This window comes from Paenibacillus sp. LPE1-1-1.1, from assembly GCF_040676435.1.
Taxonomy (GTDB): Bacteria; Bacillota; Bacilli; order Paenibacillales; family Paenibacillaceae; genus Pristimantibacillus.
In genome coordinates, this window is the sequence record NZ_JBEGHY010000001.1 from 1958899 (window position 1) to 2014294 (window position 55396).

A 55396-nucleotide genomic window follows, 5' to 3' on the forward strand; every position below is an offset into this window, starting at 1 on the left:
TCGCTTGTGTTTCGTCAGGAAGCAAAATTTGAACAACGTCAGCTACTTTAGTTGCTTCAGCAACTGTAAGTACTTCGAAACCGTCTTTTTTAGCAACATCAGCGGATTTACCGGGACGAAGTCCGATAACAACTTTCAAGCCGCTGTCGCGAAGGTTTTGCGCTTGTGCGTGACCTTGGCTGCCGTAACCGATAACTGCGATTGTTTTGCCTTGTAGTACGCCTTGATCAGCGTCTTTTTCATAGTACATTGTAACTGCCATTTTAATAATTGCCTCCTTTAATTTAACCCTTTTGAGCGGGTGTTTAAGCAGAGAATGACCCATAAGCAGCGGTTCTCCCCTTAAACTCCCGCTCAAAGCGGGATGTGGAAATAAATTTGGTTACTACTTTGCGTTGCCTCTGTTTAATGCCGTTACGCCTGTACGCGAAAGCTCGCGAATGCCGTAAGGCTTTAGTAATTCAACCATTGCGTCGATTTTCTCCGTGTCGCCGACTACTTGTACCATAAGCGAATGAGTGCCAATGTCAACAACCGCTGCGCGGAAGGTTTCAACTACGCCTAAAATTTCCGGACGGGTTGCGGGCTCCGCATTTACTTTGATAAGCGCAAGCTCGCGGGCAACCATCGGATTGGAGCTCAGATCGATGACTTTAATGACATCAATGAGCTTGTACAATTGCTTCGTAACCTGCTCGAGGGTATGGTCATCACCTGAGGTGACGATGACCATACGCGACAAGCCTGCTTCTTCGCTGGAACCAACCGTAATACTTTCAATGTTGAAGCCGCGGCGTCCGAACAAGCCGGAAACACGCTGCAGAACGCCGGGCTGATCGTTAACGATTACTGCGATCGTGTGCTTTTTCATTCCGCATCCCCCATGATCATTTCGTCGATGGTGCTTCCTTGCGCAACCATTGGGTACACGTTCTCTTCTTTGCGAACGACGAACTCAACAACGGCCGGACCAGGATGACGCAGCGCCTCTTCCCATACAGCACGTGCGTCTTCTTTGTTCGTAGCGCGGAAGCCTTTTACTCCGTAAGCCTCGGAAAGCTTAACGAAGTCAGGGCTGCCCGAGAGATCGATATGGCTGTAGCGGTTTTCATAGATCAGCTCCTGCCACTGACGAACCATCCCAAGCACCTGGTTATTGATGATGACGACTTTAACCGGAATATTGTTGATCGCGCATATCGCAAGTTCCTGCGCACACATTTGCATTCCGCCGTCACCATTGATTGAAACGACTACGCGTTCCGGGTTCGCCATTTGAGCGCCGATAGCGGAAGGGAATCCGAAGCCCATCGTGCCAAGGCCCCCTGAGGTTACCCATGAACGAGGCTTATTGAATTTGTAATACTGCGCTGCCCACATTTGGTGCTGGCCAACGTCAGTCGTTACGATCGCATCGCCGTTTGTCGTTTCGTGAATCATCTCGATAACCCATTGCGGCTTCAGTTCATCCTCGGAATCCTTGTAGCTGAATGGATATTGCTCACAAGATGCTTTAAGCTTCGCACGCCAATCATCCGCTTTATCCGCACGCTTAGCTTGCTTGTTCACTAGCTCCAGAACCGTCTTCACATCGCCTACGATCGGAATGTCCGTCGGCACGTTTTTGCCGATTTCAGCAGGATCGATGTCAATATGGACGATCTTTGCAAGCGGCGCAAAGCCTGAAAGCTTACCGGTAACACGGTCATCGAAGCGGGCGCCGATATTAATAAGCAAATCCGCGCTTTGAATCGATTTGTTAGCCGTATAAGTACCGTGCATGCCCGGCATACCCAGGAACAGGTCATTGCCGCTTGGGAATGCTCCCAAACCAAGCAAGGTTGTCGTAATCGGTATTTGCGTCTTCGTTACGAACTCGAACAGTTCTTCGTGGCCGCCAGAGTATACGACTCCGCCGCCAGCCAAGATAAGCGGACGCTCGGCTTGTTCAATAGCCTTAATGAGCTTGTCGACTTGATTCTTGTTTGGCGATACCGTCGGGTTATAGCCGCGGATGCTCACTTCCGTCGATGGCTTGAACAATGTCTTAGCCGCCGAGATGTCTTTCGGTATGTCAATCAATACTGGACCTTTGCGTCCAGTGTTGGCAATGTGGAATGCTTCATGAATAATACGCGGCAAATCTTCAACGTCGCGTACCAAGTAGCTGTGTTTCGTAATCGGCATTGTAATGCCCGTAATGTCCGCTTCCTGGAAAGCATCGCTTCCGATCAAGCTGGAAATGACATTGCCCGTAATCACGACTAACGGCACAGAATCCATATAGGCCGTTGCAATACCCGTAACGAGGTTCGTTGCTCCCGGACCTGACGTTGCGATACATACGCCTACTTTGCCGCTTGCGCGTGCATAACCGTCTGCTGCGTGAATTGCGCCCTGCTCGTGACGGGTAAGTAAATGATTGAAATCGGGGTTTCCGTGCATCGCGTCATAAATGTACAACACTGCTCCGCCAGGATAGCCGAATACACAATCTACACCCTCAAGAAGTAGACTTCTTAGCAAAATTTCCGAACCGGATATGACCTCGGGCTTCGAGAGTCTTTCCTTCAATTCCTCTTTTGACTTCAGTGTTGCACCTTGCGTTACCATCAGTCATCCTCCTCTCAGAAAAAACAAAAAAACCTTTCGCTCCTCATGCTTCAAACGAAGCAACGAGGGACGAAAGGTATATCTTCCGTGGTACCACCCAAATTTGTTATACGTCTCCCGATGTATAACCTCCACAAGTAAGAACGTCGTGCACATACGTTCATACTATTGGCACTTTAACGCTTGCCTTGCGATTTCCCCTATTAGGCAACAGCATTCGTTGTTGCTTTTCAAGGAAACAGCTCCGAGGTGAGCTCGTAGAAAAGGGATTTTGGCGATGGTTGCAGCTAATCCATCCGCTCTCTGTTCAAAAGGGCCCTAAGCACTTCGTCCTCATCATTGCTGATTTTGTATTTACCACATGGTGCGTACACCGGTACGTGGTAGATAAGACTTTCTTTATTATATGCCGTGAATCCTCGTTCGTCAAGAACCCTGATGATACTTCCTGCAAATTCTAATTGGCGCATTCACCGGCAAATGCACATATACTATTTTAGCCCCCAAACGGCAAACTCATGCAGCGTTCTTGTTGCCCGGCGCCGCAGAAACGGAATGATGGATATGATTCGACTTTACGACCCCAGGCTGGATCAAGCCGAGGTGGTCCGCCTTATACGGAACGAGCTTATTCCTTTATCCCATACGGTGCACCAGCTTGATGCCCAAACGATCCGAGAGCTCCCCAAGCGCTTCCGCCGCGGCGTTACTTATGTAGCATCCTTATCAAAAAAAAGCCCGCCGGTCTCCTTCCTTCATTTTGAAGTAATGGGCGAGGTCCTTTATTTAGATATGATGGTCACGCATCCCGATCATCGAAACCGGCAGTGGGGAAGAAAATTAATGGCTCATAGCGAGGCTTACGGCAGAACGCAGAACTGCAAGGTTGCCAGACTGTTTGTGGATCAGGTAAATGATAAAGCTCATCATCTCTATAGCAAGCTTGGCTATCACACCGTCCGCTACTACCCTGATCTACGCTGCTATGAGCTGCTTAAGCCGCTCACCCCGCCATGATCATCTAGCTGCCATTAATACCCGTTGTAGCCTTGGTTGCCGTACCCGCCGTAACCGCCGTAGCCGCCGCCGTCGAAGCAGCATTGATTTTTAAAGTTGTTGTTGCAGCAGCCTCCGCCGCCGAAACCACCGCCAAAGCCGCCGCCAAAGAACGGAAGCGTACCGATTGCAAGAAGATCAAACAAAACGAGAGGCAAAATAGCTTTCGTTTGTACGACTTTTCCCTTTTCATTCTCTAATGGGGCAATGATCAGTTTATTTTGGTGAACCTTAACGAGCTTGCCAGTGACGACAGTGCCGTCTGGACGAACTGCATAAATGGATTTGCCGATCAGTTTCCGTACGTCTTGTTTGGAAACGTTATGCATAGAAATCCCTCCTTTCCTGTTGTCCTTCAACATATTCAAGGAAAAGAGCATCCGTCTGTTTGTTTGTCCTCTGCCGCAACAAATGTGCGCATGCATCAATACAAAAAAGGCTGCCCAAGGCTCATCGTATAGATGACTTGGACAGCCTTTATATGTGATTAACGCCTACGCGTTAATTTTTTCTTTTGCAATGCCTGCAAGGGAGTTGAACGAAGTCATATCGTTAACTGCCAGGTCAGCAAGGATTTTGCGGTTAACTTCAACGCCCGCAAGCTTCAAGCCGTGCATGAATTTGTTGTACGAAAGTCCGTTAATGCGAGCTGCCGCGTTAATACGAACGATCCACAGTCTGCGGATGTCACGTTTTTTGTTGCGACGGTCACGGTATGCGTACATAAGGGACTTACCAACTTGCTCCTTCGCTGTTTTAAACAGGCGATGTTTCGAACCGAAATAACCTTTAGCTAGCTTTAGAATTCTTTTGCGACGACGAGTGCGGACAAATCCGCCTTTGACTCTTGCCATGAATGGAAACCTCCTGTAGGTTGAATTAGCTTATTTGTTGTAGCTTATTATTACAAGTTAGAAAGGCCTTGCTTCAAACGACGAACGTCGCCAGCAGCCATAAGCGGTTGACCAGCAAGTACGCGTTTTTGACGACCGGATTTGTGTGAAAGCAAGTGGTTACGGTAAGCTTTGTAACGTTTTACTTTACCAGTTCCAGTAATTTTAAAGCGGTCTTTCAGACTGCTGTGAGTTTTCATCTTAGGCATATCAGTTATCCTCCTTAAAGTTCTTCATCAGTTGTTAGCTGTTGGTTTTGGGTGCCAAAATCATAATCATGCTCCGGCCTTCCAGCTTAGGAGCGCGCTCAACGCTGCATAATTCGGCAACCTCTTTTGAAAGACGATCCAAAATCTTTTGTCCCAGAGACGCATGCGCAATCTCACGGCCGCGGAATCTGACGGATGCTTTCACTTTATCGCCTTCATTGAGAAACTTGACAACGTTACGGAATTTCGTCTGGTAGTCGTTTTCATCAATGTTGGCACGGAACCAAACTTCTTTAAGATCAACGATCTTTTGGTTTTTACGAGCTTCTTTTTCTTTCTTCTGCTGCTCGTAACGGAACTTTCCGTAGTCCATGATCCGGCATACCGGCGGCTTAGCCGTCGGTGCGACGTTCACCAGGTCCAAATTAAGTTCAACCGCCATCTGCATAGCATCACGAATCGATTTAATACCGATTTGCTCACCTTCAGCGCCTACCAGCCGTACTTCTCTGGCCCGGATCTCATCATTGATTTGATGTTCTCTGCTAATAACGTGCCACCTCCAAAATTGGTTTGTTTCATGTCTCCACGCAATAAAAAAATGCGGGTTCGTTAGAACCCGCATCTCATAACCGTACATGTATGTCAGAACACTATTTCGGTAGAAATAATGGAATGACTAATCGATTATCGCGAACCAGCCAGCCGTAGCCGAAAGGTGAGAAGCGGGCGCTTCTGCTTGTGCGTCATTAAGTTAGTTGAAAATGTTACCGTGTTACTATACCATGGCCTACAAAGCCGTGTCAACCGCTTGTGAAAAGATTATCGAAACTCTGTTCGCTTCTCACATCATTATTTGCTTTGCACTTCTTCAATCCGAACGACGCGGGTATGCTGGGTATGGCTCCATGTTTTGTTGTTCTGAGTGAAGAAAGCGTAAAACGTGATCGGCCACCAAGAAACAAGGAAAAACGGCAGCGTAAGAAGATGAGCATACATTTTCCACGATTTTACTCCCTCAAGCATAAGCGCAAGCGGGAATTGGATAATCCCTGCAAACGCAGCGATTCCAACCGTCCACCATGGTAAATAGTTATAAAGCGAATCCAAATAGTTAGTCGATGGAATCGCAATATCGATCCACATTACAAGCGTCAAGATAAATCCAAACAAGGTGTTATAAACAGAAACCGTGTAGATCGCCGAATCGAATTTCACGAAGTTGCGTTCCTTAATGCTTGCCCACAGAAGCGGAAAAAAGTAATTGCGCGCTACGTTGAAATGCCCCTGCATCCAACGAAGCCGCTGCCTTGCCGAAGCTTTGAACGTTACCGGCTTCTCGTCATACACCTTAGCATCGTAATTCAGGATCGGGTAAATGCCCCGCTGTACGCAGCGCATCGAGAATTCCAAGTCTTCTACCAAGCTTGTCGCGCCCCAACCCATGTCCTTGAGCAGCGCCGATTCGAAACACATCCCGGTGCCTCCAAGGAAATTGCTCATCTTCAGGTTGGTTCTGGATAGCTGCCACAAACGGTTGCAATACCAGTACGTGATGCCGTATGCCGCGGTAACCCAAGAATCATCCGGATTCTTCGTATCCAAATACCCTTGAATCACTTGATGGCCCTCGCATAAATCATTGTTCATCAATTGCAGGAAGTCCGGGTTTACGAGATTATCCGCATCGAACATGACAATCGCATCATATTGACGAGGCATAGCCCATAGCTCTTTAAGCATCCACTCAATTGCATATCCTTTGCCGCGCAGCAGCTGGTTGGTTCTTTCGCAAGCATGAACCCCGTGGCTGCGGCTGATGTCTGCCGTTCCATCCGTACAGTTATCACAAATTACAAATATATCGTATAGTTCTTCCGGGTAATCCATCTTTTTTAAATTTTCGATTAGCGCGCCGACGACTTTTTCCTCGTTGTGTGCTGCCACTAAAACCGCAAACGATTTTTGTGGCGCGTGATGCTTCCGGCTTTTGTTTTTCATCAGGCCGAAAATAGAAATACCGAACTGGTAAACCGCAATCAACGCCATCACGACTTGAAACGCGATAAAAATAATACTTAGAACCATGCGATACTGCCCCCTTGAGACCCCATTTTTTTGCTTTTTTTCAGCATTCTAGCACGGCTGCTGCAAGCTTTTTATTATATTTTCTCTCTTTGTATGAGTGTTTCTCTGCAAACACTCGCGGACCTTTATTGATTCTCCACAGAAACAACTTCTTTGTCAAAAGTTGAATTAGTCTCCATTAGGCTTAATCTAGGCAGAAAAACGCTTGCATAGCGTACGAATGGACGCATTACCTCCTTTTACGACGACTCAGCCTTATTTTCAACCATTTACTGACTTTTTAGCACTAACGTCCTTATTTACGAGCAAAGACAGGAAAATGTTTCTTTAATTGTACCCCCACTATGTGACGAACAGGTGAACACGCCTTTCTAGGTTCGACATATTTTGCAGGTCCGACAAGTTCTGCCAGAACTTCTTAAAATATGTCCATTACAGTTTTACCATCAACTGCACAAAATTAAACAGTAAATCACAATCAATATTTATTCTCAGGTTTCATGGGATTTCGTTAGCGTTATTCATTACTAAATGCTTCGGCTGCGCAAGCCACACAAAATGCATTTTAAATGTTATAATACTTACTTATCTTTAATATGTGGACAAGAAATAGTTTACGCCCCGCTTACAAAAACATGTTAAAATTAAAAATATCTCACAAATGGAATGAAAAAAGTAAGCCACCGTTAGGAGGATGACAGCGATGGAACGAATGATAGGCTGGCTGAAAACGAGTGAGCAAAAAATGCTGATTTGGGTAAATCGTAGACCTTCTGGGGGAAAAAGACATCGTTTCCTTAATAAATGGTTAAGCACGGTCACACATATGGGCGGCGCCACCTTTACGCTTGCAACCGCCCTTCTATATGCACTGCTCGCACCTGCTCCTTGGAGCCTGACCGGATGGCAATGCTTGACGGCCGTCATCATTAGCCACCTGCCGGTTGCAATCGTTAAACGAAAATTCAAGCGGCTTCGGCCTTATCAGGCGCTGCCTGGTGTCAATACGGGCCATAATCCGCTTGTAGATTCATCCTTTCCATCCGGCCATACGACGGCGATCTTCGCTTGGCTTGTACCTATTTTGCTGACAAGCGGCGTATGGCTGAGTTTACTGGTGCCGATAGCTTTAATCATCGGAGTGTCCGTCGGCTGGTCAAGGATGTACCTCGGTCTTCATTATCCATCGGATGTTGCCGCGGGCGCACTGATTGGATCAGTGACTGCCCTTGCGGTCAACTATTCCTGGGTCGGATCGGCGGCTGCAGGGATTAACTAATTGTCCTCGTCATCGGAATCATTCAATTCTGCTTTGCTGGCTTCTTCTTCTTCCTTGATCGATTTTTCCTGTTTCGCCTCACGATGCTTTCGCAGCGCTTCAGAGCCGATGACGGCTTCGACCCGATAAATGTTTTGTCCTTTTTCCATGAACTTCATCTCATATTCCGTAAACACAAGGTCCTCCCGGGGGCCTTCTTTGTGTAAATGGAGCGAAATATTGCGCATGACCAGCTCCATTTCCGCAAAGCTGTTCAACGAAAACTCAAATAGCGATTGGGAATCCGTCTTAAAATGGATCTCGCCGCGTTCATTGAGCAGCTCGATGTACTTGGCTACAAGCCTAGGATGCGTAAGTCTCCGGCGCGCATGCTTGCTCTTTGGCCACGGGTCGCTGAAATTAAGATGAACCCGTTCAATTTCTCCAGGCGCAAACATGGTCTCAATGCCCTCGATATTTGCGCGAAGCAGCGCGAGGTTCGGCGGATGCGACTCCCCTTTTTGTTCCCATACGATGCGTGCCTTCTCGCTTGCGCGGCGCAGAAGCTCATCGTACATATCGACGCCAATAAAGTTAATATGCGGATAACGGGCGCTCATTTGACTAATAAAGCGGCCTTTGCCCATGCCCAGCTCTACGTAGATCGGCTGGTCGTTTCCAAAAAACTCACGCCATTTTCCTTTGTGGGGCGCAGCATCCAGCACGACTAGCTCCGGCTGTCCCTCAAGACTTTCACGAATTCCTTTTCTTCCTCTTAAACGCATATGCAGTGATTCCTCCATTTATCGTAGACGATGCAACGAATAGACTAGTTCTTATTGTGCCCAACAATTTGAGCATTGTAAAGAGGAATGAGCAATCGGTCTAGTTAATGAAAAAAAGCCGCGGCCCGTTACTGGCGGCGCGGCTTTCCTCTTGTTAATGTTCTTGTATGTTCTTACAGCAGAAGCTGGTAAGGGATCGGAGCATTTTCTTGCAGGTCACGCTCGTAAGTTTCAACCAATACTTCATTAAGCTTCTTGCGGGCGGAAATTTCTACGCCGTGGTTATTGTGAAAACGGACACCCGTAAGCGCCATCAGTTCTTTAATCGTTAGTTCGACCGTAACGGTGTCGTCGCCGTGTGGAATTTTGGACATGTTATTCATCTCTAATCACCTCATCGATTTATTGTAAGAGTATTTCCATTTAATCGACGTTTCATGAATACAAGTGCAATTGGGCTATGTCAGGTTTATTTGTTGTTTTGTCGCACTTTTAATATAACACCTCATGTAAGGTTACGCAAGCCCAAAAAGCTCCATTTCAAAAATAATTTCCAATTAAAGCGGTTTCCGAACATTCGATATCCAATCCGAGATCAAACGTGGCTTTTCCACTCGTTTTTCGTTAAAATATAGGATGTACGTCTTGAAAAAAGGGGAAAACGATGATTGAATTAAATGCCTCGCCGCAGCAGCCAGTGCTCTGGGGTGATAAACGCTTTCATACATGGAATTACGAAATGCGGGAGCAGTTTGGCGGCAAAGTATTCAAAGTTATGCTGGATGCCGGCTTCACCTGCCCGAACCGGGACGGTTCTATCGCGAAGGGCGGCTGTACATTTTGCAGCGCGCGCGGATCAGGCGATTTCGCGGGAAGCCGGCGGGATGATTTAGTCACTCAGTTCAATAACATACGCGACCGGCAGCATCAGAAATGGCCGGACGCGCGGTACATCGGTTATTTCCAGGCTTATACGAATACGTATGCGCCCGTTGAAGAGCTGCGCGAGTACTATGAGGTTATTTTACAGCAGCCTGGCGTTGTTGGCCTATCGATTGCGACTCGCCCCGATTGCTTGCCCGATGACGTTGTCGATTATTTGGCTGAGCTGAATGAACGCACCTATCTTTGGGTGGAAATGGGTCTGCAGACCGTGCATGAATCCACTTCGGAGCTTATTAACCGGGCACATGATACGGCGTGCTATTTGGATGCGGTGCAGCGTCTTCGTGCACGCGGGATACGGGTTTGCGCGCATATCATTTACGGCCTTCCGCAGGAAACGCATGAAATGATGCTGGATACCGGCCGCGCCGTCGCGAAGATGGATATCCAAGGCATCAAAATTCACCTGCTTCACCTCATGCGCAAGACGCCGATGGTTCGCCAGTATGAAGCCGGACTTCTGCAATTTCTGGAACAGGATGAGTATGTGAAGCTGATTGTGGATACGCTCGAGTTTCTTCCGCCCGAGATGATCGTCCACCGGCTTACCGGGGACGCGCCGCGTGATCTGCTGATTGGTCCGATGTGGAGTTCTAGGAAGTGGGAAGTGCTTAATGCTTTCGATGATGAGCTGAAACGCCGGAATACGTGGCAAGGCAAGCTCTGGCATCCGGAGGTATAGGTAAGATGGAGCATAGGAACAAGACTATATCGCCAGGACCGTTCAAAGGAGGCAAGGCATGGGCTTTCTATCCGTTTTAAGCATGGCTCATAAATGGATCGCCGAGCGCACCTCGCCAGGCGATATCGTAATCGACGCAACTGCCGGAGGCGGCGTCGATACCTTAATGCTGGCTGGACTAGTCGGGCGCAAAGGCACCGTATACGCCTTCGATATCCAACAGGAAGCGCTCGACCGTACGCATGGGCGCCTCTCTTCTCTCCCGCAAAACGAGCTTCCTGAAATAAAGCTTATGCTTGAGAGCCATGCAAGAATGGCGGAGGCTGTAGACCGTTCAGCCATTGGACAAGTTTCAACGGTAATGTTCAATCTCGGTTATTTGCCCGGAAGCAGCGATCTCACGATCATCACCGAGCCCGCTTCGACACTTGCGGCGCTAGATGCCGCGATCAGTCTGCTGCGACCGGGCGGCATTGTGACTTGCGTCTTGTATCCGGGGCATCCTGGGGGTGCGGAGGAAGCCGCCCGCGTAGAGGAATGGTCGGCTCAGCTGCCCCAAGTCCTAGCGCAAGCTGTTATTTACAGGCAGCTGCAAAGGACCACGGCCCCATATTTAATCGCGATAGAAAAACGGCCGAATCCGGTTAGGTAATTGGTTACTAGTTTCCCGAACGAAAGGACGCTATTATCGAGTGTGATAGGCCGAAATATTAACCATACATATAAAAAACATGGGAGAGATGACAAATGACAGTTAAACCTTATCCATTGCAATTTAAACCGGAGATGAAAGAGCGTATTTGGGGCGGACGGGCGCTGGAGGGCTTCGGCCTTGAACTGCCGGAGGGTTCCATTGGCGAAGGATGGATGATCGGCGACCACCCAAACGGAACGACTAAGGTGATGAATGGCGAACTTACAGGCGTCGGTCTTGATCAAATTCGCGAGTCGTATGGACCGGTGTGGTTCGGCACTCAGGGCTTCTCCGAGAAAAACGGTCGTTTCCCGCTGCTGATCAAGCTTCTGGATTGCAATGATGACTTATCGATTCAAGTCCATCCAACCGATGTTTACGAAGGACTTCCTGCAGGTGAGCTGGGTAAGACAGAGATGTGGTATATTCTCGATGCGAAGCCAGGCGCGAAAATTATCTATGGCCTAAAAGACGGCGTGAACCGTGCAGCCATGGAGACCGCAATCGCCGAGGGCCGCATTATGGACACGCTGCAAGAAGTATCCGTTGAAGCCGGCGATGCGTTTTACATCCCGGCGGGAACCGTTCACGCACTCTGCTCCGGTGTCGTAGTTGCGGAGATTCAGCAAAATTCAGATACGACCTACCGTTTGCATGATTACGATCGCCCCGGACTTGACGGACAATTGCGCGAGCTGCATATTGAGGATTCCCTCAATGTCATCGCCTATGAGGGCGCTGGCGCACAGCGCATGAAGACGGATAATGCCGTGGCTGGAGAGTGGCTGACAATCGCTACCTCTCCTTACTTTATCGTAGAGAAAGGGATTGTATCGGCAGCTTGGTCGCTGTCCACTTCGCTTGAGAGCTTCGTCATCCTCGTGATCGCGGAAGGCGAAGGCCGATTGAAATGGGCAGACGGCGAACAATCCGTCAAAGCAGGCGAATGCTTCCTCCTTCCTGCTAACCTCGGTGACTACGAGCTTTCAGGCAGCATGACGGTTCTCCGCAGCGTTGTGCCTGCTTCCGAATAAATAAATCTTCTCCATCTAAGAAAAAGAACCGCCGACCCTGCGAAACTTGGGGTCGGCGGTTCTTTTATATTTTTCCGATACTAAAAACCAAACTAGCTTTGCAGAGCCTTCTGCTCCGCCTCCACGGTCAACGTGAACGGACGCGGCTTCGGCTTGCTGCTGCCCGCCTCGAGCGCATAAAGCACGACAAGCAGCGTATGCCGCTCCCGAACGACCTCTCCCGAAGATAGGAATTCGGCAAGATCGAATGGCAGCTTCTCGATAACGGCATGCTTATGAAGCTCTTTCTCTCCGAAACCTAAAGCAGCGAACGCAGGAGATACATCCTCGGGACGTTCCGCCAAACGGCGCATCCAGCCGCTCCATACGGACTTGTCCATCGTAAACTCCCACCAGGTTTTACGCGGTTTATAGTTGTGATTAAGGAAATAATCATATTTCATAAGCCCCAGCACCACGTCGGAATCAAGCCGTGACCCGGCGATCGCGAGCACTTCGTCGAAGGTAAAGGAGACTTTTTCCGAATCCTCCTGCGGTGCCGGCAAGGATCCAACAGCCTTCTTGCCGGAAAGCGGAAGCGATTCGAGGAACGCCCAAAGCCGCGAGTACAGATCTTCCAGCTGATGGCCGATCTTTTGCCAGCCGCTCCGCTCCCAGAAATCGCCGAACGCTTGGAAAAAGTCGAAGGGCGAAGGGAACACCCGGTCAACCAAATAAAGAAGCGTGTGGTCCATCCGGTGCGCGTTCCAATATTTCTCGAGCACGTCCTCTACCCGTTTGATCCGGACGATATCGCCGAATGGCATGAGATCATTGCCAAGCATTTCATACGGTGATCTGTCCATATAGATGTAACCCCATTTATCCGCTTCGCGGCGCAATCCGGTACCGCGCAGCATTTTGAGAAAGCCAAGCTGAAGCTCCTCGGGACGAAGCTCGAACACATCATTAAACGTTCCGCGGAACGTATCGTAATTTTCAAGCGGCAGTCCGGCAATCAAATCGAGATGCTGATCGATCTTTTGCGAATTTTTCACCTTCATTACGGTACGTACAAGCTTCATCCAATTTTGCCGGCGCTGAACCGCTTCGTTTGTTGGATCATTGGTCGATTGCACGCCGATTTCAAAGCGGAAGATGCCGGCAGGCGCATTTTCGGCCAAATAGTCAAGCACCTCGGGGCGCATAATGTCAGCCGTAATTTCAAACTGGAAGACGCAGCCTTGATGGTTTTTGATCAAAAACTCAAAAATCTCGAGCGCATAATCCCGTTTGATATTAAAAGTCCGATCGACGAACTTAATGAGCTTCGCGCCTTTTTCGATTAAATACAAAATATCCGCCTTCGTTCGCTCCATATCATAATAACGGACGCCAACCTCGATGCTGGATAAGCAAAATTGGCAGCTGAACGGACAACCGCGGCTTGTCTCAAAATAAACGACGCGGCTTCCCAAATGAGGAATATCCTCCTCAAAGCGATGCGGGGACGGCAGCTCGTTCAAGTTCAATTTCGGACGCGGTGGATTAACAAGAACCTCGACGCGATCCTCGCGCTGCTTCCGGTAGGTGATCCCAAACACCATATGGTATTTGCCGTCGCCTTCGATCTCCGTCAGCAAATGGTGGAAGGTCTCTTCGCCTTCCCCGACCACGATAAAGTCAACCTCCTGCACGCGCTCCATCCAGTAGTCCATATCATAGCTGACCTCGGGACCGCCGAGTATGATCTTGATCTCCGGCATGATCTTCCGCAGCATGTTGATGACCGTGATCGTTTCCTCGATGTTCCAAATATAACAGGAGAATCCGACGACATCTGGCTTCCGGGAAAAAATATCCGAAACGATGTTCATGACCGGATCTTTAATGGTGTACTCCGCAATATCGATATCGAATCTATCGCCGCTGAATGCCTTTAAACAGCGCAGCGCAAGCGATGTGTGTATAAACTTTGCGTTTAAGGTGGACAGTACCACTTTCATAGCATAACCTCTCTAACTTAAGCATTTGCGTATTCTGCGGAACGAGGGCTTCTCATCGCGCATTAGCAAGATGCCTTCTATTGTACCGAAAAAAGATGAAAAAAAGAAGAGGCATCCCTTTCCGCGTATCGCGGCCTGGATGCCTCGCCTCACTTACACTCTTACTTTAATAAAAAGCTCATTTTTCAGCTGCATATCGATGACGGGGAAACGAACCCGCCATTTGTCGCCGCCAAGGGAGGAAACCTCGCCTGCGGCAAAGCCGCGCGGTTCAAATCCGTAATCGCGCTGGTAAGAAATGATGACTTGTATCTTATCGTCAGGCAGCATGGCATGGAACTCGTATCCCAGGTTAATCGCCCAAAGGCGAAGCTCCTGTGCCGATGCTGCTCCATAATACATATAGAACAAAGGATCTATGTCAGCAGTAAGCACCAGCCAGCCGGAGGAGTCACGCTTTGCCTCCCACTTCGTAAATGCCGCCTCGCCTTCCGTCGTTGAAAGCGAACCATATTGATCCTTAAGCAGCTTCTCGATATCTGCCAGAGGCGCGCCCACCAATGTTGTTGGCAGACTGGATGGTAAAAATGCCGCGCTCGCCAACTTTTTGTCCGTCACTTCGCTGTTCAGGCTGGCTGCATGAATAATCGATACGGCGAAGTTTAGGTCGGCGTTCGTGCCGGAGTAGCCAAGCGTCGTAATGCCGATCAGATCACCGAATTCGTTGAATAATGCACCGCCTGAGCTTCCGTGATCGATTGGAGCGCTTGTCTGGATGTATCTTATACCGTCTTGGTAGGTAATATTGCTGATCAAGCCGTCGGAGACCGTGTTCTGCAAGCCTAGCGGGCTGCCGATGGCAACAACCTTGCCGCCCTTGTAAGAATTTAATCCGTAACCCAAAGTAACAGGAGCAATATCCATGGGCTCGGCTGTTTTAATGATAGCGAGATCCGCATTCTCATCGTAATTAACGACGCCGGTTATTTTCAGCTCTTCGCCATTGATCGTCAGCGCAGTGGCCGACGCTGCGTCCGAAATAACATGATAATTTGTAAGGATCAGATTTTCTCCGATGACGACGCCGCTGCCTTGCGCGCGGTTCGTCATGATCAAAACGACGCTCTCGTCGAATTTATCTACGATTTCTTTGCTTGTCAGCGTTGGCAGGTTCTTCTGCTGTTCAAGCCATTCCTCGTAATCCGCATTTTCGGCAGCTTCTTGGGAGGTGATGCGAACAGCCTTTGCAGCTTTATCCCATTTTACCGTTGCGTTAAGAGATTCGGCTATGAATCGAGCAGGAACAAACGTAACGCCCTTGCGAACGATTGCCGGAGCATCGAGTTTAACCGTATTGCCGTTAATGACCGCTGTGTTCTTGCCTACTTGAAGAGAAATCGATAAATAGCCTTTTCGTCCGATAATCGTGCCCGTCTTGCTCTCCCATGTAACCGAAGCGCCAAGCGCCGTAAAAATATCGCGCATAGGCACGAAGGTAACGCCCTTCTCTGTGTACGCTGCAGCCGATAGGCTAAGCTTCTTGCCGTCTACAACAACCTGTAATTGCTGAACCGAGGACACAACCGCTTTGTTCGCAGCGCCGGCCGCCGCTGCGGCACTTCCGCTGAGCCCTGGCAGCGGAGCAAGCAATAAGCCCGCTACGAGCAAGGGACTAAGCAGGGACTGAATAAGTTTTGTTTTCACGCGATTAGTTCCTCCAACCTTTTCCATTTTCACCATATGGTATATCTATCAATAATCCTACCATTCCTGTTTGTGCTTTGTCTATCAATCCGGCTTTGATAGAGTGTGCCTGAATGATAAATAGAAGATTAGAACTGAAGCCTTCACTCATGGTATAGTAGGAGCATTGAATCTAGGAGGTTTTTTAGCATGCACAGAGGAAAAAAGCGGGGAGCTCCTCAAAAACAAGCAGACAAGAGCAAGTCCTATCCGGTTACCGAACCGATAGAGCTGCTTCCTTTTCTAATAAAAAATATATCCGGCGCCGGACGGAACGTCGTCAAATCGATTTTGGCGCATGGGCAGGTATCGGTTGGCGGCAAAGCGACCACGGCATACAACTATCCGCTTCAGCCGGGCCAGACCGTTACGGTAGGCAAAGAGCGGCCCCAAGAAAAGCTGCCGCTGGAAGGGCTCGCTATCCTGTTTGAGGATGAGCATCTCATCGTCATTAAGAAGGAAGCCGGGCTGCTTTCCATTTCGTCTGATAACGCACCGGAAAATGAAATTACCGCCTACCGTCAGCTAACGGCTCATGTCCGGCTTGAAAATCCGAAAAACAGAATCTTCGTTGTGCACCGGTTGGATCGCGATACCTCCGGAGTCATGATGTTTGCTAAGAGCGAGGCCGTACAGCAGCAGTTGCAAAATACTTGGCAGGACACCGTCTTGGAGCGCATCTATGTCGCGCTGGTAGAAGGTTTCGTTAAGAAAGAAAAAGGAACGGTTTCTTCGTGGCTGAAAGAAAGCAAGACGCTCAAAATGTATTCAAGCGCATACCCGAATGACGGCCTGCACGCGGTTACCCACTACAAGGTGCTTAGCGCAAACAAAAGCTTCTCCCTTCTGGAGGTCCAGCTCGAAACGGGCCGAAAAAACCAAATCCGCGTGCATATGGAAGACATTGGACATCCTATCGTCGGCGACAAAAAGTACGGTGCGCGCTCGAGAACAATCGGCCGGCTTGGCTTGCATGCGCGAGTCCTTGCTTTTACGCATCCCGTCACAGGAAAACTGGTCCGATTCGAAACCGAAATCCCGAAGCTGTTCCTAAAACCGTTCCACGTAACCGAATAACAGGAAAAATAATAAGCATCGGACGCTTAGTTAAAGCGGCCGATGCTTATTTTTGTTATACTACTATGGTTATTTATTCAAAAAAACAGGAGGTACCGGATATGCCACATCTATTATTCCGCGGCGTCGCAGCCGAGCAGCTGCAAGCCGTCGCCGCGCCGCTTGCCGAAGAGCTTGCCGCGATTTGCGAGTGCGGCACCGATAATTTCACAATGGCTTGCCTGCATGCGACAAGCGTTTTTGGCAGCCTGCCCGGCGAGCCTGCTTTTGCGTTCATTGAGGTTGGCTGGTTCGAGCGCGGGAAGGATGTCAGAAGCCGCTTCGCGCAAGCCGTCACCCGTTACGTGGGGCAGCTCAGCATTCCCGAAATCGAGATCGTGTTCCACGCCTACCGCGAGGACAGCTATTATATCAACGGCGAACCGGTCGAGGAGTGAAAAAAAATGGCGTTAAGCCATTTTCCTACCTTTTCACCGTAGGCTGAATCGTCCACTCCACCTCGTCGATATTCATCCAGCCGGAGCCTCCTCCGGTAAAATAAACAGAAACCGTATCCTGCTCGGCAACCGACACGGCAGGCAGCCTAATTTCCTCAAATTGTTCATGGGCTTGGACAGGCTGTTGTTGTACGATCACCCCGTTAATGGAAACCCCGATCATCCCGCCCTCCGCGTTTGCGCTCGTTTTGGCTGAGAGGATATACTCACCGGCAACCGGGCTAACAAAGGTTTGGGAAGCGCGATGCTCGTTGCCAGGGTCCACGTACATCAGCTTTGTCCCGCTATAAGGCCGGTTCGTACCAATGCCCGTACCGGATGTAAACGACCAATACTGACGATCCTCCTCAAAGCCGCCATTTCGGAATGATTCATGAACCGGAGCAGGCGCTTGCGTTCCTTTACCGCTTACGACCGTGTAATGCTTGAATTTCTTGATTTTATAGCCCGATTCTTCACTCGGAATCACATCGTTGTTCGAAAAAATATAAACGGCGTCTTCATTCGGCCTAAGCTGTGGCTGCTCAAAATAGTACCTGCCGAAGGATCGGACAAATTGGAAGGCGCCCCCCTGATTTACGTAATCGACCGTCTCGATAAATTGCCGCGGATTGATTCTCTCATAAAATAATACGTAAATATAAGGCATCATGACCTCATCCGTCACGTAAATCCGGCCGGCCGTCTCATCCGAAGCGTATTGCACGGCCTCGCCAAAGGATTCAAAAAAAAGCGGACTGATTTGTTTGGCGTACGAAGTGAAATAATACCCGCTGAAAGAAACAAAAAAGATCGAAAAAGCCGTGACCGCGATGACAAAAGAGTATTTAATCTTCTTATGCAGCCACATTAAACCAGCCACAGCCAAAAATACCGTCGGATAAAAGATAATGTTGATTCGATTGATATTCACGTCCGTAATCAGCGTCATCAGAAGGGCCGTTCCGAACCAAATGGCGATAATCGCCTTTTCCGCTTTAAAATGCTTAATTAATTGATAGCCCCCGCAAAAAATTCCGATCCCGATCAGCGGCAGTGCCAGCGGATACATATAGCCGAACTTAGGAATCGCGTTCCAAAGCAGACCGTCGGTTTGCGTGAGATACATTTTCAAAAACGGTTTGAAATGCTGCGCGAGCATCGATAAAGCATGGCCTTCGAATGCCGTAGATACCTGCTCTACGCGTGGAACGGTAAGCTTCGGAATAGAGAAAAGAAATCGCATGGTTGGCATTGGGTAACGGTTAATTAGAAGAAACAAGCCAATAGGCGCCGCAAGAATGAGGAAGGCAGCGCTATTCCAAAGCAGTACGCGCGGCCTAAACCTCTTAGCTGCTATAAGAAGCGTCACGACGCCCAGCGCAAACACCGGGACAAAAAAATAGGCCGTGCCGTAAGCGTATAACGAAGCGGCCAGCGTAACCGTGAAACCAATCAGCCATTTGGGCTGTTGGAAGGCTTTAAACAAAAAAAAGACGGCAAACAGCACAAGCGAAGGAAAAAGATTCGATTCAAGCGCCCACCTGGACATCATGATGTGCCAAGGGCAAATGACGATCAAGAAAGCCGCCGCAGCTGCAGCAGGCTCTCTCTTAAATATTTGCTTCGCGATGACGTAGAAGATCACCATGCTGATAAGCCCGAACAAAATACTGACCATACGGACGGATAAAGGGGTTAAACCGAATAAGTAAATGAACGGCATGGACAAGTAAGCATAAAGAGCATTTTGTCCGCTCCCCCAAGCGATCAAATGAATCGGAAGCGAAATGCCGTTGCGGTCGATGCCATAATGTAGGATGGAATAGGCTTCATAACCGATCGATGCTTCGTCCTGGTTTAAGCCTCCCGGAATAGAACCCGCATAGAGAACCCTTACTGCCGCGCCTATGAGAAACAGCATAACAATCCGTTTGTTTTGTGTTATCCAGTTATAAAAACGAATCATTGCTTGTGGTCACCGTTTCTTGTTGTAGTGTTAGACTGTCTAATCGGATAAAGAAAAAAGAAAACCAGTGCGATGAGCAAAGCGATAAACGGGATGATGCTCAGCATCGAACGAATGCCCCACACAGCAGCCTCCGCCTGCACGGCATCCTTTACATAACCGGTGCCCTCCAAAATAAAGCCGAGTACGACTGCCTGCAGCGAAACGCCCCATTTGACGATAAAGCCATTCATGCCAAAGTACATGCCTTCCCTGCGCACCCTTGTCCGCTTCTCGTCTTCATCGATAATCTCGGACAAAAGCACATCCAGCAAAACGAGCAGCCCCGCCAGGCCTATGCCGATGGCAGCAGCTGCAGCCGCCGCCGCAGCAACGCTTGATACGAATAGAAAAGGAATCATGGCAAGCGCATATAAGCCGACGGCAGCAATGACCGTTTGGCGCGCGCCCCATTTTTGAACCAATCTCCCCCATACATAGACGCAGGGTATAGCGGCAATAAAAATTGCGCCTAACAATACCGTATTGCTTTCATCTCCGGCACCGAGCACGTATTTGGTAAAGAAAGGTATCGCAGCGGGCAGCATGGCGAACGTAAATTGGACGAAAAAGCTGCCGATTACGTAGAATACGAACGCTTTATTAGAAAACGTAAATTTCAAAGACTGGAGAAATCCGATTTCTTCCCGTTGAACGACGACCTTCTCTTTGCTGGCCGACACCATGATAACCAAGAATAGAAGCGCGATCCCTGCAAAAATAGCCCCCATCGGCCCCCAGCCCAGCTTGCCGTAAACGAGCGGCGGCAGCGCTACGCCTATGATCATTCCCAAGATGCCGAACATCTGCCTCCAAGAAGATACGGATGCCCGTTCCTTCATCGTCGTAAACATCTCCGGAAATAAAGCAGAATAATTCAAAACGACCATAACAAACAAAATATCATAAAGCAGCACGACCGTTAAAAAATACCAAAATAATGTCATGCCTGTGCCGACTGGAAACCATATCGCCGTAAACAACGCCGCCAGCGGCACCATGCCAAACAGCATATAGGGTACGCGTCTGCCAAAACGGCTGCTTGTACGGTCCGAAATATGCCCGAACAACGGATTTAACAAGGCATTAACGATGCCATGAATGACCATTGCCGCACTGATGAGCGCGGGCTTTACGCCCAGCACGTCTACGTAATAAAAAACGATGTACGATGCAAAGGCCTGTGCGATCAGGTTAACCGATAAATTACCTGAGCTGTACGCTAGTTTCGATTTGAAGCTTGGAATGGCCATGGATAACACGCTCCCGGTACGATGAAAGTCTATCAAATAGGGTAGAAATAACTCTCTCATCTTACCGTATAAACCCTTATTATTCCATAATTAACTTTTGGATCAATTTTGCTTCACCATTCGGATATAACGGCTTCCGCTCACTTGAATCGAGCCGTCCTCGATGTAATTCAGTTTTTCGTACAGCGCATAAGCTCTCGCATTATCCGGTTCCACAATGAGCGACAGCCTCTTGTAGCCCTGCTCCAGGCCCTTCCGTTCAAAGGCGCTGATCAGCGCTTTGGCGATGCCTTGCCCTTGGTAACGTTCATCGACCGCGATGGAATCCAGATAATACTCCCCTTCCTTCGCCTCTACGGCAATGGTTTCATCGGCGCGTGCACCCGACTCCCGTCCCTCCCGGTTAACAAAAGGCAGGTCAAGCGCCGCCGCTCCATCCCCGGCATAGCTGAGCAGCATACCGGCTATCCCGTCTTCCCGCCTGTCGACAAGTACATGCTTATAGCTGATCCGATTGTCCTCGCGCGCATAAAAATCAGAAAGAATTCGCACTGCTTCCTTTGAATCATCCGTTCCCGCTAACGTGTACGCGATGTGGCCGATCGCTGCAAGGAGCAACGGCATAACTTCCTGCACATCTTCTTTTCCAGCTGGTTCTATCATGATGGCATCCCTCATTCTTTTTATGTTCTGTTATAATAAATGAATATTATTTCTAAAGGTGATGAAGCAGTGAGCAATAACTATTATACATTTCCCATTGGCGTTAGAAACAGCGAGGTACCCTATGCGACCAAAGCGGAGGCCGAGACGAGCCGCCAGCTTGTCGGCTCCGATGAACGGGATTCCGGTTTTTTTCGCGCGCTGGAGCAATACGGCATTTCCCTTAACCGGCCGCAAATTGCTGCCGTACGACATCATCAAGGGCCCGCTCTAACGCTAGCGGGAGCCGGCTCAGGCAAGACTTCCGTACTCGTATGCCGGACCGCTTATTTGCTTTCTGTACAGAATTTGCGGCCGCAGCATATTTTACTAATGACCTTCTCCAAAAAAGCGGCGGATGAAATGCGAAGCCGCATCCATTCGCTGCCCGTCGTTAATCCGCAGGCTGCACGCGGCGTCGAGGCGCGCACTTTCCACTCATTTTGCCTCCAGCTTCTGAGGGGACGCGGTTACCGCCAGGGTATTCTGGGTGAAACCGGCCAGAAGCATATCTTTTTCAAAAGGCTTATGCGGGAGCTCCTCCTGCAAAACGAATACGAGCCCGAAACGCTGCTCGCCCAGCTTTCGGCTATTAAGCTGCAAATGATCAATGTGAGCGACCTTCCTTCTTCGACGACGGAGGAGCGTGAGCTTAAGCTGCTGTTCACGCGATACGAGCAGTGGAAGAAAGACATGGATAAGCTCGATTACGATGATCTTCTTTTGGAGGCTTATAAGCTTCTTCGGGAGGACGAGTCCCTGTTAGCAACGCTTCAAACGCGATTCCAATATGTTATGATCGATGAATTTCAAGATACCAATCAGGTGCAGTACGTTCTCGTGCAAATGCTGGCCGACAAGCATCGCAACCTGATGGTCGTCGGCGATGACGATCAGACGATTTACTCGTTTAACGGCGCAAAAAACGATTATATCTTGAATTTCGAGCATCAATATCCAGGCGCGGCCACCTATATTCTCGATATTAACTACCGCTCGACAAGCACAATCGTCGGTCTTGGCAATGCCATCATTCAATACAATAAGCTTCGCAAGGAGAAAACCCTGCTGGCCGTGAAGCCCAAAGGCGCAAACCCATCTTACGCCCGCCTCAAAACCACGCAGGACGAGGCCAAGCTCATCGCGGATACGATCACAGAGCAGATCAACCAAGGCAAGCGCACCTATGGCGATTTTGCCGTCTTGTTCCGTACGGCGAGCAGCAGCAGAGCGCTTATCGAGCTGCTGCTGACCAAAGAGCTTCCGTTCATCGATTTCGGCGATGGACAGCTTTTTTACGAGCAATGGGCGATCAAGCCGCTGCTTGCCCATTTGCGGCTGGTGCAGGATCGACGCAATTTCGATGCCATGGAAACGCTGCTGCCCTCCCTTTATGTCAATCGGGAGCAGGCAATGGCCTTCATTTGGAACCAAGATAAGCAGCGGGCAAAAAAATGGCCGCTTATCCATTTGCTAGAGTTCCCGCAGCTGAAAGAGTTTCAAAAGGACAAAATCAAAGAACGCATCAAGCTGATCAAATCATTGACGGATTTAAAGCCTGCTGCCGCTATTATGCAGCTTCGCCAAGCCTTTTATGACCAATTTCTCGAAACCAGCAAGCGTCATGAAATGACGGAGCACAAAGAAGGGCTTAAGGAAGTGCTCGACGAGTTCGAAGCTGCCGCGGGCACTTACGACACCATTGAAGCTTTTTTAGCCTATATCGACGATATTACGGACAAGCATGCTGCCGTGCAGCAGCTCCAGAAGCATGAGCATAACCGCAGCGCGATATCGCTGATGTCGATTCACAAATCCAAGGGACTCGAGTTTCCCGTCGTATTCGTAATCGGCGTCTCGGAAGGAATTCTCCCGCATAGCTCCGCGCTTGCAGCCGATAAGCACAGTGACCGCAGCTCCATCCAGACCGGCGATGACGCGCTTACCGAAGCACTAGAGGAAGAAAGGCGCCTCGCGTATGTTGCGGTAACAAGGGCCGAAGAGGAGCTCTATATTAGCTCCCCCGCGCTTTACCGAGGCAAACCGGCAGAATTATCACGATTTATCCGGTCTGCCTTTAGGAACGGGGAAGAGGAGGACGGCGATTCCGAATCGGTGCTGTCCTGGCTGTGTACCAGCCCTTCCTGCCAGGTATGGCAGCGAATCATTACGTATGAAGATTCACAAACCGAAGCACGGGCATGTCCTTTATGTCAATCGCCCATGGAGCAAGGAACCAAGGCCTTGCCCAAGAAAAAGAAGTAAGGAGAAACGATTCGCGGCATGAGCAGCTTAAATGATCAACTAGTTCCTTATCTCAAGCTCGCAGATGCCGTCATCATAACGGATAAAGAGCATCTTATCTTGGCCGTCAATCCGGCCTACGAGAAAATTACGGGTTACTCTTCAACAGAAATCATCGGTAAAAAAGCAGGCATCTTGCGAACGCACACGCAAATCGGCGTCGATATCATTGACAAAATATATGCGGAGCTGAATGATGATTTATTCAACCAGGAGCTCGCCATGGGAAAAAATATTATTTTATACCATCATGAAAAATGGGACGGCACCGGCTATCCGCAAAAGCTTTCCGGCGAAAGCATTCCGATTGAAGCCCGTATCGTAAGTGTAGTTGATGTATTTGACGCTTTAACCAGCATCCGTCCTTACAAAGAAAAGTGGTCCGAGCAGCGTGCGGTTGCCTATATCAGAGAACAGCGCGGCCGCCATTTTGATCCTGATTTGGTCGACTCGTTCCTGGCTCTTATTCATAATGAATCCGTATAGCCAAAAAATTAGCGGCAGCCATCACAGGAAAGCTTGTGATGTTTGCCGCTTGCCTAGTTTCTAGAAACTGATATGATGAACCCCTATTACTAGTTAGCTTAGCTAAGGGCTGCTTCTTCAGGTCTTAAAACGACCTAATGAGGCAGCCCTAACTTTTTCTCCAACAAATAAATCAGTCCTGAGATTGCCTATTGCAATTCCAGTATGCATACGGGGACCTTCAGCAGCGCTTTTCTGACTTTATGCATACCGTCTGCCCTGCACCATGGCCGATGAATGTCAGAAGGCAATAATACGATATATTGCCCCGGAAATAGAACAAGCTCCGTTTCTGCCTCCACAGCCTCAAAAAACGTATGATCCTCCACCTTCGACATAACTGTAGCAGCCTTATTTCTGCCGCAGTCTCTTGCAAACCCCATTTTCTCCATGCCCGATATCATAAAGTGAATATCTACATAGCTCCGATGCTGCTCTGGCATCACCTCATGGTAGGGTTGCAGTTCCTTATGTTGAATAATTAAATAGGTTCCATCGTCTAGGGCAGGATATACACCATCCTCCATTTGTTCAAATGGAGTTAATCGAAGATACTCTAATTTTTCCGCAAGAGCTGACGAAATTACCCTTTTTTCTGTCTGCCAGTTGCTGAAATCTCCAATCATCATCGTATAACCTCCCCTCCGTTAACACTACAGTTTGACAAGCAGAAGAAGAGCCCCGGCAATTGGTGTCATAATCATAGCTGAGCGCAAAAGCAGTCTTGGCGCCCTTCTCGTAAATTTCGCCCCGATATAAGAGCCTATCATCGTGCCTGCAACCACTTGGATAAGCAAGGTAAAGTCCAAATAGCCCGCTTGAAAAAAACCTATGGATCCAAAAACCGCGATAGGCAAAATAACGACCATCGTTGTTCCAACTGCCTGACGAAGCGGAAAACCGAACAAAACAAGTAAAGCCAACTGAATAAAAGGGGTTGACCCAATTCCAAAAATACCCGAAAGCGAACCAGTAACAAGGCCCGTCACGATGGCTAAACACCAAAATCTTAGCTTAGCCAGCGTTACCGTTTCTTCTTCGAGAGGAAATTCCTTTTTTGGAAATACGCTGCTAGTACGCAGCCAAATAAGCAATCCCGACAACAAGAGCATACCGCTTGTCAGCCATAAGAGCTGCTCTTCTGCAACCAAACGGGCTAAGAACGTCCCCGCATACGCCCCACCTGCGCCAAAGGCTCCGATAATCAAACCGGAGCGCAGCCTCGCGTTCCCCTCCTTAATATGACTGATTGATCCGGATAACGTCGTGAAAGCCATAGCGGCTATCGAAGTGCCAAGCGCCGTATGAACCGGAATTGCAAAGCCAGCAACCAATATTCCAATAATAAACCCAGAACCTCCAGTACCGGCAAAACCAAGTACTAAACCCATTAGAAGCATAACTGCAAAGATATCCAAAACGACCATCTACTTTCCGAGCCCGTTTGTTTGAAAAGCATATTGCTGGTAGAAAGACGTTCTCATATCTGTTCGGTTGCGATTATGCCCATTTTCTCGAATGAACCTCAGATAGTCCAAATCAATATCGCCCACCACGACCATTTCCACATTTGCATCGCCCTGACTAACAATAGCATTAGGCCTGTTGATCATCGGCTGAATGGGTGAATAAATGCCGCTCTTCCCTGTAAAGGTAAAGCCATAGGGAATGTGATCAGGAAACGGAATGGAACCTATAAGTTGGCTGTTAATGACGTAGACCTGATTCTCCGATGCCCGCGCCTTTGCAAACAATATGTTGCGGCTCTGACCCCATTCATCCAGGCAGCAGGTTGGGGCCAATATGATATCTGCACCCATTTGACTTAATATGCGCGCTACTTCGGGAAACGAGTTATCATAGCAAATGGCAATACCGTATTTCACTCCGTTTATTTCGAATATATCGAGTTTGTTTCCTGGCGTAGTCAGCTCTTTATTGTATACCATCTCATAGGAGGGATGAATTTTATCCTGTTTATGCACGGAACCGTCGGCCCCGAATACAAACGCAGTATTATAGTAGCAGCCATCTGCAGGCCGATAGGCAAAATGCGAACCGGCTGCAATCGTCATTCCGTACTCCCTTGCCAATGACCCGCATAATGGATTAAGGACGTTTGCATACTCCTTGCCGAACCATTCAAAAATCCGTGTGACGTCTTCCTTGCTTTTACTATCAAATTGGTGCAGGGTTAGAAGCTCTATGGTAAAAAACTCAGGTAATAATAATAGTTCCGCACCTTGGTCAGCTGCTGACTTAACATGCCAACGCACATGGTTCTCAAAATCCTCTATCGATTTTAGCTTCCTAGCTCGGTACTGACTGCTTGCGACTTTCATCTCAGTTGACTCCCTTCAGCTCTGCAGTGTGACTAAAGTTACGTAAAAATTGATTCATTCTTGCATTCGTTGTGCTAAATACGTCTTCAGGCTTACCGCTCTTCGTAATCTGGCCATCTTCCATAAACAACACGCGATCCGAAACATTGCGGGCAAAATTCATCTCATGTGTAACAACAACCATGGTCATCCCTTCTCGGGCAAGCTTAACCATAATATCCAGCACCTCTTGTACAAGCTCTGGATCAAGAGCCGATGTAGGCTCATCGAACAAAATGATCTTAGGCTCCATTGCCAAAGCACGCGCTATGGCAACCCGTTGCTGCTGGCCGCCTGACAAGTTTGCGGGATATGCATTGATTTTATCCAATAGCCCTACTTTCTCCAGAAGCAGCCTGGCTTTCGCCTCCGCCTGTGAACGCGGCACCTTCTTCACGATCCGAGGCCCTTCTGTAATATTGTCCAGAACCGTTTTGTTCGGCCATAGGTTAAATTGCTGAAAAACCATGCTTACCTCCGAACGAAGCCACGTGAGTTTCATTTGAGAAATGAATGTGAGTCGGCCGCTAGAATTCGTCTTATATTCAGCCTTTCTCGTATTCACATAAATCTCTCCGGAAGTAGGAACCTCCAGCAGGTTTAGACAGCGAAGCAAGGTGCTCTTCCCTGCTCCGCTCGGTCCTATAATCGATACGACTTCGCCTTCTTTAATATCGAGGTCTATTTGATCCAGTACTTTTTTCTGATGAAACGATTTGCTTAATTTCCGGATATTTATCATCGCCTGACCTCCTATTTCCTCACGATCCGCATTTTCTTTTCAATTAAGTACTGAAACAGCATTAGAACGCTTGTCATTGATAAATAAACGGCACCGGCAACGCCGAGCGTCTCAGCAACGCTGTACGAGCTGTTGTACGCTCTTTGTGCCGCCAGCATAAGATCAGGTACTGTAATGATGGATACTATCGCTGACTCCTTCAGCATGATGACACAATTGTTAATATAAGGCGGTGTCACAAGCCTTATTGCCTGCGGAATCGTTATTCGCATCATCTTTTGTATTGGATTCATACCTACAGAATCAGCAGCCTCCTGTTGCCCTTTATCGACAGACATTAATCCCGCTCGAATGATTTCAGATTTAAAAGAGGCTGAATTGATAGACATTGCGGCAAGCCCTGCAACAAACGCCGTTAGCGTGAGCCCAAAGGGCGTAGCGTAATAAAGCCAGAATAGGGTTAGCATCAAGGGAGTGCCTCGAAATACCCATACATACATGAAGGCCATTCCTCGAAACACGCCGATGCTGGAAAGTCTCAACAAGGCGATTACGTACCCAATTGCAGTTGCGCATAATATCGCTAGTATCGAGATTTTAAAGGTCGTTAGCGCTCCCTCTAAATAGAGGGGCAAATAGTTGGATATTGTCTCCAAGTCCATGCCCATCACTCATTTTCTGCATTTTTTTGTTATTTCGGAAGCACATTGCCAATCCATTTCATGGCTAACTGGTCAATCGTGCCGTCTTTCAGCTTTTCTTCAATTAGAGCATCGATAACAGCTTTCAGTTCAGGCTCGTTTTTACGCATGCCGACGCCCATGTTTTTAATCGCTGCCACTTCACCGACGAGCTTTAAAGGTTTGTTGCTATTATCATTTTTGACATAGTCATTAGCAGCTATATTGCCTACGGCATAGACGTCAATTCTGCCTGCCTTTAAATCTGTAAAGGCTTCGGCATTGCCCGGATATTCTTTCAATTCCTTGTATCCGCCGATTTCTTTAATCGCGGTGTGCGTCCCTGACCCGCCAATTACTCCCGTTACTAGACCTTCTAGCTTACTTACGTCTGTAACCGTAGCGTTGTCCTTCAAAACAGCTGCAATCGTGCCATCTTTTCCGTATGGAATTGAGAAATCGATGCTTTTCTTTCTTTCTTCCGTTTCGGATAACGCGGACATGACCAGATCAAACTTCCCTGCAACCAGACCAGGAATCAATCCTCCGATATTCCCCGGAACAAACTCAACCTCCACGCCGAGCTTCTCCGCAATCATCGTGCCGATTTCAATATCAAAGCCTGCAATTTCGCTTTTTTCATTCATAAAAGTCATGGGACGGAAATTACCGCTTGTTCCAATGATCAGCTTGCCTCTTTCTTTAATTTCATCCACTGTCGTCGAATTGGCAGTCTCGGTTGGCTCAGCTTCGGCAGCATTGGCAGGCTTCTCCCCTGATGGTTTGGCAGTCGTAGCATTTGATCCGCAAGCCGTAACCACTAGTAAGGACGCAATAACCAAAAGAACACTAAGTACTGTAAGCTTCTTCATTTTCCCCAACTCCCATTTTGTTAATGTCTTTATGTGTAAGATTGTATAACATATATCTGTCATTTACATTGGAGTTCTATCACAAACTTCCTCTTCCATTTTGGTGATTAATCACAAAGGGCCATCATCTTCCACAAAACAAATACTTGAATACCCCCTATAAAACAGTGAAAAGTGCTTTAACCACTTAGCAATCATCGCTAAAATAGCACTGTATTCCCCATGCATTTTATGTTAGATTAACTAACATAAAATGCATGGGGAGGACGATGGCATGAGTGGTATTAGTGTTCAAGAATTAATTACGCATAGACCTTACTTGTTTGGAAGCCAGCCGGTTATTAGCGGTGCGAACGGTTTGCATCGTCGTATAACAAACATAAACGTGATGGAAGTCCCCGACGTTTTTAATTGGGTACGTCATGGTGATTTACTGCTTACGACCGCTTATTCGATTAAAGATAATCCTAACGCTCAAAATGAATTAATTCCTAAGCTCTCTGAAAATGGCATTGCAGCGATCGGCATTAAAACAAAGCGATACCTTCCTCAGGTTCCAAAGAAAATGATTGACCTCTCGAATGAATATGGACTTCCCATATTAGAGCTAGCCTACCAAATCGGTTATTCCCAAACGATTTCTGATGTTCTGGAGGAGGTACTCCAAAACAATTCCAAATGGCTTGTAGAGCAGCATAATAAAATCCAACTGCTAACGAGCACTTTGATTATGGGTGAAAATATCAAAACATTTATGGATACCTTTATTAAATGTACAGGGCTGCACGCCGATTTCATCACCTGCGAGTCCGAGGCTTTACCTCAAGGGGCTGCTCTGACCCATGCTTGGCCGGAATCAACTCGACTTATTCCAGCCTATCTGAAGTCGCTAGCGAGCACGCTTCCTTGCTTTTGGCTCGATAACGATAAGGCTAAGCTCTATATTCCCATTGAGAGAAACAAAGAAACGATGGCATATTTGATATGTCGGGGATGCCGCGAGGAGGATTGGGAGCCGCTGCAGCTGCTGCTTCAGCACACGGTAAACTTATTGACCTTACACCTAAGTAAACAGCATTCATTGAGCAGCCTGGAAGATCACCGCAAAGACTTATTTCTAAAAACGTGGATACTTGGTGAAATAACGGATCCGCAAGTAATCGCTCTTCAGTCAGCTACCTCCGGACTTCAACTAGAATCCGATTATAGCGTTTGCCTGACCTCAAACCTTATCCCTTATTCGCAAAGAGAAATTATGAGGGCAAAGAGTTATTGCATTATGCAGAGAATCATTATGCTTAATCTAGGCAATGTATGGGTGCTGCTCATCCCCAAACATCTCACAGCCGATTCAAACGTGTATAGCAGGATTCATGCTGAGCTTAGCCTTTGTTTAAAAATGCCTGCCCTTCGATTAGGGATCAGCAGCGTCAAAACGATTAATCACATTCACGAAGGCTATAAAGAAGCCGTTAGCGCACTAGAATTATGGGTGTTTATTCAACCCAGCGAAATCATTTGTTACTACGATAAGCTTGGCATGTTTCCCATTTTCCACGTTCTATCGGATCAAGAATCCATTAAAAAGCAATTATTTCAGTACATCCAGCCTCTGCAGGACCATGACAATCATCACCACTCCAAATTAGTTGAAACGTTAATCGTCTACTTGCAATACGGCGGCAATATAAAAGAAAGTGCGAGCGCGCTTTTTTGCCATTATAACTCAATCGTATACCGGTTAGACCGCATTCAAAGCTTACTGCAAATCAATTTAAAGGATCCCGATATGCGCTTTCAACTGCAAATGGCCGTCAAAGTATTTGCTTTTTCAAACAAAAAAGGAACTATGATGGGATCATAGCTCCTGATGGATCGTATGCTTATGATTGCCTAGCTGAGGGCTCCTTAACTCAATTACATCGCCAATCTGGCAAGCTAACGGGTTAGCTGGGGTCCCTGTCAAAATGATATCGCCCTTCATTAGCTTAGTCATGCTTGAAATATGCGACACTAGCCAGTGAGCTGGAAATAACAAGTTTGACGTATTATCCTTTTGAATGAGAGATCCGTTCACCCACATTTCCAAATCGACATTACAAGGATCCTCGATTGCTGCCACTGCTCCAATCGGTGTCATTTGGTCGAACATCTTAAAACGACCGCTATTAAAATGTGCACTAGCCGTAATATCATTTGCAATAGCGTAACCCGCTATGATGGATGCAGCCTCATGCTCTGCAACATGTTTCGCATCTTGGCCGATAATGACAGCCATCTCGACCTCACAAATAAATTCTGTTAAGAGCGGTGATATAAAGATGTCTCGCTCATTCGTCAAACTTTCAGGCGTTTTTAAGAACAAGAAGGGATCTTCTTCATGCGTAATTCCCTTTTGCGCTCGGAACGCTTTAAAATTGGGACCGACTCCGATTATTTTACGCGTATTCCGCATATATCCCTTTATATTCATTGCTGCTTCTTCTCCTTTTAATGAGCATGAGTTGTCCGGTATTCCCTATAAGACTTTACTGCATAACCCCCGTCAAATCTATATAAAAGTAGAAAGAGACCGTTTCACGAGTAGAAGGTTCTACTGCGCAGACGGTCTCTCCTTTATTTACTATTGCTTGCCAGTCCGATCTACAGCGCCGCTGGCGGCGTGAAGGAGCGCCCAGCAAACTCAGCGTCCAGCATATAGAACGCGTTACTGTCCTTATCGATGCGCTTCAGCTTATGGATAATGTTATCGAAGAGTGCTTCTTCTTCTACCTGCTCGTCGATAAACCATTTGAGAAAGTTGATCGTCGCATGCTCGCGATCATTGATAGCAAGATCAGACAAATTGTAGAAACGTTTCGTATTTTGCTGCTCGTGACCGTAGCCTTGCTCGAACGTGTCAAGGATAGACGCGTACTCGTTATTCGGCTCTCCAAGAGCGGATAGCGTAGCGCGACGGCCGCGGTCGTTCAGAAATTTATAGATCTTCATAGCATGAAACCGTTCTTCCTCTGCTTGTACAATGAAGAAGTTAGCGAAACCGTCAAGACTTTCACCGGAACAATACGCTGCCATCGCAAGATACACATGCGCTGAATAAAATTCAAAGTTCATTTGTTCATTTAATGCTTCTGCTAGTCCATCATTCATGCTCATGCACCTCAACCTTCCTAGATTGTACTTATTCTAACATAAAAATAAAGAACGGCAAATGCCGTTCTTGTAAATGTATCCATATGAAATGATTATCCAATCATTTTCTTTAACCGCTTGTAGAGCTTCTCTGCTGACGGCGCGCTAACCGTCTTCGACTTAATGACGACGAAACACTCCAGCTTACAGGTTTTGCAATCGCCTAGACAATCGCTTTTCTTCTGCTTGATGTCCGGATATCGATTTTTCATTGCCTTATAAATCGGTTCCGAGCCGTTTTTTAGATTCCTTTTGCAATACTTAATCTTCTTCATCCGATTCACCCCGCAGCGCAACGAAGGATTTGCTTTCTACTTGATGATAATGATTATCATCCCCGTTGTCAACTGCGATTTTTAAGTACCTCTAGTCCTTTTATGAGCTGGCTATCCTCTTTGGCAAGCTTCTCCCGAAGTCTCTCGAGGAGCTGATAGCCCGTTTTGTCGTTAAAGCTTCCAGTAGCCTCAAGCTTTTCGGCCGTTTGGAATTTCCGCAATGCCTCCGAAGTCTGTTTGTCGAACATCCCTTCTTGTCCGGCCGGCGTATAACCAAGCTCCTTCAGCATCAACTGCAGCGTCTTCACGTCCTCGCCGTAGCTGCCCACCTTCATATCCGTACCGATCGCAAGCGGCCTTAGCTCCGTATAGGCAGGAAGCGACACGGCAAAATCCGGCGATACGCCTGTTTTGTTGATCCAAGTACCTGCTGGCGTCTTCCACTGCGCTTCGGTCAAGCTCAGGACGGAGCCGTCCTTAAATTGATTAAAGCCTTGCACGACACCTTTGCCATACGTTTTCTCCCCGATAACCGTTGCCCCCGCTGACTCCTTCAAAGCTGCGGTCAGCACCTCGCTCGCGCTGGCGGACTGCCCGTTTACGAGCACGGCAATCGGAATGGTCCAATCCTTCTCCTGCTTCGACTTGTAGGAAATGGTTTGACGCTCGTTTTTGTACACGACATTCAGAATTACCTTATCCTTTGGAATAAGAGTGCTTGCAATCTTGATCGTAGGCTGCAGCAGCCCGCCCGGATTTGAGCGCATGTCGAGCAGCAAGCCCTTAAGCGGCTGCTTCTCCTGCAGCTCCTTGATTGCAGCTTCAAATTCATCCGCCGTTTTCTCGGCAAACCGGCTGATCGTCACATGGCCGATCCCGCCCTCCAGAAGCTCCGATGTAACGGTATGTACAGGTATTGCTTCCCGCTTCAATGTCAAAGAAATGAGCTCTGCCTGATTCGGTCTTTGCACCTGCAGCGACACGGATGTTCCTTCCTTGCCTCTAATAATGCCGAGCAGCTCTTCAAACGTCTTGCCGCTCAGCTTCTGATTATCCACGGAAATAATAATGTCACCCGGCAGCAAGCCTCCGCGTTCGGCAGGAGCCCCTTTCGTAAGTCCGTTAATGACGAACTCGCCCTCTTCTTCACGGATCTCGGCACCGATGCCGAATATTTCGCCTTCATAGGACTGCGTGTACGCGTCGCCCTTCTCCTCGACCAAATATCGGGAATAAGGGTCCTCGAGCGAGCTGACCATGCCTACCGCCGCACCGTTGATAAGCTTCTTCGGCTCTGCTCCGTTCAAATAATCATTTATTATTTTGTTGTATGTGACCGTAAATTGCTGAAAGGCCGGTTCTTTCAGCATCGGGTAACGATTTCCCATCCAAAGAAGCCCGATTGCAAAACCAATGGCCGTAAACAAGACCGCCCCCAGTACGCAAAATGAAAGAAACCGTTGTTTCGCAGCCGCTGATGTAAAATAGTTCATCTGTTCATCTCCTACAAAGTTTTGTGAAGCAAAACTTACTTCGAAAGCATACGCTTGGTTTTACGAAGTAAAACTTACTTCGAAAGCACGCGCTTAGTCTTGTATGTGTGGTGCATTTTAGCTACAATCAACCTAATCTTAACTATAAAGAGCTGGAGAGGAGCTTCACCGCTAGTATGTATAAACTTATCGCAATTGATGTTGACGACACGTTATTAACGGATGATCTAATCGTAACGGAGGGCACCAAGCAAGCCATGGAATCCGCTATCGCCCAAGGCGTAACGGTAACGCTGGCAACCGGACGCATGTTTGCTTCCGCTCAAAAGATCGCTAAGCAAATCGATCTCAATGTTCCTATTATTACTTATCAAGGAGCCCTCGTCAAAACGCTGCTGGACGGACAAGTATTATATGAAAGAAACGTCCCTATCGATGCGGCTAAGGAGATTCACGCATTTGCCGAGGAAAACGGACTTCATCTGCAGCTTTATGTCGATGACGAGCTTTACGGAACCGAGGACAACGATAAAATAAAAGCTTATTCCAAGCTCTCCAACATCCCTTACAAAATCGAGCCTGATTTCAATAAATTGCTGGACTTTCCGATGAATAAAATGCTGATGATCGACGAGCCCTCACGCCTCGACGAAATCGCTGAGCAGCTTAAGCTTCAAGTTGGCGACCGCGTGCATATTACAAAATCGAAGGCGCATTATCTCGAGTTTATGCATAAGGAAGGCACGAAAGGTCATGCCTTGAAATTTATGGCCGAGCATTTGGGCTGCACCATGGATCAAACCATTGCCCTCGGCGATGCTTGGAATGACAATGAAATGATTCTTGCTGCCGGCCTAGGCGTAGCGATGGGGAACGCCATTCAATCCCTTAAGGATATCGCTGACTATGTCACGCTGTCGAATAACGAGGAAGGCGTTCGCCACGTCATTGAGAAGTTCGTGCTGCAAGCAGCGTCTGAATAATTTCAGATAAAATATGCGAAACAGCCCTTTCGCTCAAGCGAAGGGGCTGTTTCGTTAGAATAAGGAGCGCGTGCTAATGAATTGTCCGTTATGCGGCAGGCCCAATGAATGCGGGATTAAAGCCTTCGAAGATAAACAGGAAGTTTGCTGGTGCTTCCATGAGCAATTCCCGAAAGAGCTGCTTCAGAAGCTTCCGGAACCGCAGCGCGGCAAAGCCTGCATTTGCAAATTATGCGCTTCGGCCTTTCGGGATGATGTTATGACCTAGGAGGAAAAATACCGCTAAGGCTGTTCAGGCACACTGCTTGCCCTAAACAGCCTCTTATTTATTTTTCTTTTCGTCCGGGTATGAAGAAACGCTGCTCTACCGTGCCTGCCGATAACGGCTTGCTGAAATAATAGCCTTGAATCTTACTGCACGCATTGTCCGTTAAAATATCAAGCTGGTCCTTCGTTTCGATGCCCTCCGCGATAACCTCCATGTTCAAATGCTGCGCCATGGCGATAATCGTTGACACGATCGCCCTGTCGTTGTTGTTCTCCGTAATATCCCGAATAAAGGACCGGTCGATCTTCACCTTATGAATAGGAAACATTTTCAAATAGCTAAGCGAGCTGTAGCCCGTACCGAAATCATCCAAGCTGATTCTTATTCCGTATTCGTTGAGCTGGTTTAAAATGCTGCTTGAAATCGAGGCGTCCATCATCATGCTTTCCGTAATTTCCAGCTCCAAAAACTTCGGTTCCAGGCCTGTCTCTTCCAAAATAGCCATGATATATTCCGCCAACTGGGGCTGATGGAATTGCTGCGAGGACAAATTGACGGAAATCGGAATAAGCGGTCCGCCTTCATCATGCCACATCCGCATTTGCCGGCAGGCTTCGCGCAGCACCCACGTCCCCATTTCATAAATAAGTCCAGTCTCTTCCGCAATCGGGATAAAGAGGCCGGGACTTAACATTCCCTTGGTCGGATGCTCCCAGCGCACGAGTGCCTCGATTCCGATCATCGCATGATCCTCGGTCCGGATTTGCGGTTGATAATGCAGCAGCAACTCGCCCCGTTCGATTGCTTTCCTAAGATCGCCTTCTAATTCAATTTTCTCAAGCAGCTTCTGATCGAGCTCGTCAGAGTAAAATAAATAGTCGTTTTTGCCTTTTTTCTTTACCTCGTACATGGCCGTGTCGGCATTTTTCAGCAGTTGAATAGCGTCTTGTCCATCTCTCGGAAACAAAGAGATGCCAATGCTCGCGGAAACGTAAAAGTCGTTGTCCATCAAACGGTACGGCGTTTGAATCGTCTTTATGATCTTTTTAGCCAAAAGCTCGATGGTCTCCAGCGAGTCATAATGACGGCAAAGCAGCGTGAATTCATCTCCGCCCATACGCGCCAGCATGGCATCATGCCCCTTTAACTCTTTCTGGATGCGCATGCTTACTTCTTGCAGAAATTGATCGCCAACCGTATGGCCAAGCGAGTCATTAATCATTTTAAAACGGTCGATATCAAGCACCATGACGGCAAATGGCAGCGGGGCTTCGTTGTTCTCCGCTATGGCCTCGGCAATGTTTTTATTAAACATGCGGCGGTTGGGCAAGCCCGTCAGCTCATCATGGAAGGCCAGATGATTGATTCGATTCTTCGCCTGCTTCTCTTCGGTAATATCTTTAAAAATGATATAGCTGCCCACCACGCTGCCTTCGATTATAACCGGCACATTCGTAACGCTTAGATCGAGTCTCTTTCCGTCTGTACGGATAATCGAGGTTTCATGATTTAACGTTTCACCTTCGAATGACCGCTGAAACATCTGTTTCACGCGTTCCTGGTCTTCCGGGATAATGATTTCGTTCAACGTGGAAATCGGCTGGTTAACGACCTCTTTGGTGTTATAGCCCGTTATTTGCAGAGCAATGGAATTATGGCTTATGACCCGTCGCTGCAAATCGACGGATACTATGCCATCTTGATTATTTTCGTACAGCGACCTATACCACTTCTCGTTTTGCTCGATTTCAGAATCCTTGCGTGCAAGCCGCTTCGAAATATAGATGCCTAATAGAGAAAAGCCGAGTGTAAAAAAGGTGCCTGCCGAAATAAAATACGCCAGCCATTTTTGATCCAAAATCACGCTGTAAAAAAGCACCGACTTGCTGCTGTTATGAAAATTGGCAGCCTGCATGCCCGTAAAATGCATGCCTACGATAGCTGCTCCCATAATTGCGCCGCTTGCAAGCTTCTTCCACAGCTCCCCTTGCTGGTCGCCTTTCCGGAAATAAAAAGACAGCCATAAAGCCGCGATCGATGCGCCAAACGCAATCAGAATAGAAAGCACGAAGGTGAATGGATCATATGTAATAGGTATCAGCATCGCCGCCATCCCGACGTAATGCATAACCGAGATTCCCGTTGCGAGCAGCAAACCGCCTATTAGCAGCTGGATACCCGTCAGCTCGCTGCGCCCAACAACAAAAAGCGCAATAAATGCTGCGCCGATGGCAGCGAAAACAGACAGCAGCACGATGACTAAATCATATTCTACCGAAATGGGAAGCGTTAATGCGAGCATGCCGATAAAATGCATGGACCATATTCCCATCCCCATCGAAGCCGCGCCGAACATCAGCCACTTAATCCTCGTACTGCCTTTGGAGGTGCTTACCCTGCCTGCCAAGTCAAGTGCCGTATACGAAGCCATTACCGCAATAAGATATGAAAAAATGACTAACAAACTATCATATGTTCCGTGAACATGCTCCATTTCATCCCCTCAGTTCTGTGTAAAATAGCAATCTGTAAGAGCACTCTTTTATTATACAATAGGTTATATCATTTTTTTAATAAAATATTGAATAATAATGGCAATAATACGCATTGAATCCTGTCCATATGCATTCCAGGTACATTTTTATGATTTATGTATAGTAGAACCCTATGGTTTGCGAACGGAAGATTGTCCGCATAACAATAGAGCCTCTCCCATTTACAGCGGAAAGGCTCCAATTTATATTCCAGCTTATGACACGGCTTTGCGGCCCCGCTTGCATTCGCCCTTGCCGCATGATTTATAGGTTCCTGTAAAATCAAGCCGGTGATCGATCACCTTAAAACCAAATTCCCGTTCAATGCGCTGTTCGATCTCGCTCAACCAATCCTCTTTGATTTCAGTGAGCGAGCCGCATTCATCGCAAATAAGGTGATGATGCATATGCTCATGCCCTTCCTCGCGAAGATCATAACGCGCTACGCCGTCTCCGAAATTCATTTTTTCAACGACATGAAGCTCTGCGAGCAGCTCGAGCGTACGATATACGGTCGCAAGACCAATCTCGGAATATTTTTGCTTTACGAGCATGAAGACGCCTTCTGCGCTCAAATGGTCCATTTCGTTCTCGAGCAGCACTCGCAATATAATCTCACGCTGAGTCGTCAGTTTATATCCGTTCGCCATCAAATGGCGGTTTATCCGATCCATTTCTGCCGTGATGTTTAACATGCAGAGTTACCTCCTCTTATTCTAAAGCCCGTACATGACTGCAAACGAAAAGATGTAAAGGCTTACTTTTAGAATGATTATAATTTAATGGTAGTACACTTTAACGAAATTAGCAAATACCATATTTTTATAGCCCCTCCTGCCGCCTCCTTGACATGAATAACAATTATCGATTATGATATACCCACAGATAATTCGTAATTATTACTAATAAAGGACGGGTGAAGACAATGAAGCAAGGAATACATCCCACTTACCACCAGGTGTTGTTTTTTGATGTAAGCAGCGGTTACAAATTTTTGACGGGCTCCACGAAATCGTCGAATGAAAAAATGGAATGGGAAGACGGCAACAGCTATCCCGTTATCCGCGTAGACACAAGCTCTGCTTCGCATCCGTTCTATACCGGCAAACAACGCAATACCGACAAAGGCGGACGCGTCGATCGCTTTAACCAACGTATTCAACAAAAGAAATAAGCTCATTTTTTAAAGTGAAGCACCGACAGTATGCCTAGCTGCAGGCGTAATGCCGGAGCTTCTCTTCTATTTAACATAATCGTCTAGAGCACCGCAGACAGGCCTCCGTCTATATTCACCGAGGTTCCCGTCACGAAGGATGCCGCTTCAGAAACAAGGAAGCCGATTACATTGGCCGCTTCCCGCGCATTGCCTATTCGCCCCAGCGGTATGCCGTGGCGCGGATCGGCTGCGAACTCCTCCCAGCTTAGCTCGGGCGCCTTAGCTTGCCACATCCGCTCGATTTGGGCGCTGCGAATGAGACCGATGCATACCGCGTTCACGCGGATGCGATCCGCAGCCAAGTCCTTGCTCATCGCTTTCGTAAGCGCCAGCCCTGCCGCGCGGCTGACCGAGGTTGGCAGCGAGGAGGCGCCTGGCGTTTTTCCGCCTATCGCCGTAACGTTGACGATGGCACCGCCGCCTGCTTTGCGCATATAGGGCAGCACGGCTTGGGAAAATTGAACGGCTCCAAGCAGCTTTAAGTCCAAATCGGCCGCCCACGCTTCATTTTCCACCTGCTCAAACGGGCGGGCCGCCGATGTTCCTGCATTATTTATAAGAATATGAACGCCGCCGAATTTTGCGATCGTTTCCGCAACCGCCCGTGCTGCCTCCCCCGCCTTCGAGACATCCGCGCTGATCGTCAGCGCCGCTTTGCCAGTCTGCTCCTTGATTTGCTCCGCCGCGCTGCGAAGCGAATTCTCCTCCCGTGCGACGATGGCAATCTCCGCTCCTTCGGATGCGAGCAGCAATGCCGTTGCAAGGCCGATCCCCTTGCTTCCGCCCGTAATAATCGCTACTTTTCCATGTAATCCAAGCTCCATACCCTTTTCCTCCTTTGCTGCTGACCGTCGATTTATTTTTGAACCATCTTTATAACCTTCTGAACCTCGTCGTTGATATCGATTTCCGTATGGGCAGGCAGATTCACGATAAAGATACCGCCGAAGACCTGCTGCGACTTCCCCTGCCAGTCACGGATTTTATTTTTTAGCATTTTGAGCTCCAAGGAGTAAATAACCTCTCTGCTCAGCAGCCAATTATGCCGCGTAAACGTAGACTTCTCTATGGTTTCTATGTACATGGAAACATCCTCGATCGTTTTTACCCGAATGACGTCCCCGAAAGCTACGTTTTCCGTAAATACAGGATTTTCCTCTATGCGATATAAGTCTTCATCCAGTTGAATGACATCTAGTACCTCTACCTCTTGGCCTAAGCCGTCAAAGCATAGATGCAACGGTATAAAATCTTGAATGCTGCTCACCCTCTATGTCTATATTCAGTGAAGCTACCCGAAAGCCATTCTAGCTAATATCCACATTCATAAAATGCTCCACGGCCGGAAACGGGTCGTAGTAGTGATGCAGCAGTTTCTTCCACTCCATATACGCCGCTGATCCGCGAAAGCCCTCCGTATGATCCTCTAACGTTTCCCATCTTACGAGCAATATATATTTATGGCTTTCCTCAATGCACTTTTGAAGCTCATGGCCTCGATAGCCCTTCATGCTGGAAATAATGGCTGAAGCGAGTTTGAAATCGCGTTCGAATTCATCAGACAGGCCCTCTTTCACTTGTAAAACAGCTACCTCTAAAATCATATGACCAGCTCCTTTATCTATCAATCTAGCATAAACCAATTGCCCGAAAAACACCACAAGCTATCCGCTAAACCTGACGCGACAGACGCAAAGGCCATGCACCCCGCTTTCAAAAAAAAAAGAACCGCTGACTGTTCATAATGCAACGGTCAACCGTTCTTTTGAGTGTTCATCCAATAGGCAGCGCGGACTGCACCTTGCGAATGTACCCGATATCCCGGGTTAACACATCCTTTGTATTTCCGCCGAACCATTCCAGCGAAGCATATCGCTCCGCTTGCTTAAAGGAAGCGAGACGTTTCATTTGCTCCAAAACGGGACGGTAATCGATGGCTCCTTCGGTGATTGGAACCATTCCTCTGCGGTCGCCGCTTGGCGAATAAACGTTATTCGGCTCGAACAGCCTGGCATGCTGCAGCGAGGTTATATTTTTCAAATGATAATAATCCACCCAAGGATCAAGCCGCTCAAGCGAGATTAACGGATCTGTTCCTGATTCCCAAAGATGGAAGAAATCCAAATTAAGGCCGATCGACGGATGCTTCAGCTCTTTCATCAGGCGCAGCGTGCTTCCCAGATGATCGGCCAGCGTGCCCGGATGCGTCTCGAGCAGCAATCTTTTCCCTTTGACGGCACATAGATCGCCCACGAACTGCAATCGCTCGATATATTGCGTCCATTCCCGCTCGGTAACGCCAAAGCTCGGCCGCTCGCCCGCAAACGTTCGGATTCGGCTCACTCCAAACCAGTCAGCAAGCGCAATGACACGCTCCGTTTGCTCCTCGATCTGGGAAAGCGGAATATCGAGCGCAATATTCAGATAATCGCTGAGCATCGAGACCGCCATCCCGCTCTGCTTCAACAAAGTCCTCGGATCCTCCGAATAGCCGGCACGTTCGCTTGTTTCCAGCATGCTTCGGGCATGCGTGCCCCATAGCTCAATCCCGTTAAAGCCCTGAGACGCAGCGAACGCAATCAATTCCTCGAAGGATATTAGCTGATGGCGGAACGAGATCGTGCATAAAGCTATTTTCATAAAATCCCTCCCGCTTGAACAGGCTTCAGCCCGCGCCATCGGATGAAATATTGCTCGAGCCCTTGTTTTATTTGTTTCTCGACGCCGTCTATTCGTTCCAAATGGGCATTTATTTGTTTTACAAGCTCCAGCCGATGTGTCGTAGCTAATTTAATCGCCAAAAACTGAACGGTTGTATATCCTTGTACCAGCTCTTCGATCAAGTCGCAATATCCTAGGAATTCGGGATTGCCAGGATCCCGCTCCGGCATCAAATACATGAATGCATGCTCATAGCCGTATTTGCGAATAGCGAGCACTTTGAGCTGGCGCAGCGCTGGCGTAAGCCGGCGAAGCTGCGCCGCCTCTCCGGATGCCGAGAGCTCGGCGACGATACCCTTAATCCGCTCTGTCAGCTCATTGCGTTCTCCTTTAAATGTAGACAGAAATAAGCGTTCTACGCTTTCCTTTGAAGGCTCTTGCACCTTCACGGCATCGATGTAATAGCCGCCGCCGAACGCGTTGCCTCTTACGGCTTCGAGTACGCGCTCTCGCCGAACGATGCCCTCCCAGCGAAAATCAGGATCGCGCATAAACCATTCCTCTTCATTATCGGTCTTCTCAATCATTAGAAAATGAGGAAAGGGCTTCTGGTGGAACTTATTCTCTCTCTCCGGCATTAACGCCATATCGATATGCACGATGACCGAACGGTGCTCCGGTTTCCCGTCCAGCAGCTGCAGCAGGACATTCACGTTATCCTCCTTGCTGCGGGTGAAATCGTACCATTCGTGCACCGGCAGGCCGAACAGCTGCTCATACCACTCCAAATAGGCTTCATGCGTAATCTCCTCGGAGAAATAAGACAGCTCCCCGCGTTCATTTACGACAAAATCGCCATCCCATATCCCGAAATAAAAAGGTCTGTAATCTACGCCGCTATTCCTTTTCACGATCTCGCACAGGCAGCTGATCAAGCAGTGGACCTTTATTGATTCTTCACCTTCAAGCGGCTGCTTCGTCACCTTCCAAGATCACCTGCCACATTCAAATCCAAGGATTCAAGCTGCATCATGAAATCAAGCAGCGAGCCGACCGTATCAAACACGCCGGGGTCTACCTCATCCTCCGGCACGAATAGTCTCATATCCTCCTCGATATATACGATAAGCTGAAGAATCATAACCGAGTCCAGATATAGATCCTCATTCAGCCGCACGTTTTCCTCCAGCGGCCGCAGCTTTCCCGCAGCCTCAGATGCAAGGCGGTTGATGAGCAATTGCTCCAGCTGCTCCTTGGCCTCCGCTCTTATCATTGCACAGCCTCCTCCTGCTCTAATTGGCGTCTGCTTATTTTTCCCGTGGCACCCTTCGGAATAACGGTTACAAAAGAAATGTCCAGAGGAACCTTATACGCCGGCAGCCGCTTCAAGCACCACTCCCGCAGCGCTTCCGGCATCATCGCTTCCTCGGCGACGGCCATGCATTTCACTTTATCGCCCGAGACCGGGTGGCTTCCGCGATAAATGACATTTTCCTTAATGCCAGGCATAGATGCGATTACTTCTTCTACCTCTAACGGGTACACCTTCAAGCCGCCTACATTGATGACATCATCCATTCTGGATACGAATGTAAGGGAACCGTCCTCGTTCACCAGCCCGAGGTCTCCCGTTCGTACGGTCAGTCCATCCGACTCGGCAACCAGCTCTGCCGGCATGCCCTGCTTGTGCTCCTCTTGAACCGGCCCGTTTGCGCTAACATTCCATTGGCGCAGGGGAACGCCTAAATCATGCGGCGACTGCATGGAAGCAGATAGACTGATACAACCCGCTTCCGAGCAGCCGTATTGCTGCAGCAGCGTGCATCCGCTTTGGCTGAGCAGCTCAAATTGCTGCAAGGACATCGGCATGCCTGAACTAATTAGGCGCCGCAGCGCTGGCTGCGGTTGGCTCAAGGCGGCAAGCGCCTGCAGCTGTGCCGGAACGCCATAAACGATATGGTCGGGAAAGTCGCGGATCAATCCAAGCGTCAGCTTGGGATTCGCATTCGTTACGATAATTGGCTCTGCTCCTCTGGCAAGGGAAGCCAGCACTCCGCAAAGCAGCCCGTAAGAATGGGTTACCGGCGTCAAAACGATCGGCGTGCTCCAGGCTTCCAGCCCGATCGCTTCATTATAAGCCGCTATTTCTTCGTTAATCGCGTGCCAGCTGCGTCCGATTAGCTTGGGACGGCCTGTCGTCCCTGAGCTAAACTGGTACACCTTTGCCTCGCTGTCCGCTATAACCGATTGCTCCCGATTGGCGTAAAAATTCGTTGGATCGCCGAATAACAAGCCAGCACAGCCTGCATCGCTCATTGTCGCTCTGGCCGTCTCGAGCGGCGTGTTGGCATGTATCAGCAGAATAGAGCCTCCATTCTCCTTTAAATAGAGCACGAGCGAGATTAGCGAAGAGGCATCGGCTATACATAAGGCATATCGCTTGCCAAGCGGATCGCGGAGATGCGGTAATTGCATGTATGATCGCCAGTTCCGTTCATGATCAGTAACGGATGTCTTATTTCGGTTGACCTGCAGCATAGCTAAGCAGCTCCTCTCTGTTTGGTTCAGCAGCTGCTGGCTGATTGGCATGGGCTAAGGCAAGCTCTTCTTTTGCAGCAAACAGCGGATTGGCGACGGTATGGCAGTACTCGACTGTCTCAGCCTGCAGCCTGCTGCCCGCGAGCTGCTCGACAGGACAGCTCTGCGGGTAAAGATCAAATTTCTCGAACCGATCCTTCTGCTCCGGATAGCGTTCCTTATGCGCGTGCAGCACCTCGGCAACAAGCCTCCAGAACGTTTGCTCCCTGTAGCCGTACTTGTCGCTCATCATAAGCGCCAGCTCGCCTAAATTAATCATGAAAAGCGCATCCAGTGTCATCGCGACAAGCGATGCGCGATCCTTCATTTCGTAGTAATCATTTAGTTTGCCCTGTGCGTAAGCCGCATGGATTTCTCCAAAGTCAGGCGGCGGAACAAGCGTGCTAACCCCATCGGCGCAAAATTCGACTCCCTCATGAAAATCCTTGAGCGCAACCCGCACCGGAAGGCCGTTTTTGTGGACAAGGATCATATTTTGGGCATGCGATTCTAAAGCAATGCCGTGCATGACAAGGAGATGAACGACCGGCAGCATGGCTGCTTCAAGCAGCTGCGCCAGCCAGTTATCGATCCCATGCTGCTCGATCCAAGGATCAATGAACGGCTTTTGATCGGCTTCCAGCGCGTACAGCGCGTGGAAAGGCACAGCTTGCTCATCGCTCTCCAAGTACGTATGGATGCTCTCGCGCCAAATACAGCCCAGCGCCCCGTACCGCTCCTGTTCCAATGGATTATTGCTGCGGCTCTCTCCCTCGGCCTCGAAGGTCACGCCAGCAAACTCTTTCAAAATAATGACGCGCGACTTCTCCTTTAAATAGGGGTCTGCCTGCGTGAGCTGACTCAGCCAGCCCGATACCGCCGGGGCGCTGACAACCGAATGCGGAGTCAGCGAGCGGACGGAGGACGTATTCCGTATATGTAGGGACAGCTTAATGCTGGACTTCGACCGGTTATCGGCATTGGAAAGCGTCCGTATCGATTGCTGCGCCCGGTAAGCATCCGTACCGCTGCCAAGCAGAACCAATTGCTTGGCATGCAGCTCATCGATAAATGCAGGGACGATTTTGTTCCGCCATTGCCATGGATGTACAGGCAGCCAAACATACCGGTCCGGATCGCAATCCGATTGAATAAGCTTCTCCCGAAAGGCAGCGGTTTGAGTATCCCCAAGCTCCCTTTGCAGCAGCTGCTCAAAGCTCATTTCTTCCATAATGGCTGCCTTCCCTATCGATTCCGCCATCGCGACCCATAAAGGACGAATGGGCTGATTATATTCCGGACCGTAGGCATAGTTATCCTCGTAATGGAAGCCTATTCTCGATTTGTAGCAGGGATGGTAAGGATGGCCGTCCATCACCTCATTCTCGAGCTCGTCATAGGATAAACCGTTTAGTCTACGAGGGTTAACGGATCGCTCATATTGGGCAAGCACATCCTTCAGCCTCGTTTGCTCCAGCTCAGCCGCCATCGCGCGAAGCTTGTTTTCATCGGGGGTCTGCCCGCGCCAAGAAAGAAGTTCGAACAGCAGCTGTCCCGGCTGCAGCTCAATCGCTTCAGAGCCTCTCGCCATTCTGGAGACCGAATGCCGATCAAGCCTTATCCGGCCGAAGGTCATGGCCTCTCTGCCCACGCATCTGTATTCCACTTTGCTTCCGCAGGCATCCTTGCCTTCCAGTATAAAAACGAGCTTCTCGCCTACGCTTTCCGTACGCGGCTGAATAACCCGCTCGTAGAGCAGCGACTCCAGCAGCTGCCTAACGATTCGTTCCGTTACTTGATTATAAATAGGCGAAGCAATGGCTTCGCTCGCTTGATAGGCCTGCAGCAGCAACGTTATATTCCTCCTCCATGCGGCTTTTTCTCAATAGGCGGCTGACAGTCTGCTCGAGGCCGATAGCTTGTTCTCCTGAATATATCGAAAGATCGGATTATCGATTTGAACGTAAATAGCCGGCGTCTCATTGCTGCCCTCCAGCTCATCCACATCATAAAACCGGGTGAGCAGATTCGCCTTGCACGGGAGCTTTTCCTTTTGCAGAAGCATTTCGAACAATGAGGAGCCGGGACGTCCCATCGGAATGTAGGCTTCAATCTCCGTGACCAGCTCTTGCAGCAATTCCCTTTCATCGATCAAGCCTTCCGACCCGAACCCTTGTATCAAACCAAATAAATGATTCACGATCACGTAGTAGCAAAATCTTTCATCGACGGTTTGATCCTCATAGAAATTGCCTGTAATTTCACCGATTCCCGGAAGCGCCTCTTCAAGCCGGCCTCTTGTCGATTCGCAGAAATAAAAACCCTGGTTGTCGCGGTAATAATATTGCGCGGGATAACCGTCCTCCAGCCGGATTACGCTGTTTTGCTGATGGGCCTCTAACGCAACCCCGTATTTCATGTACAGCCACAGCATTGGACCAAGCGACAGCTTCAGATAGCGCTTGAACCAATCCCTGCTTATTTCGTCGAGCGGACGCCCTTCCCGCTGCGCGATGGATTCGATCACATTGCCGAGACGCGACTTTTGGCCCGGTATCGCCTGCTGTACGAGTGATGCGATAACCGCAACCTGCTCCGCCGCTTCCTGGATGAACGTATTCGCGCGCAGCACAACTTCAAAACCGGATTCGGTATGATGCTGCGAACGGAGCGTTATGAATGCCGGGTCGTTTACAATCGTGAAAGCCGGATACAGCCTGCTTACGTCTCCCACAGACGTTTCGAGCAGCCGCATGACCTCTCCGCCGCAGGCAAGCTCCCTGCCCTTATTAATCCGCAGAGAATTCGTCACTTTGATCGGCACCGATACCTTAAGCATAAACGGGGCTTCCGGATGATAGAGCGTGCGTATAGATGATGTTGCTTGATATTCCTCGCCCAGCCGGCCCAGATCCAGCAGCTCGCCGAGTTCCAGCCACCTGCACACCTCCGGATCGCTCAAAAGCCGCTCGGCTTGCAGGGGATGCACCGGAATAATCGACCAATCGGATGAATGGATATAATTTTGTATGGGATGCGATTTAAAGGCTTTCTGCGTGCTGATATGCCCTTTGATCCAATCCGTCGCGGATAGCGCCAAGCTTGAACCTTCCTTGACGATTGCAGCTTTCGCCGCAAAATAATGCATGCGGAACCGTCCCTTCAATTCAGGGGAAAACTGTGGTTTTCCCGTATCAGGAATCCCTTGCCTGCTCTTTGGCGTGGGATGCATGGAATGGCCGAAAATGAGCGCCTGCTCTGCATCCATAAATGAAAACGAAGTACCGTAGAGGCTTTCATGATCATCCTTCCGGGATTCGATGAATGATTGGATATTTTGGCAGCTCTGAATAACCCGATACACGAATTCCCCCGCAAAATGGCCGTTCTGATAAACAATCGACAGCTCTTTCACGATAAGCGCCGTCAGCGTTAAATAATCTGCTTCGAGCATCATGCCTTGCTTTGAATTACGGTAATACATCGGAAATTGATAGTGATGCCTGCCCGTTGCCGATACATATTGCACAGCGGCATACACATCGACATGCTGACTGAAAAGAGGGATATGCAAATAGCCGGCGCATGGATTGGAATACGCATTTCTTGGAAAATCAGCAGGAATCAAGTCGGTAACGGCATGCTCCTGTCCGGATTCGCGCAAATAGCAGTTCAAAATATTCGTTATAGTAGCCTCTTCCGCCACTTGCTTAGCATTTGGGCAGGCTTGATCATCAATCGATTGCTTGCGAGGCTTCCCCTTCGCATCATCGCCGGTGTGCGACGTATAAACGATAAAAATACCTCCCTGTTCAAACGTTTATAAAATGGGCTGATCACTTCATGAGTAATCGTAAATGATTATCATTATCAATACAACACTCTGGATAAAAATAGTACTTTTAAACTACAATTTCCTGTTTCAGGAGATCCATCGTCATTTTTCGACATTCCTGTGCCGTTCGGCCGATTACGGATCTTGTATTCATAAAAAGTTGGCTGATGGAAACATTATTTGTAGAGGACAAAAAACAAACGGAGGTCGTTTTGAATTATATCTATGGTTCTTCGCTGCTGTTAACGGGACTGTTCATTGTTAACCTGGTTTACTCTTATCAAAGCAAGCATATTGATCCTCACTTCTGGACAACGGTTAAGTTTCAGCTGCTAGCGCTGCCGCTATTTTTAATCGCCAATTTATGTATCGGTTACGGCATTAAGCTGGGATACAAAGTACTCGGAAATTTAGGATATGTACTGCTTGCGTCAAAGGGGTTAGAGATGTTAATCTCGCTGCTCATGGGTTTTATCTTTATGCGGGAAGCCCCTACTTGGCGAACGTGGATTGGCTTAGCCATTGTCTTTGCCGGCTTTATGGTTGCAAAAGGAAAATAAAGGACGTTCTCCGTATGCATGGCATGGAGCATGCGGAGAACGTCCCTTATCTAACCTCAGACCTATATCTGGATAGAACGGAATTTAGTCATTATCGTCCTTGCCGTTCTTCTTATTGCGCCCATTGCCTTTGTCCTTGTCTTCATTCCGCTCCTTTTCCCGTTCTTTTTTGCTTTGCTTCTCCTCTTTTGCTTTCTCACGTTCGCGCTCTTTATTTGTTTTCTCGTCTTCTCTATCCTTCTCTTTCTCTTCTGATTCCTTATCATTTTCTTCTTTCTTCTTTTTGAGAACAAGCGCTGGCGCCTCTGGAAACGCCATGATCGGCTCATCCTTCAATGCTCCCGTGAATAACGCTTGAAATACTGCCGCAGCGGCCTTGGAGCTCGTTGACAAATAGTGGCTGCTATCCGTTTCGTCATAACCAAGCCATACCGCGCCTACAAGCTGAGGCGTGTAGCCGACAAACCAATTATCCTTAGCGCTGTAGCCTGTCGTTCCCGACATCTGCGTAGTTCCGGACTTACCGGCAAGCGGGCGGCCCTCCAAAGCGGCGGCTTCACCCGTGCCTTCCTTGACGACACCTTCCAGCATGGCTGTCATCGTGCGCGCAATAGCTGGCTCCGTTACCTTTTCTTCGCTTGCGCTTTGATCAAATTCAGCAAGCACGGTGCCATCTGCGGATTCGATGCGGGTAATGGCATGGGCATGCTTGCGTACGCCGTCATTGGCGAACACGCCGAAGGCTTCAGCCATATGAAGCGGCGCTACGCCTTCATGAAGACCACCAAGCGCAAGCCCTAACGACCGGTCCTCATCTGTCAAAGGAATGCCGAATCGCGCCGCGGCATCGATCCCCTTCTGAATGCCCATCTCATTCAATAATTTCACGGCCGGAATATTATAGGAGTTAATAAGCGCTTCGTACAAAGACACTCGGCCGTGAAAGGAGCCGTCCGCATTCTGGGGCTCATAACCGTTCAAGTTGATCGGTTCATCCAGCAGCTCGTCGGTTGGCTTGTAACCCGACTCCAATGCAGGCGTATAGACGGCTACCGGCTTGATCGTCGATCCCGGCTGCCGTTTAAGCTGGACGGCCCGGTTAAAACCGCGAAAAGGCTGCTCGCCTCTTCCTCCCACAAGTGCCCGGATGCCGCCGCTGCGAGGATCAACCAAGACGGCGCTGCTTTGAATAAGCTGGTCTTCGGAACTCTCTGGAAATAGAGCTTCCTTCGCGTAAACCTGCTCTGCGGCTTGCTGCATTTTCGTATCCAATTCGGTATAGATTCTCAGCCCGCCTTGGAGTACTTCATTTTCCGTGAGCCCGTACGCTGTCATCGCTTCGCGGATGATTTGATCCACATAATAGGGATAACGAATGTCATCTACGCGGTTAGGCTTCGAGCTTAACAATTGAATGGGCTCTTTGACAGCCTTGCTGTATATTTCATCGCTAATTAATGCTTGATCCTTCATAAGCTGAAGAACAACATTTCTTCTCTCCAGCGCCCGTTCCTCATGCTTATAGGGAGTAAGCGCCGATGGCGCCTTTATCAAGCCGGCCAGCAATGCGGATTCTGCCACAGTAAGCTGCTTCGCCTCTTTTCCAAAATACGTGCTCGCTGCCCGGTTAATCCCCCAGGCTCCCTCGCCAAAATAAATCTGATTCAAATACATTTCCACAATTTGCTGCTTGGTGTAATTTTCTTCGATTTTTTTGGCAAGCAGCACTTCGTTCCATTTCCTCGTCCAGGTCCGTTCCTGCGTCAAAAATACATTTTTGGCCAACTGCTGCGTAATCGTACTGCCGCCTTGTACCGTGCCGCCCGAGGTGAAATTGGTTACAAATGCACGGCTAATCGCCCTCATGTCCATGCCTTCATGTTCAAAAAAACGCTTATCCTCTACCGCAACGACCGCATCCACCATATGTTTGGGGATATCGGCATATCCGATTTCTTCGATTTTATTAAATGAAATACGGGTCGCTTCATCTCCGTTTTGATCATACAGGATCGTTGCCGCAGGCAGCGGCACATCGAGCCGGGCAATGTCCTGTTTGTTTATGAGCATCCGAAAGGCTGTCCATCCGCCAAGCACCGAGATGACCAATAAGGCGGCAAACAGAATTAAAATCGTCTTTAATATCTTCCTTTTCTTTTGTAAAGCCGGATTGATCTTCATTACGTTTCCCCCAAGCTGATGCTTATCTCTTTTTTAAACCATTCGCAGAGCAAAACGTTTTTTAGTACGTTTAACTCATTTGCTAATTGTTTGCATAAAAAAATGCCAGAGAACAGATTTCTGTCCCCTAGCATCTTTTAGACGCATTCGCCATTGCTTAAACACCATCATTGTTCGTTTCTAAAATGGAATGCGATTTCAATCCTGCATGTCCATCTTTTTGGCAGTACTGCTCTATTTGGTTACGCCTGCATTTCCCTAAGAGAAAGCTGCTCGTAAGCCTCTGCCCATAATAGGCGGAAGCCCTTCCGTTTGTCCAAAAATTGTTGATATTGGATCATCGCGATTTCATCCTCCGGGTTTGTTTTCAAATAAATTTCGAGTTCTGCTATCGTTTGCTCAATCTCGTATAATACATCTCTGCTGCTATGGAACCGTTCCGTGTTTTTCTTCAACTGTTTCCAACCTTTGTTCAACTTTTATCCTCCTGCTGCCCTATTCTATTGTTTTGCAAAGCTATTGGCAGACCTGCAGCAATAGGGCTTCATTAACTAAGATATTCGGAGCTTCTCCATTTAGAACCGGCCTTTGGAAAATAACTCCTGCCGCACGCAAATAAGCTCCGCTGCTGCGGAGCTCGGTTGTTTTTTGTGGCATACAGCTCCCCTTCTTACCTATTCAATCGTTTCGTTACGTCAATCACGCGATTCGTTTGTACCTTAATTGCCTCAAGCGCGATGGGATCAAAATGTCCATTCTCATCGACAGTCGCGCTCGTGCCGTAAGGATTTCCTCCCGCTTTAAATAAAACGGGATCGGTATAGCCCGGAGCTACAACGATGGCTCCCCAATGATAAAATGTCGTATAAAGGGAAAGAATCGTCGCTTCCTGTCCGCCGTGCGGATTTTGCGCGGAGGTGAACGCGGAGACCACTTTATTCGCCAGCTTCCCTTTTGCCCACAAACCGCCGGTCGTATCGATAAACTGCCGGAGCTGCGCGGCAGCATTGCCAAAGCGGGTGGGAGTTCCGAATAAAATGGCATCGGCCCATTCTAAATCCTCCGGTTTCGCAACGGAAACCCCGGATGTTTCTTCATGATGTTTTTTCCAAGCGGCATTGGCAGCAATAACCTCTTCCGGGGCTTGCTCGGCAACGCGTAAAAGTCGAACTTCTGCCTCCTGGCATAAAGCCGCCTCTTCTGCCGCTTTAGCCATTTCATAGTTTGTACCAGTCGCACTGTAATAAACAATCGCTAATTTCACCATAATCCTTTTTCCTCCTCACGGAATGATCGGTTCACGTTTAGCCGACTATTTAATACCCTTCCTTTGCTGTTATTAATCAAAAAATGCGGCTGAATGACGTTGAATCCGACTATTTCCCGAGAAATGATCGAAAAATATCGAGAGTTGGAACCCCGTTTGCCTTACGCTTCAAATGAACGAATTGACTCGTGTACGGCAGCTCCCCTGTGGCTTCCGATGTTTCAGCACTCACCCATTAGGGTAATGAAGATTAACAAAATCACCAAAGGGAGTGGTTCAAATGACAACGCAACGTAATCTTGATATCGAAGAACGTCATGTGGAGAAAAAGTCGGATTCCAGCTTGGTAGCATCTACCTTCATCAAATATGCTGCCTATGTCATCATCTTTTTTGGAGTCCTGTACTTCCTGGTTCGTTATGTATTCCCTATGTTCTAAACGGAATAACAAACATAAGGCAGCCGCAGAGTCGAATCATCGACTTTGCGGCTGCCTTATGTTTGTATCCGGTGATATTATAGGATTGCCTACTTTATTTTGCAATGCGATTATCGCTTAAATTGAAAAGCATTCCGTATGCTTATCCATAGGTTATGGTAAAATGCGAGAAAGGGACCAACCTATAGATGAAAGGAGTGCTTCCTAAATGGGACGGCTCATCGATCAATATATCCGCAGTGCCGCGGAGAAGGAACATGCCGAGAAAGCCGAGGAGTTAGCGGCCCGATTTGCCGAGCGGGCGAATATCCATGACCGGGAAGGCTCATTCCCGCATGAAAATTTCGCCGACTTGCGGGACGCCGGCTACTTAAAGCTTACGGTACCGAAAAAATATGGAGGCGACGAGATTTCGCTTCACGAACTGGTTTCGCTTCAGGAGCGCTTAGCCTATGGCGATGGTTCAACAGCCCTAGCCGTAGGCTGGCATCTTGGACAGATGTTACACCTGCGAACGACCCGGAAGTGGCCGGATGCGCTGTTTGACGAGCTTTGCCTGGCTGTCGTATCCAAAGGAGCCATGATCAATACTTTTGCAAGCGAAGCCGCCTCAGGAAGCCCCAGCCGCGGCGGCCGGCCCGAAACGACCGCGGTACGGACAGAGGCCGGTTGGCTCATTACGGGACGCAAAACCTTCAGCACCCTCGCGCCGATCCTTGACCGGTTTGTCGTAACCGCCTATATTCCTGAGGAAGAAGGCACTGCGGATTTTCTAGTCTACAAGAACGACCGGGTGAGCATGATTGAAACATGGGATACGGTCGGCATGCGCGGAACCGGAAGCCATGATGTGGTCATGAGCGAGGTTTTCGTTCCCGATGAACACCGTCTCTCCGGAAAAGGCACCGACGACGGCGGCGGATGGCTTCTGCATATCCCGGCTTGCTACTTAGGCATCGCAATGGCTGCGCGTGACTATGCAATCTCATTCGCGCAAACCTATCGCCCGAATCATCTTCAAGGCCCAATCGCCGAGCTTGCAACGGTTCAACAATCGATTGGACAGATGGAAATCGAGCTGCGTACCGCCCGCTCGCTCGTTTATGAAGCGGCAGGCCGCTGGGATCGGGAAATAGAGCAACGGCCGTCATTGCGGCCGGAGCTAGGGCTGGCCAAGTTTGTCGCTACGAATAACGCGATTAGAGTGGTCGACATGGCTATGCGAATCGTAGGCGGCGCCAGCTTATCCAGAAACCTGCCTTTGGAACGCTACTATCGCGATGTCCGGGCAGGCCTTCACAACCCGCCGATGGACAATATGGTGCTGCAAACGCTCGCCTTGAGCGCTCTGGCCGAAAAACGATGATGTTCTACTCCGCGGTTTACGGTTGAAACAAATCATCGGCGACAAGCGGCATGGATGCATCTTGCATTCCGGCTATAAAATACTCATACCGGCCCAGCTTGGCAAGCGCCTCCCGATCCGGCTGCCATACCCACTCGTCAATTTCGGTTTGGCACCGATGCGCGCGGAAGGCTGCGAGCTTCGCGGCCAAATGCCCCCGAACATCGATTTTTACAATGTCCTGTTTGGAATAGCCGAATCGTTCGGGGGCTTCCATGGCATCGCCAAAGCTGATGAAATAGAGGGAGCCCTGCTGCCGGGTTCGGTGAAAAGCCGCGGTGGCGGCCTTCCCTATTGCACAGTGATCAGGGTGTCCGCCTAATGTCTCATGAAAGGTCAGTACCACATCAGGACGGATCTCCTCCATCAACTCGCCTATTCTGTCAATCAAACGATTAGAATCGTAAAATTCAACCATTTTATCGCGAATACCGAAAAACTCCAGACGTTGGATGCCAAGCGCATCACAGGCTTTCCGCAGCTCCTTTTCCCGAATCTCCGGCATGGACTCTCTATTTACATAAGGCGGATTTCCCATCCGGCGCCCCATATCTCCCCTTGTTGCACTTACAAGCGTGATTTCAACCCCCCTGTCCGCATATTTAGCCAACGTTCCGCCGCATATAAAAGACTCATCGTCAGGATGAGCGAACACGGCCAGCAGCCTGCCTTTTCGATTACCGTGATTTTCAGTCATTCCGGAAACGGCTCCTTTCCTAGGTGGAGAGCGACATTCATCCTGCCAAACTCGTCGTAACCGGCAAGCAGCAGCTTGCCATCCGCCATTATTTCGTAATGGGTAAGGGCTTCCATACGCAGCCAGCCTATTTCATCAAAGCGCAGCGCTATCCGATACGGCCCTTCACCCGCAATAAAAACTTCTTCGAGCCTCACTTTGAAATTCCGAACAAAAACGAAGGACGTCGCTTCGCTATGAAGATAGGCCTCCTGCGCTCGGAAGCCTTGGAACGCTGCTTCCAGCTCTGGCTTGTTTATGTATTTCATCGCCGCTTCATTCCCCTTCTATAAAGTTAATAGGAGCTATTACATTTTAGCATGTGCCTCTGGTCGTTCACCATAGGAAGGTGAAGGTAGGCTCATTGATCCGCATATGCTAACTCCTTGTTCAGCATGCATGACAAAAAAACGCTTCAGACAAATGCCTGAAGCGTTTTTTCCCGTATGCTACAAATCGGCCAGCACTTGATACCAGATCCCTTTTTTCGAATAAAGGTTTTGTCTGACCTCGGGCCAACCGCCTAAGTATGAAATGTCGAACAGCTCATCAGGAACCGTATAAAGGTCCTTCGTGTCCGCCGCAACCTTCTCATCCACGGCACGGAAGCCATGCTCGACGAATAAACGTTGTGCCTCGTCGCTGTGAAGATAAGCGATGAAAGCTTCGGCTACCTTGCGCGAGCCATGCTTATCCGCATTCTTATCCACGATTGCAGCCGGATTCTCGATCAAAATCGTGCTTTTCGGCACGACGATATCGTAATCGA

General features: G+C 48.7%; 59 protein-coding genes and 1 other annotated feature (2 of these 60 running past the window's edge). Of the genes, 16 read left to right on the forward strand and 43 right to left on the reverse strand.

Annotation, left to right across the window (positions count from 1 at the left end; translation table 11 throughout):
* From ilvC to ilvB, 3 genes are all read right to left on the reverse strand, one after another.
* A protein-coding gene (ilvC, locus tag MRBLPE1_RS08555; RefSeq protein ID WP_183567566.1) for a ketol-acid reductoisomerase crosses the window boundary here: on the reverse strand, window positions 1–262 show its beginning. It extends 731 nt beyond the left edge of the window; the window shows 262 of its 993 coding nt (coding positions 1–262); it begins with the start codon at window positions 260–262; the stop codon falls past the left edge of the window.
* A gap of 123 nt (window positions 263–385) precedes the next feature.
* Window positions 386–871 carry an acetolactate synthase small subunit gene (gene ilvN / locus MRBLPE1_RS08560; RefSeq protein ID WP_364144026.1) on the reverse strand — a complete coding sequence of 162 codons (486 nt, stop codon included), beginning with the start codon at window positions 869–871 and terminating at the stop codon, window positions 386–388.
* Complete coding sequence (ilvB, locus tag MRBLPE1_RS08565; RefSeq protein WP_364144029.1) at window positions 868–2613, reverse strand: biosynthetic-type acetolactate synthase large subunit; 1746 nt, start codon at window positions 2611–2613, stop codon at window positions 868–870. The genes ilvN and ilvB overlap by 4 nt, the downstream gene beginning before the upstream one ends.
* Window positions 2614–3177: 564 nt before the next feature.
* Here ilvB and MRBLPE1_RS08570 point away from each other — a divergent pair.
* Window positions 3178–3630, forward strand: a complete 453-nt coding sequence (locus tag MRBLPE1_RS08570; protein WP_364144031.1) for a GNAT family N-acetyltransferase — start codon at window positions 3178–3180, stop codon at window positions 3628–3630.
* Between the two features lie 14 nt (window positions 3631–3644).
* Here the strand turns inward: MRBLPE1_RS08570 and MRBLPE1_RS08575 are convergent, their stop codons facing one another.
* From MRBLPE1_RS08575 to MRBLPE1_RS08595, 5 genes are all read right to left on the reverse strand, one after another.
* Window positions 3645–3998 carry a hypothetical protein gene (locus MRBLPE1_RS08575; protein WP_364144034.1) on the reverse strand — a complete coding sequence of 118 codons (354 nt, stop codon included), beginning with the start codon at window positions 3996–3998 and terminating at the stop codon, window positions 3645–3647.
* A gap of 165 nt (window positions 3999–4163) precedes the next feature.
* Window positions 4164–4523, reverse strand: a complete 360-nt coding sequence (rplT, locus tag MRBLPE1_RS08580; RefSeq protein WP_054028358.1) for a 50S ribosomal protein L20 — start codon at window positions 4521–4523, stop codon at window positions 4164–4166.
* A 50-nt stretch (window positions 4524–4573) separates the two neighbouring features.
* Window positions 4574–4771: a 50S ribosomal protein L35 gene (gene rpmI, locus MRBLPE1_RS08585; RefSeq protein WP_053374531.1), complete on the reverse strand. Its 198-nt coding sequence runs from the start codon at window positions 4769–4771 to the stop codon at window positions 4574–4576.
* A 34-nt stretch (window positions 4772–4805) separates the two neighbouring features.
* Window positions 4806–5411, reverse strand: coding sequence for a translation initiation factor IF-3 (infC, locus tag MRBLPE1_RS08590; RefSeq protein ID WP_414698837.1), 606 nt, complete (start codon window positions 5409–5411; stop codon window positions 4806–4808).
* Window positions 5361–5518: a sequence feature (ribosomal protein L20 leader region), on the reverse strand. (Overlaps the previous gene by 51 nt.)
* 105 nt (window positions 5519–5623) lie before the next feature.
* Window positions 5624–6859 carry a glycosyltransferase family 2 protein gene (locus MRBLPE1_RS08595; protein ID WP_364144037.1) on the reverse strand — a complete coding sequence of 412 codons (1236 nt, stop codon included), beginning with the start codon at window positions 6857–6859 and terminating at the stop codon, window positions 5624–5626.
* Between the two features lie 703 nt (window positions 6860–7562).
* Between MRBLPE1_RS08595 and MRBLPE1_RS08600 the strand changes: the two genes are divergently transcribed.
* Window positions 7563–8138, forward strand: coding sequence for a phosphatase PAP2 family protein (locus MRBLPE1_RS08600; protein WP_364144039.1), 576 nt, complete (start codon window positions 7563–7565; stop codon window positions 8136–8138).
* Here MRBLPE1_RS08600 and trmB read toward each other — a convergent pair.
* On the reverse strand, window positions 8135–8902 hold the full coding sequence (gene trmB, locus MRBLPE1_RS08605; protein WP_364144042.1) for a tRNA (guanosine(46)-N7)-methyltransferase TrmB: 768 nt from the start codon (window positions 8900–8902) through the stop codon (window positions 8135–8137). The two genes, MRBLPE1_RS08600 and trmB, sit on opposite strands and share 4 nt — an antisense overlap.
* Before the next feature lie 173 nt (window positions 8903–9075).
* Window positions 9076–9285 carry a hypothetical protein gene (locus MRBLPE1_RS08610; RefSeq protein WP_364144045.1) on the reverse strand — a complete coding sequence of 70 codons (210 nt, stop codon included), beginning with the start codon at window positions 9283–9285 and terminating at the stop codon, window positions 9076–9078.
* A 281-nt stretch (window positions 9286–9566) separates the two neighbouring features.
* Here MRBLPE1_RS08610 and MRBLPE1_RS08615 point away from each other — a divergent pair, with 281 nt between their 5' ends.
* The 3 genes from MRBLPE1_RS08615 to MRBLPE1_RS08625 all read left to right on the forward strand — a co-directional run bounded on the left by MRBLPE1_RS08615 (window position 9567) and on the right by MRBLPE1_RS08625 (window position 12257).
* Window positions 9567–10529: a TIGR01212 family radical SAM protein gene (locus MRBLPE1_RS08615; RefSeq protein WP_364144047.1), complete on the forward strand. Its 963-nt coding sequence runs from the start codon at window positions 9567–9569 to the stop codon at window positions 10527–10529.
* Between the two features lie 58 nt (window positions 10530–10587).
* Entirely contained in the window at window positions 10588–11181 is a 594-nt protein-coding gene (locus MRBLPE1_RS08620) for a tRNA (mnm(5)s(2)U34)-methyltransferase (RefSeq protein ID WP_364144050.1), read from the forward strand.
* A 95-nt stretch (window positions 11182–11276) separates the two neighbouring features.
* A complete protein-coding gene (locus MRBLPE1_RS08625) occupies window positions 11277–12257 on the forward strand; it encodes a type I phosphomannose isomerase catalytic subunit (protein WP_364144053.1) in 981 nt (326 codons plus the stop codon).
* Window positions 12258–12349: 92 nt separating this feature from the next.
* Here the strand turns inward: MRBLPE1_RS08625 and MRBLPE1_RS08630 are convergent, their stop codons facing one another.
* Window positions 12350–14242, reverse strand: a complete 1893-nt coding sequence (locus tag MRBLPE1_RS08630) for a B12-binding domain-containing radical SAM protein (RefSeq protein ID WP_364144056.1) — start codon at window positions 14240–14242, stop codon at window positions 12350–12352.
* Window positions 14243–14395: 153 nt separating this feature from the next.
* On the reverse strand, window positions 14396–15946 hold the full coding sequence (locus MRBLPE1_RS08635; RefSeq protein ID WP_364144059.1) for a stalk domain-containing protein: 1551 nt from the start codon (window positions 15944–15946) through the stop codon (window positions 14396–14398).
* A 189-nt stretch (window positions 15947–16135) separates the two neighbouring features.
* On the opposite strand from MRBLPE1_RS08635, the gene MRBLPE1_RS08640 reads away from it, so the two are divergent.
* Window positions 16136–17062 carry an RluA family pseudouridine synthase gene (locus tag MRBLPE1_RS08640; RefSeq protein ID WP_364144062.1) on the forward strand — a complete coding sequence of 309 codons (927 nt, stop codon included), beginning with the start codon at window positions 16136–16138 and terminating at the stop codon, window positions 17060–17062.
* A 101-nt stretch (window positions 17063–17163) separates the two neighbouring features.
* A complete protein-coding gene (locus MRBLPE1_RS08645) occupies window positions 17164–17499 on the forward strand; it encodes a DUF1904 family protein (RefSeq protein ID WP_364144065.1) in 336 nt (111 codons plus the stop codon).
* Between the two features lie 25 nt (window positions 17500–17524).
* Here the strand turns inward: MRBLPE1_RS08645 and MRBLPE1_RS08650 are convergent, their stop codons facing one another.
* The 3 genes from MRBLPE1_RS08650 to MRBLPE1_RS08660 all read right to left on the reverse strand — a co-directional run bounded on the left by MRBLPE1_RS08650 (window position 17525) and on the right by MRBLPE1_RS08660 (window position 21462).
* Entirely contained in the window at window positions 17525–19507 is a 1983-nt protein-coding gene (locus MRBLPE1_RS08650; RefSeq protein WP_364144069.1) for a glycosyltransferase family 39 protein, read from the reverse strand.
* Window positions 19504–20799 carry an MFS transporter gene (locus MRBLPE1_RS08655; RefSeq protein ID WP_364144070.1) on the reverse strand — a complete coding sequence of 432 codons (1296 nt, stop codon included), beginning with the start codon at window positions 20797–20799 and terminating at the stop codon, window positions 19504–19506. Before MRBLPE1_RS08655 ends, MRBLPE1_RS08650 begins: the two co-directional genes overlap by 4 nt.
* A gap of 102 nt (window positions 20800–20901) precedes the next feature.
* The gene (locus MRBLPE1_RS08660) at window positions 20902–21462 is read right to left on the reverse strand and encodes a GNAT family N-acetyltransferase (protein ID WP_364144073.1); all 561 of its coding nucleotides are present in this window, start codon (window positions 21460–21462) and stop codon (window positions 20902–20904) included.
* Window positions 21463–21531: 69 nt separating this feature from the next.
* Here MRBLPE1_RS08660 and MRBLPE1_RS08665 point away from each other — a divergent pair, with 69 nt between their 5' ends.
* Together MRBLPE1_RS08665 and MRBLPE1_RS08670 are read left to right on the forward strand one after the other, a co-directional pair.
* Window positions 21532–23766 (forward strand): UvrD-helicase domain-containing protein, encoded by a 2235-nt coding sequence (locus tag MRBLPE1_RS08665; RefSeq protein WP_364144075.1) that lies wholly within the window; start codon window positions 21532–21534, stop codon window positions 23764–23766.
* 18 nt (window positions 23767–23784) lie between these two features.
* Window positions 23785–24291, forward strand: a complete 507-nt coding sequence (locus tag MRBLPE1_RS08670; RefSeq protein WP_364144077.1) for an HD domain-containing phosphohydrolase — start codon at window positions 23785–23787, stop codon at window positions 24289–24291.
* Window positions 24292–24479: 188 nt separating this feature from the next.
* Here MRBLPE1_RS08670 and MRBLPE1_RS08675 read toward each other — a convergent pair whose 3' ends face one another.
* From MRBLPE1_RS08675 to MRBLPE1_RS08700, 6 genes are read right to left on the reverse strand one after another with little or no spacing between them, the layout of a single operon-like run.
* On the reverse strand, window positions 24480–24959 hold the full coding sequence (locus MRBLPE1_RS08675; protein WP_364144078.1) for a YhcH/YjgK/YiaL family protein: 480 nt from the start codon (window positions 24957–24959) through the stop codon (window positions 24480–24482).
* A 24-nt stretch (window positions 24960–24983) separates the two neighbouring features.
* Window positions 24984–25757, reverse strand: coding sequence for a sulfite exporter TauE/SafE family protein (locus MRBLPE1_RS08680; protein WP_364144080.1), 774 nt, complete (start codon window positions 25755–25757; stop codon window positions 24984–24986).
* Window positions 25758–26672, reverse strand: coding sequence for a nitrilase-related carbon-nitrogen hydrolase (locus tag MRBLPE1_RS08685; protein WP_364144082.1), 915 nt, complete (start codon window positions 26670–26672; stop codon window positions 25758–25760). It abuts the gene before it with no gap.
* A 1-nt stretch (window position 26673) separates the two neighbouring features.
* Window positions 26674–27453: an amino acid ABC transporter ATP-binding protein gene (locus tag MRBLPE1_RS08690; protein WP_364144085.1), complete on the reverse strand. Its 780-nt coding sequence runs from the start codon at window positions 27451–27453 to the stop codon at window positions 26674–26676.
* Window positions 27454–27464: 11 nt separating this feature from the next.
* Window positions 27465–28115 carry an amino acid ABC transporter permease gene (locus MRBLPE1_RS08695; protein WP_364144087.1) on the reverse strand — a complete coding sequence of 217 codons (651 nt, stop codon included), beginning with the start codon at window positions 28113–28115 and terminating at the stop codon, window positions 27465–27467.
* A 29-nt stretch (window positions 28116–28144) separates the two neighbouring features.
* Complete coding sequence (locus MRBLPE1_RS08700) at window positions 28145–29005, reverse strand: substrate-binding periplasmic protein (RefSeq protein ID WP_364144089.1); 861 nt, start codon at window positions 29003–29005, stop codon at window positions 28145–28147.
* A 274-nt stretch (window positions 29006–29279) separates the two neighbouring features.
* Between MRBLPE1_RS08700 and MRBLPE1_RS08705 the strand changes: the two genes are divergently transcribed.
* On the forward strand, window positions 29280–30869 hold the full coding sequence (locus MRBLPE1_RS08705) for a PucR family transcriptional regulator (protein ID WP_364144092.1): 1590 nt from the start codon (window positions 29280–29282) through the stop codon (window positions 30867–30869).
* Here the strand turns inward: MRBLPE1_RS08705 and MRBLPE1_RS08710 are convergent.
* From MRBLPE1_RS08710 to MRBLPE1_RS08725, 4 genes are all read right to left on the reverse strand, one after another.
* Window positions 30864–31478: a fumarylacetoacetate hydrolase family protein gene (locus MRBLPE1_RS08710; RefSeq protein ID WP_364144095.1), complete on the reverse strand. Its 615-nt coding sequence runs from the start codon at window positions 31476–31478 to the stop codon at window positions 30864–30866. The genes MRBLPE1_RS08705 and MRBLPE1_RS08710 overlap by 6 nt on opposite strands.
* A gap of 170 nt (window positions 31479–31648) precedes the next feature.
* Window positions 31649–32155, reverse strand: a complete 507-nt coding sequence (locus MRBLPE1_RS08715; RefSeq protein WP_364144582.1) for a ferritin — start codon at window positions 32153–32155, stop codon at window positions 31649–31651.
* A 95-nt stretch (window positions 32156–32250) separates the two neighbouring features.
* A complete protein-coding gene (locus MRBLPE1_RS08720; protein WP_141500541.1) occupies window positions 32251–32472 on the reverse strand; it encodes a DUF1450 domain-containing protein in 222 nt (73 codons plus the stop codon).
* Between the two features lie 68 nt (window positions 32473–32540).
* On the reverse strand, window positions 32541–33965 hold the full coding sequence (locus MRBLPE1_RS08725) for a S41 family peptidase (RefSeq protein WP_364144098.1): 1425 nt from the start codon (window positions 33963–33965) through the stop codon (window positions 32541–32543).
* Window positions 33966–34141: 176 nt separating this feature from the next.
* Here MRBLPE1_RS08725 and MRBLPE1_RS08730 point away from each other — a divergent pair, with 176 nt between their 5' ends.
* Together MRBLPE1_RS08730 and MRBLPE1_RS08735 are read left to right on the forward strand one after the other, a co-directional pair.
* Window positions 34142–34948 (forward strand): Cof-type HAD-IIB family hydrolase, encoded by an 807-nt coding sequence (locus MRBLPE1_RS08730; protein ID WP_364144101.1) that lies wholly within the window; start codon window positions 34142–34144, stop codon window positions 34946–34948.
* A gap of 76 nt (window positions 34949–35024) precedes the next feature.
* Window positions 35025–35216, forward strand: a complete 192-nt coding sequence (locus MRBLPE1_RS08735) for a cysteine-rich CWC family protein (protein ID WP_364144104.1) — start codon at window positions 35025–35027, stop codon at window positions 35214–35216.
* A 58-nt stretch (window positions 35217–35274) separates the two neighbouring features.
* Here MRBLPE1_RS08735 and MRBLPE1_RS08740 read toward each other — a convergent pair whose 3' ends face one another.
* The gene (locus tag MRBLPE1_RS08740) at window positions 35275–37710 is read right to left on the reverse strand and encodes a bifunctional diguanylate cyclase/phosphodiesterase (RefSeq protein WP_364144106.1); all 2436 of its coding nucleotides are present in this window, start codon (window positions 37708–37710) and stop codon (window positions 35275–35277) included.
* A 255-nt stretch (window positions 37711–37965) separates the two neighbouring features.
* Complete coding sequence (locus tag MRBLPE1_RS08745; protein ID WP_364144108.1) at window positions 37966–38445, reverse strand: Fur family transcriptional regulator; 480 nt, start codon at window positions 38443–38445, stop codon at window positions 37966–37968.
* A gap of 230 nt (window positions 38446–38675) precedes the next feature.
* Between MRBLPE1_RS08745 and MRBLPE1_RS08750 the strand changes: the two genes are divergently transcribed.
* Window positions 38676–38924 carry a type B 50S ribosomal protein L31 gene (locus MRBLPE1_RS08750; protein WP_364144111.1) on the forward strand — a complete coding sequence of 83 codons (249 nt, stop codon included), beginning with the start codon at window positions 38676–38678 and terminating at the stop codon, window positions 38922–38924.
* 83 nt (window positions 38925–39007) lie between these two features.
* Here the strand turns inward: MRBLPE1_RS08750 and MRBLPE1_RS08755 are convergent, their stop codons facing one another.
* The 9 genes from MRBLPE1_RS08755 to MRBLPE1_RS08795 all read right to left on the reverse strand — a co-directional run bounded on the left by MRBLPE1_RS08755 (window position 39008) and on the right by MRBLPE1_RS08795 (window position 47910).
* Window positions 39008–39790 (reverse strand): SDR family NAD(P)-dependent oxidoreductase, encoded by a 783-nt coding sequence (locus MRBLPE1_RS08755; RefSeq protein ID WP_364144113.1) that lies wholly within the window; start codon window positions 39788–39790, stop codon window positions 39008–39010.
* Between the two features lie 32 nt (window positions 39791–39822).
* Complete coding sequence (locus tag MRBLPE1_RS08760; RefSeq protein ID WP_364144115.1) at window positions 39823–40233, reverse strand: DUF4265 domain-containing protein; 411 nt, start codon at window positions 40231–40233, stop codon at window positions 39823–39825.
* Between the two features lie 40 nt (window positions 40234–40273).
* Window positions 40274–40570 carry an antibiotic biosynthesis monooxygenase family protein gene (locus tag MRBLPE1_RS08765; protein ID WP_364144118.1) on the reverse strand — a complete coding sequence of 99 codons (297 nt, stop codon included), beginning with the start codon at window positions 40568–40570 and terminating at the stop codon, window positions 40274–40276.
* Window positions 40571–40739: 169 nt separating this feature from the next.
* Complete coding sequence (locus MRBLPE1_RS08770) at window positions 40740–41606, reverse strand: sugar phosphate isomerase/epimerase family protein (RefSeq protein WP_364144121.1); 867 nt, start codon at window positions 41604–41606, stop codon at window positions 40740–40742.
* A complete protein-coding gene (locus MRBLPE1_RS08775; RefSeq protein WP_364144124.1) occupies window positions 41603–42610 on the reverse strand; it encodes a DUF6005 family protein in 1008 nt (335 codons plus the stop codon). Before MRBLPE1_RS08775 ends, MRBLPE1_RS08770 begins: the two co-directional genes overlap by 4 nt.
* On the reverse strand, window positions 42607–42900 hold the full coding sequence (locus MRBLPE1_RS08780) for an acyl carrier protein (protein ID WP_364144127.1): 294 nt from the start codon (window positions 42898–42900) through the stop codon (window positions 42607–42609). Before MRBLPE1_RS08780 ends, MRBLPE1_RS08775 begins: the two co-directional genes overlap by 4 nt.
* Window positions 42897–44165: an AMP-binding protein gene (locus MRBLPE1_RS08785; protein WP_364144129.1), complete on the reverse strand. Its 1269-nt coding sequence runs from the start codon at window positions 44163–44165 to the stop codon at window positions 42897–42899. The genes MRBLPE1_RS08780 and MRBLPE1_RS08785 overlap by 4 nt, the downstream gene beginning before the upstream one ends.
* Window positions 44143–46056 (reverse strand): IucA/IucC family protein, encoded by a 1914-nt coding sequence (locus tag MRBLPE1_RS08790; RefSeq protein WP_364144131.1) that lies wholly within the window; start codon window positions 46054–46056, stop codon window positions 44143–44145. The genes MRBLPE1_RS08785 and MRBLPE1_RS08790 overlap by 23 nt, the downstream gene beginning before the upstream one ends.
* A 30-nt stretch (window positions 46057–46086) precedes the next feature.
* On the reverse strand, window positions 46087–47910 hold the full coding sequence (locus MRBLPE1_RS08795) for an IucA/IucC family protein (protein WP_364144133.1): 1824 nt from the start codon (window positions 47908–47910) through the stop codon (window positions 46087–46089).
* A gap of 296 nt (window positions 47911–48206) precedes the next feature.
* On the opposite strand from MRBLPE1_RS08795, the gene MRBLPE1_RS08800 reads away from it, so the two are divergent.
* Window positions 48207–48599, forward strand: coding sequence for a hypothetical protein (locus MRBLPE1_RS08800; RefSeq protein ID WP_364144136.1), 393 nt, complete (start codon window positions 48207–48209; stop codon window positions 48597–48599).
* 84 nt (window positions 48600–48683) lie between these two features.
* On the opposite strand, the gene MRBLPE1_RS08805 is transcribed toward MRBLPE1_RS08800, so the two are convergent.
* From MRBLPE1_RS08805 to wrbA, 4 genes are all read right to left on the reverse strand, one after another.
* Window positions 48684–50780, reverse strand: a complete 2097-nt coding sequence (locus tag MRBLPE1_RS08805; RefSeq protein WP_364144138.1) for a transglycosylase domain-containing protein — start codon at window positions 50778–50780, stop codon at window positions 48684–48686.
* 242 nt (window positions 50781–51022) lie between these two features.
* Window positions 51023–51256 carry a hypothetical protein gene (locus MRBLPE1_RS08810; protein WP_364144141.1) on the reverse strand — a complete coding sequence of 78 codons (234 nt, stop codon included), beginning with the start codon at window positions 51254–51256 and terminating at the stop codon, window positions 51023–51025.
* Window positions 51257–51296: 40 nt separating this feature from the next.
* Complete coding sequence (locus tag MRBLPE1_RS08815) at window positions 51297–51437, reverse strand: hypothetical protein (protein WP_364144144.1); 141 nt, start codon at window positions 51435–51437, stop codon at window positions 51297–51299.
* Between the two features lie 13 nt (window positions 51438–51450).
* The gene (gene wrbA, locus MRBLPE1_RS08820) at window positions 51451–52047 is read right to left on the reverse strand and encodes an NAD(P)H:quinone oxidoreductase (RefSeq protein ID WP_364144147.1); all 597 of its coding nucleotides are present in this window, start codon (window positions 52045–52047) and stop codon (window positions 51451–51453) included.
* Window positions 52048–52327: 280 nt separating this feature from the next.
* On the opposite strand from wrbA, the gene MRBLPE1_RS08825 reads away from it, so the two are divergent.
* Entirely contained in the window at window positions 52328–52486 is a 159-nt protein-coding gene (locus tag MRBLPE1_RS08825; protein WP_364144149.1) for a hypothetical protein, read from the forward strand.
* 208 nt (window positions 52487–52694) lie between these two features.
* A complete protein-coding gene (locus MRBLPE1_RS08830; protein ID WP_364144151.1) occupies window positions 52695–53852 on the forward strand; it encodes an acyl-CoA dehydrogenase family protein in 1158 nt (385 codons plus the stop codon).
* A 16-nt stretch (window positions 53853–53868) separates the two neighbouring features.
* On the opposite strand, the gene MRBLPE1_RS08835 is transcribed toward MRBLPE1_RS08830, so the two are convergent.
* From MRBLPE1_RS08835 to MRBLPE1_RS08845, 3 genes are all read right to left on the reverse strand, one after another.
* Window positions 53869–54588 carry a PIG-L family deacetylase gene (locus tag MRBLPE1_RS08835; protein ID WP_364144153.1) on the reverse strand — a complete coding sequence of 240 codons (720 nt, stop codon included), beginning with the start codon at window positions 54586–54588 and terminating at the stop codon, window positions 53869–53871.
* Window positions 54585–54896, reverse strand: coding sequence for a DUF1806 family protein (locus MRBLPE1_RS08840; protein WP_364144156.1), 312 nt, complete (start codon window positions 54894–54896; stop codon window positions 54585–54587). The genes MRBLPE1_RS08835 and MRBLPE1_RS08840 overlap by 4 nt, the downstream gene beginning before the upstream one ends.
* Window positions 54897–55076: 180 nt before the next feature.
* Window positions 55077–55396, reverse strand: the 3' end of a protein-coding gene (locus MRBLPE1_RS08845; protein ID WP_364144159.1) for a sulfate ABC transporter substrate-binding protein. 751 nt of this gene lie beyond the right edge of the window; 320 of the gene's 1071 nt are visible here — the last part of the coding sequence; the start codon falls outside the window, past its right edge; its stop codon occupies window positions 55077–55079.

What these genes read in the sequence shown, in the direction of transcription:
- ilvN (WP_364144026.1), bottom strand. Translation starts at nt 871, where the DNA reads ATGAAAAAGCACACGATCGCAGTAATCGTTAACGATCAGCCCGGCGTT.
- ilvB (WP_364144029.1), bottom strand. Translation starts at nt 2,613, where the DNA reads ATGGTAACGCAAGGTGCAACACTGAAGTCAAAAGAGGAATTGAAGGAA.
- MRBLPE1_RS08570 (WP_364144031.1), top strand. Translation starts at nt 3,178, where the DNA reads ATGATTCGACTTTACGACCCCAGGCTGGATCAAGCCGAGGTGGTCCGC.
- MRBLPE1_RS08575 (WP_364144034.1), bottom strand. Translation starts at nt 3,998, where the DNA reads ATGCATAACGTTTCCAAACAAGACGTACGGAAACTGATCGGCAAATCC.
- rplT (WP_054028358.1), bottom strand. Translation starts at nt 4,523, where the DNA reads ATGGCAAGAGTCAAAGGCGGATTTGTCCGCACTCGTCGTCGCAAAAGA.
- rpmI (WP_053374531.1), bottom strand. Translation starts at nt 4,771, where the DNA reads ATGCCTAAGATGAAAACTCACAGCAGTCTGAAAGACCGCTTTAAAATT.
- infC (WP_414698837.1), bottom strand. Translation starts at nt 5,411, where the DNA reads ATGTACGGTTATGAGATGCGGGTTCTAACGAACCCGCATTTTTTTATT.
- MRBLPE1_RS08595 (WP_364144037.1), bottom strand. Translation starts at nt 6,859, where the DNA reads ATGGTTCTAAGTATTATTTTTATCGCGTTTCAAGTCGTGATGGCGTTG.
- MRBLPE1_RS08600 (WP_364144039.1), top strand. Translation starts at nt 7,563, where the DNA reads ATGGAACGAATGATAGGCTGGCTGAAAACGAGTGAGCAAAAAATGCTG.
- trmB (WP_364144042.1), bottom strand. Translation starts at nt 8,902, where the DNA reads ATGCGTTTAAGAGGAAGAAAAGGAATTCGTGAAAGTCTTGAGGGACAG.
- MRBLPE1_RS08610 (WP_364144045.1), bottom strand. Translation starts at nt 9,285, where the DNA reads ATGAATAACATGTCCAAAATTCCACACGGCGACGACACCGTTACGGTC.
- MRBLPE1_RS08615 (WP_364144047.1), top strand. Translation starts at nt 9,567, where the DNA reads ATGATTGAATTAAATGCCTCGCCGCAGCAGCCAGTGCTCTGGGGTGAT.
- MRBLPE1_RS08620 (WP_364144050.1), top strand. Translation starts at nt 10,588, where the DNA reads ATGGGCTTTCTATCCGTTTTAAGCATGGCTCATAAATGGATCGCCGAG.
- MRBLPE1_RS08625 (WP_364144053.1), top strand. Translation starts at nt 11,277, where the DNA reads ATGACAGTTAAACCTTATCCATTGCAATTTAAACCGGAGATGAAAGAG.
- MRBLPE1_RS08630 (WP_364144056.1), bottom strand. Translation starts at nt 14,242, where the DNA reads ATGAAAGTGGTACTGTCCACCTTAAACGCAAAGTTTATACACACATCG.
- MRBLPE1_RS08640 (WP_364144062.1), top strand. Translation starts at nt 16,136, where the DNA reads ATGCACAGAGGAAAAAAGCGGGGAGCTCCTCAAAAACAAGCAGACAAG.
- MRBLPE1_RS08645 (WP_364144065.1), top strand. Translation starts at nt 17,164, where the DNA reads ATGCCACATCTATTATTCCGCGGCGTCGCAGCCGAGCAGCTGCAAGCC.
- MRBLPE1_RS08650 (WP_364144069.1), bottom strand. Translation starts at nt 19,507, where the DNA reads ATGATTCGTTTTTATAACTGGATAACACAAAACAAACGGATTGTTATG.
- MRBLPE1_RS08655 (WP_364144070.1), bottom strand. Translation starts at nt 20,799, where the DNA reads ATGGCCATTCCAAGCTTCAAATCGAAACTAGCGTACAGCTCAGGTAAT.
- MRBLPE1_RS08660 (WP_364144073.1), bottom strand. Translation starts at nt 21,462, where the DNA reads ATGATAGAACCAGCTGGAAAAGAAGATGTGCAGGAAGTTATGCCGTTG.
- MRBLPE1_RS08670 (WP_364144077.1), top strand. Translation starts at nt 23,785, where the DNA reads ATGAGCAGCTTAAATGATCAACTAGTTCCTTATCTCAAGCTCGCAGAT.
- MRBLPE1_RS08675 (WP_364144078.1), bottom strand. Translation starts at nt 24,959, where the DNA reads ATGATGATTGGAGATTTCAGCAACTGGCAGACAGAAAAAAGGGTAATT.
- MRBLPE1_RS08680 (WP_364144080.1), bottom strand. Translation starts at nt 25,757, where the DNA reads ATGGTCGTTTTGGATATCTTTGCAGTTATGCTTCTAATGGGTTTAGTA.
- MRBLPE1_RS08685 (WP_364144082.1), bottom strand. Translation starts at nt 26,672, where the DNA reads ATGAAAGTCGCAAGCAGTCAGTACCGAGCTAGGAAGCTAAAATCGATA.
- MRBLPE1_RS08690 (WP_364144085.1), bottom strand. Translation starts at nt 27,453, where the DNA reads ATGATAAATATCCGGAAATTAAGCAAATCGTTTCATCAGAAAAAAGTA.
- MRBLPE1_RS08695 (WP_364144087.1), bottom strand. Translation starts at nt 28,115, where the DNA reads ATGGACTTGGAGACAATATCCAACTATTTGCCCCTCTATTTAGAGGGA.
- MRBLPE1_RS08700 (WP_364144089.1), bottom strand. Translation starts at nt 29,005, where the DNA reads ATGAAGAAGCTTACAGTACTTAGTGTTCTTTTGGTTATTGCGTCCTTA.
- MRBLPE1_RS08705 (WP_364144092.1), top strand. Translation starts at nt 29,280, where the DNA reads ATGAGTGGTATTAGTGTTCAAGAATTAATTACGCATAGACCTTACTTG.
- MRBLPE1_RS08710 (WP_364144095.1), bottom strand. Translation starts at nt 31,478, where the DNA reads ATGAATATAAAGGGATATATGCGGAATACGCGTAAAATAATCGGAGTC.
- MRBLPE1_RS08715 (WP_364144582.1), bottom strand. Translation starts at nt 32,155, where the DNA reads ATGAATGATGGACTAGCAGAAGCATTAAATGAACAAATGAACTTTGAA.
- MRBLPE1_RS08720 (WP_141500541.1), bottom strand. Translation starts at nt 32,472, where the DNA reads ATGAAGAAGATTAAGTATTGCAAAAGGAATCTAAAAAACGGCTCGGAA.
- MRBLPE1_RS08725 (WP_364144098.1), bottom strand. Translation starts at nt 33,965, where the DNA reads ATGAACTATTTTACATCAGCGGCTGCGAAACAACGGTTTCTTTCATTT.
- MRBLPE1_RS08730 (WP_364144101.1), top strand. Translation starts at nt 34,142, where the DNA reads ATGTATAAACTTATCGCAATTGATGTTGACGACACGTTATTAACGGAT.
- MRBLPE1_RS08735 (WP_364144104.1), top strand. Translation starts at nt 35,025, where the DNA reads ATGAATTGTCCGTTATGCGGCAGGCCCAATGAATGCGGGATTAAAGCC.
- MRBLPE1_RS08740 (WP_364144106.1), bottom strand. Translation starts at nt 37,710, where the DNA reads ATGGAGCATGTTCACGGAACATATGATAGTTTGTTAGTCATTTTTTCA.
- MRBLPE1_RS08745 (WP_364144108.1), bottom strand. Translation starts at nt 38,445, where the DNA reads ATGTTAAACATCACGGCAGAAATGGATCGGATAAACCGCCATTTGATG.
- MRBLPE1_RS08750 (WP_364144111.1), top strand. Translation starts at nt 38,676, where the DNA reads ATGAAGCAAGGAATACATCCCACTTACCACCAGGTGTTGTTTTTTGAT.
- MRBLPE1_RS08755 (WP_364144113.1), bottom strand. Translation starts at nt 39,790, where the DNA reads ATGGAGCTTGGATTACATGGAAAAGTAGCGATTATTACGGGCGGAAGC.
- MRBLPE1_RS08765 (WP_364144118.1), bottom strand. Translation starts at nt 40,570, where the DNA reads ATGATTTTAGAGGTAGCTGTTTTACAAGTGAAAGAGGGCCTGTCTGAT.
- MRBLPE1_RS08770 (WP_364144121.1), bottom strand. Translation starts at nt 41,606, where the DNA reads ATGAAAATAGCTTTATGCACGATCTCGTTCCGCCATCAGCTAATATCC.
- MRBLPE1_RS08780 (WP_364144127.1), bottom strand. Translation starts at nt 42,900, where the DNA reads ATGATAAGAGCGGAGGCCAAGGAGCAGCTGGAGCAATTGCTCATCAAC.
- MRBLPE1_RS08785 (WP_364144129.1), bottom strand. Translation starts at nt 44,165, where the DNA reads ATGCTGCAGGTCAACCGAAATAAGACATCCGTTACTGATCATGAACGG.
- MRBLPE1_RS08800 (WP_364144136.1), top strand. Translation starts at nt 48,207, where the DNA reads ATGGAAACATTATTTGTAGAGGACAAAAAACAAACGGAGGTCGTTTTG.
- MRBLPE1_RS08805 (WP_364144138.1), bottom strand. Translation starts at nt 50,780, where the DNA reads ATGAAGATCAATCCGGCTTTACAAAAGAAAAGGAAGATATTAAAGACG.
- MRBLPE1_RS08815 (WP_364144144.1), bottom strand. Translation starts at nt 51,437, where the DNA reads ATGCCACAAAAAACAACCGAGCTCCGCAGCAGCGGAGCTTATTTGCGT.
- wrbA (WP_364144147.1), bottom strand. Translation starts at nt 52,047, where the DNA reads ATGGTGAAATTAGCGATTGTTTATTACAGTGCGACTGGTACAAACTAT.
- MRBLPE1_RS08825 (WP_364144149.1), top strand. Translation starts at nt 52,328, where the DNA reads ATGACAACGCAACGTAATCTTGATATCGAAGAACGTCATGTGGAGAAA.
- MRBLPE1_RS08830 (WP_364144151.1), top strand. Translation starts at nt 52,695, where the DNA reads ATGGGACGGCTCATCGATCAATATATCCGCAGTGCCGCGGAGAAGGAA.
- MRBLPE1_RS08835 (WP_364144153.1), bottom strand. Translation starts at nt 54,588, where the DNA reads ATGACTGAAAATCACGGTAATCGAAAAGGCAGGCTGCTGGCCGTGTTC.
- MRBLPE1_RS08840 (WP_364144156.1), bottom strand. Translation starts at nt 54,896, where the DNA reads ATGAAATACATAAACAAGCCAGAGCTGGAAGCAGCGTTCCAAGGCTTC.